This window comes from Cryobacterium sp. TMT2-14 (genome assembly GCF_004402465.1).
Classification (GTDB): domain Bacteria; phylum Actinomycetota; class Actinomycetes; order Actinomycetales; family Microbacteriaceae; genus Cryobacterium; species Cryobacterium sandaracinum.
On sequence record NZ_SOFV01000022.1, the window covers coordinates 172,263 to 228,458 of the forward strand.

Here is a 56,196-nt window from a genome sequence, read left to right on the forward strand (position 1 = left end):
TTATTATGTCTTTCCTAACGACATTTCTTTTGGGTAAGCAGATGAAGCGGGAATTTGCGGCGGGGTACACGACCAGTCGGTTGGGGTATCCGAATTTGGAGCAGGTGGATGAGTCGACCGGTCTCATTGTTCGTGCGGCTGGGGAACCCTTGATATCGCGGCAGGAGCACCGCGCTCGAGTCCAGGCATTTAGGGCAAGCCTCGTGGACTCGTGAAGGCTAGTTCACCGCGCTGGGCCGTTATCGTACCGGGGGCTGTGTTCGGTGCGGCCATGGTGGGGCTCACCATCTATCGGATGCTTCGTGCGTCGGGCGATGATCCGGTGAAGGCCGCGGTGTTCTTTGGCGGTCTGATTGTGGCTTTGTGCGTGGTGGCCGGCATTGTGGCGATCGCGTATCGCGTCGCGTCTACGTCGACTCAGCGCTTGTTGACGGTGCTGGAAGAGAAACACCACGGCCAGGCGTTCGCTATCTTGAAGACCGAGGGTCTGCAGGCAGATACAGCAACCCTGGCTCCCGCGCTGCGGGGCGCCCCGTGGAGCAAACGCACGGTCTACGCCGTGGTTATGGTCGACGCCGATTCGATCACGTTCTGGGATGGCCCCGTGAAAGCACCGTTCGTGACCGCTCGGTTGGCCAGAAGCGAGGTGACAAGCGTCGAGGTCTCCCGCGGCCTGACGAGATTCTTCACAGTTCGCGCCTATGAGGTCACTCTCCTGCATGCCGGGACGATTCTGCGGGTGACGTTCGCGCCCGCCCTCGTCGGAAGCATGATCGTGCGGCCGATTGACGATGATGCTTTCATGGCCTTGCGATCTCCTCTGACCGACACGAGTGACGCGTCACTCGGTCCCGCCTGATTTGAAAACCGGCGCTTCACCGGCGCGGCCTGCGTCGAGGAACTGAACGGGTGTGTTGGCACTCGAGCGACACAAGTTGGGATAAATTGCCGAAACAGGGCTGGGCTCGTTCACTGTTTCGCAGGGGGACCCTCATGGGCACAGAGCCAAGGTCCGTGGTGGCGTAAATGAGCGGTGCATGCGAGTGCGGAATTTGTGCTGCCGAGTGTGGAAATCGACACGAAACGGCCCGGGAGCCTCCGCTGAAGGGACCGTCCCGTTTGCTCCGCCCGGGAGAATTCGCAGTCACGCGCGTCTAAAGGAGCGCCCGCCCTGTGAATAGCGTCGGGAACTTCACGCTCTCCGCCTCCACATCTGGATGACGTTGTCCGCGGCCTCCGCCTCGACCACAACCCGCTCTCGCTCCAGTTCCGCGGCCTGGCGTGCTCGGACTTTCCCTGCCACGTCCAGCAGATCCCACATTTGCTCGCCGGTTACTGACACCCCGCGGGCGCCAGTGCGCCGGGTTCGGCCGCGGATCAGGGCGTAGTGGGTGCGGAACACGGGTGCCCCGATCGCAGCCTGGGCGTCGTGGAAGAACACCACGTTGGATACCGGCCCGCTGCCGTCGTCGAGGGAGAGGAAGACGACGCGTTTGCCGCTTCGCATCGGGGGTGTGTGGGTGGCGCGGCGGACCCCGGCGACCAGGACTTCGGTGCCGCCCGGCAGGTTGACGAGGTTCGAGGCGGGGGTGACCCCGAGTTCTTTGAAGAGGGGGTAGAACCGGGTCATTTGGTGCTGGCTGACGGCGAGGCCGAGGTCTCGGAGTTCCACGTCTGTTTGGGTGCGGCCGCGGAGGTCGAGGGCGGTGACCGACCGGAAGAAGTCGGGCAGCGGAAGCTCAATGTCGAATGCGAGCTGGTCGGGTCCGACGGGGAGGGCCTTACCGCCGAGGCCTTGGATGTGGGCGAGGAGGTCACCGCGGCGGGCCCGGTCGTAGCCGATGAACGAGTCGAGGGCGCCGACCCGGGCGAGGGCTTCGAACGTGCGCCGGCGCGGCCGCACCCGGTCCCGGAAGTCTTGCAACGAGGAGAACGGTTGATGCTCGGCGATGCGCTGCCGCTCGAGCGCGCTGGAGCCGGCGAGTTCGGGCAGGGCGAGGCGGATGGCGAGCTGCCCGTCGCCCAGCTGCTCTACCCGGTAGTCCAGCGCGGACTTTTGGACATCGAGGCCGAGGACGGGGACGCCGAGGTTGCGGGCTTCGGCGACGATCAGGTCTTTGGGCCACATGCCGGGGTCGTGGGTGAGGAGCCCGGCGAAGAACGTCGCCGGGTGATGCGTTTTCAGCCAGGCGCTCTCATAGGTGGTCCGGGCGAACGCCGCCCCGTGCGCTTTGGCGAACCCGAAACTGCCGAATCCGGACAGCACCTTCCATGCCCGGTCGATGACCGGCGCGGGGAACCCGCGGGTGGCGGCCTGCTTTCGCACGTACGTTTCGATCTCGGCGAGGTCGCCGGATTTCCCGAGGTGCCGGCGGAACACATCGGCCTTGCCCATCCCGCAGCCGGTCAGCTCGTCGAAGAGGCGCATCACCTGTTCGTGGAAGACGACGACACCGTTGGTTTCGGCGAGGAACGGTTTGAACCGGGGGTGCATGTGGTCGGGTGCGACTTCCCCGTGCCGCGCCTTCAGGTACTGGAGGGGCATGTTCGCTTGCATCGGTCCGGGGCGGAACAGGCTGATCTCCACGGTCAGGTCGTTGAACACTTCCGGTTGGAGTTTCCCGATCAGCTCCATCTGCCCGGGCGACTCCAATTGGAAGACGCCGAGGGTGCGGGTGGTGCGGAGCATTTCGTAGGTGGGTTCGTCGTCGAGGGGGACCCGATCCAGGTCGATGGTCTCGCCGGTGAGTCGCCGGTGCTCCTCGATCGCGTACGCCATTGCCGACTGCATCCGGACGCCGAGGATGTCTAGCTTGATGAGACCCATGGGGTCCATATCGTGTTTGTCGTACTGGGACATCGGTAGCCCCATCCCGGAGCGTTGCACGGGCGTCCGGTCCAGGAGAGACGTGTCGGAGAGGATGACGCCGCAGGGGTGGACGCTGATGTGGCGGGGGAGCCGGTCGAGCTTCGCGGTCAGGTCCACCAGCTGGCTCGGTATCCTCATCGGCGGCGTGACGCTCGCTGCACTGGCCGCGACGGTATTCCTGCGCAAAAGCAAGCTCTTCGTAGGAGCGCGGGGCACCGGAATCGCCGGCGCCCTGTCCGGATTCATGAACGTGACCGCAGGCGTGGGCGGGCCGCCAATCGCCATCTATGCCAACTCCACCAACTGGGAGTACAAAGAGTATCTGGCCACCGTCCAGCTTTACTTCGCCGGACTGAACGTTCTGTCGCTGCTCGCACGGGGAGTGCCTGACCTCCCGACGGCAGGATGGGCGGTCGCGGTGGGAGCCGCGGTGGCAGGTCTCGTGATCGGAAACCTCCTCAGTTCAACCATCAACGAGTCGGTCGCGAAAAAGGCGGTCCTGGCCATCACGGGTATCGGCTCCCTAGCAACAGCGGTCCAGGGCGTGTTGACTCTTTAGAACGACCGACGAACGCCACGATCCCCGAACGTCAACGACATGATCCGCCCAATCGCTGTGATCGGCACCGGAACGTCTTTCCTGCGACCGCCTGATGCTGACCACAATTTGGCGGGAAGAAAGAGGGCGTGGCGAGAGAGCGTCGCGGGCCCTGATTCCTCGCGGCGGGTGCTCCAGCATCCTGCGGAATGGTGATGCTCGCTGGGGTCTGGGGTTTCACTCGCTTCCCGTTGGCGCGGTCAATGGCCATGTAGGTGCCGGGTGTGGGATAGATGAAGCGCTGGAATCCGTCCTTGTCTGGTCGGCCTTTCGGCTTCATCGCCTCCGGACTCGTCTTTCGGGCGACTTCCGACGAGGGTGAGAGCACCCCTCGCCGGCGTTCCGGAAGGATTCCACCAGCCCTCGGGCGAGTATTAGGGGGCTGGCGCACAATTCCTCGGCATGCGCTTGCACTATTGCAAGCGCTTGCAGTAGCGTGACCCGAGGGTGTAGTACCTCGTTTACCGAGTTCCGCTTCCGCGGCCCGCTCGCAATCGCCCGTTCCCAATGGAGCGCGTCGGCGTGGTCCGCTGGCGCGCGCGACAAGGAGTTCCATCGTGCGCAGATCAACCCGTCCGTTGTTTGCAGCGGTGGCCGGCCTGGCCCTAGTCCTGACCCTGAGCCTCGATGTAGGAGTGACAACGCCCCGGGCGGATGCGAGTCCGCCGGGTGCCAAGGACGTCACGGCGACGCTTTTCGAGTGGTCCTTCGCATCGGTCGCCCGGGCCTGCACGGATACCCTCGGTCCCAAGGGGTATGGATTCGTCGAGGTCTCGCCGGCCCAGGAGCACATCCAGGGCTCGCAGTGGTGGACCTCCTACCAGCCGGTCAGCTACAAGATCGCCGGGCGACTCGGCAACGAGGCCGCCTTTTCGAGCATGGTCAGCACCTGCCACACCGCCGGTGTCAAGGTCGTGGCCGACGCGGTGATCAACCATATGAGTGCGGGTTCCGGCACGGGCACGGGGGGCACCGTCTACAGCAAGTACGACTACCCGGGCTACTACCAGAACCAGGACTTCCACTCCTGCCGGACCCCGATCACCAACTACAGCGACCGCTCCGACGTGCAGAACTGCGAGCTCGTCGGCCTCGCCGATCTCGACACGGCGAGCACCTACGTGCAGTCCACCATCGCGGCGTACCTCAACCACCTCAGCGCCCTCGGCGTCGATGGTTTCCGGATCGACGGCGCCAAGCACATGGCCGCGGCCGACCTCTCCGCCATCAAAGCAAAGCTGACCAACTCGAGCGTCTACTGGGCGCAGGAGGTCATCGCCGGCGGGAACGAGGCGGTCCAGCCGGGCGAATACACCTCGACCGGCGATGTCGACGAATTCCGTGGGGCCTTCGACCTCAAACGCATGTTCACCAGCGACAAGATCGCCTACCTGAACACATGGGGCGAGTCCTGGGGCTACCTCGCGAGTAACAAGGCGCGGGTCTTCGTGGACAACTGGGACACCGAGCGCAACGGCTCGACCCTCAGCTACAAGGACGGCAACACTTACACGCTCGCGAACATCTTCATGCTCGCCTGGCCCTACGGCTCGCCGAACGTGTACTCGGGCTATGAATTCAGCAACACGGATGCCGGCCCGCCGACTGGCGGCACGGTCAACGCCTGCTACAGCGACGGCTGGAAGTGCCAGCACGCCTGGCGGCAGATCGCGAACATGGTCGCCTTCCGCAATACCGTGACGGGCACCTCGGTGACGAACTGGTGGTCTAACGGCAACAACGCGATCGCCTTCGGTCGGGGGAGTGGGGGCTTCGTCGTGATCAACCACGAGGGTGGCGCGATCAGCCAGACGTTCAAGACCTCCCTGCCCGCAGGAAGCTACTGCGACGTCCAGCACGGCGACCCCGGCGCGGGCGGCTCCTGCTCGGGCCCAAGCTACTTCGTCGCCGCTGACGGAACCTTCACCGCTACCGTGGGCGCCGGCGACTCGATCGCCCTGCACGCCGGAGCCCGCACGTAAGGGGATAGCCGACGCCATAGCTAGGGCTTCCGCGGCCTCGATGACTGGCCAACACCGACGTGCATTCCGTCTCCACGTGGCGATCGCGATGTGCGTTGAGGGTCGCCCCGACCAGTTCGTCGCGGTTGTACGCGCCAAACACGCGAAAACCCCGGTTCCAGAGGTCTTGAGTGGCATCGGCATCCAACAGCACGTGCGGGGTGGCTGACGTGAATGGGTAGTCGGCGTTGTTTGTCTTTTCCAGCTCATACAGATCGGCCGAGGAGGTCACAGTCAATTCGGAAACGCTGAGTCCGGCAGCCTGAACTCGCGAGAGCGCCAGGCGGAAGTTCGACAGATTTGGCGGATCCGCCAGTTCAAGCCGAGCACTCCAAGATCGGCCGACGACAGTGAACCCTCGTGCCTCCAAGCCCTCTCGCTGTGGATCAACGTCTCGCAACATCAACGATCACCGCAACGACGAGTGCCGAAGGTGCCACGTGGAAGGAAGGCGTCGCGGCGCTGGAGGCTCGTTTGCGTACTCCAGCGGGTGGGAGTAGCTCGTCGTGTGCTGCTGTCTCCCCAGCGGCCCTGTCGCTGCGACCTCCCGGCCGCACCGCTGGCAGCATCTGGCGAGGCGTACGCCGTGCAGACGGGGGTCTCGGCGTCCAGTCAGGACGCGAGCACCGTCACGTCAAGCGCGGGCGTAGCGCAGCGCAAGTTGGCGCAGGGTGGCTTCGATACCGGCGGCGTTCTGCCGAGGAAAGCCGAGCAACTCAAAGACCTTGCCCTGCACGGCTGGGACGGTGCTGTAGTCGAACGTCTCAGTGACGCGCGTCGACGTGGGCGTGAGCGGCGTGAGTTCCCAGCGCCACCGGTGGCCCGCTGGGCTACTCCATTCCACAAGCCGACCGTCCTCGAAGCGCGTCACCGTGCTGGTGATGCGATACCGGAGTCCGTGCTGCTTCATCGCTACCGAGAATTGTGCGCCCTGGCTGAGCCGCCGCGGACCCGACACTGTGTCGCGGACGGTGCCCGAGCCGTCCAGCTCACCGTGACGGTGCGGATCAGCCACCAACGCGAAGACGTCATCGGCCGAAGCCGGCACCTCGACAGTGCGCGCGACTTGGCGCGGTCCTTGCTCAACCTGTTCGACCGTCATGCTCGCTAGCCTAGGTCGTTCCCAACCGCCACTCCCCCGAAACTTCAGGACCTCGGTGACTTGGCGCCGAATCTGCGTCCGTCGAGGTCCGGCCTGCGGACAGCCCGCAGCTCAGTGTCGCCGAGATTGGGAACAATGGTCTTGATAACGAATTTAGATTTAGCGCCAGATGTTCGCCTTGCATTCTCACCTCTGACTCCTGACGATCTCGAATCAGTTTTTGGCGTCTTCAGCGATCCCGACACGTGGCGGCACTTGCACGTGGGTCGTCACAACACTCGAGAGCAGTCCAGAAGGATCGTCGACGACGCCATCAAGAGCCGGCGAGAACATGGCATTGGTCAATGGGCGGTTCGTGTGGGCGACCGGGGATCGGATGATGCGCTGAGAGCTGGCACGTTCGTCGGTACGGGTGGAGTGAACATGACTCCAGCGCCCGTCTGGAACCTCGGGTACCGTCTCTCCCCGGCGACGTGGGGGCGAGGTTTCGCGACGGAAATCGCCATTGCTGCGGTCGTTGCCGTCCGAGCACAAAGTGACTCGGTTGCGAGATCCCGTCAATCTGGTGCTGGCATTTTAGCGGTTGCTAAGCTCACGACATGATGTCCGGACTGGAAGATCAGAATGTTCCCGCCCCCGATCGTGGGCCGGGGGGGATGCGAAGCTTCCGTTCGGAGCTTGACAGCACGCACTACACCGCGGTCGACGAACACTGGGCAGGCGGTCTCCCAGCACAGTACGGTGTCGCTCCGCGGGTGCGAATTGGTAAGAGCAAGTGGTTCAACCTGTTGTGGTTGATTCCGATCGGCTTGGTGCTCTTGGTCATCGGCATCGCGGTAGCGAAGGGGATACGCGAGCTCCCTGCCGTGCAGGATTTCATTCAACAGTATCCGGGCGAGTCTGAGCTTCCGGAGAACGCGCCGGTGGGTTTCCCTGCATGGCTGGGCTGGCAGCACTTCCTGAATGCTTTTCTGATGATCTTCATCATCCGCTCCGGCGTCACAATCATCGCCGATCACCCGCGTTTGTACTGGTCCAGACACTCCACACCGGGTAAAGACTGGTTGCGTATGCAGAAGCCGGTGCCGAGTGATCCGCTGTATACGTCGAAGCAGGATTCGATCACCTTGCCGGACGGCGTCGGCTTGCCAGGGCGTCGTCACTCCATCGGGCTCGCCCGCTGGTGGCACCTCGGCGTTGACACGTTGTGGTTACTCAACGGAATCGTGTTCTACGTTCTGATCTTCGTCACCGGCCAGTGGATGCGCTTGGTCCCCATGAGTTGGGACGTCATCCCGCATTCCATTTCGGTCGCAATCCAATATCTGTCGCTGGACTGGCCGACGGAAAACGGCTGGGTCAACTACAACGGTCTGCAACTGATCGCCTACTTCATCACCGTGTTCATCGCCGCTCCGGCCGCTCTCATCACCGGGCTCGGGATGTCACCGGCGTTGTCGACCAAATTCCGGACCATCAGTTCGGTCTTCAGTATCCAGGTCGCACGATCACTCCATTTCTTGGTGCTCGCCTGGTTCGTCATGTTCATCATCATCCACGTGACCCTCGTGCTGACCACCGGCGCCCTCCGCAACCTCAACCACATGTACGCGTCACGGGACGACAGCTCCTGGGTCGGGTTTTTGATCTTCGCCGCCTCGATGGTGGTCATCATCGTCGGCTGGGTGGCGGCGACACCGTTCACGTACCGGCATCCGCGTGTGGTGCAGAAGGTGGGGTATGCGCTGATCGGTCCCGCGCAGCGGTTGTTCGAGCACATCGATTCGAAGCCGGGTCAGTACACGGAGAAAGATATCTCTCCCTATTTCTGGCATAACGGTAAGTTCCCGGAATCGGAGGAGTACAAGAAGCTCCAAGCTGGCACCTTCACGGATTACAAGCTGCAAATCGGTGGGCTCGTTGATAATCCGGTGGAGTTGGACCTTGAGCAATTACGGGCGCTGTCACACCACGAGCAAATCACGCAGCACTTTTGCATTCAGGGCTGGTCGGGTGTTGCGAAGTGGGGCGGCGTCTCAATGCAGACCATTCTTGACATCGCGAAGCCGAAGCCGGAAGCGAAGTGGGTGATTTTTTACTCCTTTGCGGTCGGTTCTGATGGTGGGATTTACTACGACGCTCAACCGATCGAGCAGATGAGTTACAAACTGACCATGCTGGCCTATGACATGAATGATGAAACGCTGTCGTTCGGTCACGGTGCTCCGCTGCGGTTGCGCAACGAGGTGCAGCTCGGTTTCAAGCTGGTCAAGTGGATTAAGGGCATCGAATTCGTCGAAGACTTCTCCGAGGTCGGCGGTGGTCTGGGTGGGTACGACAACGACCATGAGTTCTTCGGCTATCGGCAATCCATCTGACATCCCACGCACTGACCGACAGGTTGGAACAACTTACGATTGGAAGTCGGCTAGCCACAGGTCGGGGCCGAAGACTTCGTATTGGATGTCTTTTGCGGGTATGCCGCGGGCGATTAGCGCGCTGCGGACGGATTGCATGAAGACCAGCGGGCCGCACAGGTAGTATTCGGCGTCCGTGGGCAGTTCGATGGTGTTGACGTCCATGAATCCGGCGAGTTCGCCGTCGATAGTCTGCGTGGATTTCGTGGGTTCCACATACCAGGTGATCAGGGATGCGTCGGGCATTTTTGCCAAGTCTTCCCTGATTTGGTTACGCAAGGCAAAGGTGTTTGCTGAGTTGTCGGCGTGGAGAAAAGACACCTTTCGTTGGCTACCGGTCTTCACAAGGTGGGAGAGCATGCCCGCCATGGGCGTGACGCCGATTCCAGCGCTGGCGAGAACCACCGGCCGGTCGGTGAACTCCAGGACCACGTCGCGGCCAAGAGCCCGAAAGCTGGACGGATTAGCGTTACGGGAACAAGTCGCCACGATGCTCACCGATCGGTTCAGCCCGGAACAGGTTGCGGGTCGACTGAAAGTCGAGCATCCGGAGAATCCGGAGATGCAGGTGTCACACGAGACGATCTACCGGGCCCTCTACGTGCAGGGCCGCGGATCGTTGCGCTTGAGAGTTGCCACCGCGTTGCGGTCAGGGCGTGTCACACGGCGCCCGCAGCGGTCGGAGGGTCCGCGGCCGCAGAGGTTCCGGGACATGGTGATGATCTCTGACCGGCCGCCGGAGATCGAGGACCGTGCCGTTCCCGGGCATTGGGAGGGCGACCTGATCATCGGCTCGACCTCGTCGAAGTCCGCGATCGGAACCCCTCTCGAACGGACTACGGGATACGTGATGCTGCTGCATCTGCCCGGGGATCACACCGCTCGCACCGTGGCCGACGCGATGATCGTGGCAATGAACACCCTCCCCGAACAGCTGCGCCGTTCGACCACCTGGGATCAATGAGCGGAGATGTCTCGACACCAGGAAATCACGATGGCGACCGGGATGCCGATCCATTTCTGCGCTCCGCACTCGCCCTGGCAGCGTGGCAGCAACGAGAACACCAACGGGCTCTTGCGCGAGTACTTTCCAAAAGGCACAGACCTGTCCTTTCACGGGCCCGGGATCCTCGAGAACGTCGCTGCGGAACTCAACCGCCGGCCCCGCAAACGCCACGGCTACCGAACGCCCGCAGAGGTCCTCGCCACGCTAACCTCAAACCCAACCAATCAAACCGGTGTTGCAGACACCACTTGAATCCGCCCGATATGAGGCGCCTAGGTTAAGTGACACACTAGATCGCGCAGGAGTGGTTCACTCCTAAGTGAAAATATCCAGCGATCAGAGCGACCTTGGATGCGAACCGCTTCAAGACCGCCCGCCTAGTGTTCCGGCCTCATATCCTGCGGTGCATGGGATCTCCGTAACGCTCGGTCGTCTCGTTGTTGCACTGGTGTCCACTTGCACGGATCACGTGGAGGGTTACATCTGGTCCGGCCTGTGCCAGCACCTGGGCACGTCGACGGGCCCGCCGAGGTCGAGCTGGCCGTGGAGCAAGACGCCGGGGATTCCGGCGAGACGGTCATCATTACGCAGCAGTTGGTCTTCCTCGAGCCGGGCCCGGTGCGTGAAGTAGTGCGCCACGATGCGGGCGAACTGTAGCTGGAATGTGGGTCGGTGAAGCGAGGGCTGGGTGCCGAGCCGGGTTCGAGCGAGACGGCGGCGTCTCCCCAGTCGCACCAGCGCTGCGCTGCGTATCACTGTGGCGTCGTCGCTGTGGTTGAGTAGGCGGTCGTAGGCGGCGACGCGGTCACCGTCGCGCTCGGAGGCGGGGACTCCCTCGTGGAAGCGCTGTCATTTCTCGGGCAGGTAGCGGCCGGTCTCGTGGCGGAGCCAGCGCACGCCGCTGCGCTGGGTCATGTTGACGGAGACCAGGACTAGGGTGCGCACGTGCTGCGGTAGCACTTGGCATAGGTGAGGGCCAGTGTGCAGCCCCAGGATCCGCCCCAGAGTCACAGCTCGGAACGGTGGAGTACCGAGGGTGGCTTGTGGCCTATTTAAATACCCGACGCTAAGTGTTTGTGGCGTTCGGCAGCGATCGTTCGCACGACATGCCCAGAAGTGGAGGAGCGCCTGTCACTTACCGTGTAAGCACCAAGGTAATGAATGCGACTCTGAGCGATACGTCATCCCGAGGCACCCATCGAGTCCACCTCGCCAAATCGATCTCGGTCGTTTTTGCGGCACTGACCTAGGGTGGACGCATGGACGCTGACATCAACTTCTACTTCGACCCGGTCTGCCCCTTCGCCTGGATGACGAGCAAGTGGGTGCGGCAGGTGCAGGAGCAACGCAACTACACCGTGGACTGGCGGTTCATCTCGTTGCGCCTGATCAATGCCCAGGTCGACTACGACACGCACTTCCCTCCCGAGTACGAAGCTGGACACACCGCCGGACTCCGGCTTTTGCGGGTAGCCGCCCGCGCGCGAGCGGAGCACGGCCGCGAGGCGATGGCGCCGCTATACGCCGCCTTCGGGACCCACATTTTCGACACCGCCCCCGGCCCGGACAACCATCGGACCGAGGGCGAGGTGCGTGAGCTCCGCGGGACGCGTGAGTTTGCGGAGCCGATCCTCGCCGAGGCGGGCCTACCGCCCGAGCTGGCGGAAGCTCTCGACGACGAGTCATGGGACATCGAGATCCAGCAAGAGACGGACGAGGCACTCTCGCTGACGGGAAAAGACGTGGGCACGCCCATCATCCACTTCGAGCCGCCCGCCGGTGCGGCCTTCTTCGGGCCGGTGATCAGCCGGCTGCCACACGAGGACTCGGCGGTCGAGTTGTGGGACCACGTGGTCGGGCTGGCCCGCTTCCCGGGTTTTGCCGAACTCAAGCGCAGCCTGCGCGAGCAGCCACAGCTGGCCGCGTTCGGAGTCGACGCGGACACGGTCGGAAAGCAAGAAGACTGGCACGGCGGCAGCCGGCGGCAGCAGAAATGACCCCCTCCATTAGGGTAAATGCATGAATGAGACGAGCACCCTCAGCCACCAGGAGTCCATCATCGTCGAGGCGTCGGCCGCGTTTCTCTACGACCTACTCTCCGACATCACCCGCACCGGAGAGTGGAGCCCGGTCTGCACGTCATGCTGGTGGGACGACGAGGCCGAGGCCGGTCGGGTCGGTGCCTGGTTCACCGGGCACAACGAGCTCCCACACCGGACCTGGCAGACCCGGTCCGAGGTGGTCACGGCAGAGCACGGACGTGAGTTCGCCTGGGTGGTGGGCGGCAGCTTCGTGCGCTGGGGCTTCAGCTTCACCGCCGCGGAGACCGGGACGATGCTCACCGAGTCCTGGGAGTTCCTGCCGGACGGGATCGCCATGTTCGAGGAGAAGTTCGGCGAAAAGGCGCACGCTCAGATCACCGACCGCACCCAGCAGGCCCTCGGTGGCATACCGAAAACCCTCGCAGCGATCAAGCGGATCGCCGAGGTCTCCATCGACGTAGGGGCGAAAGCCCAGTCTTGACCGGGCCGCTCTCGGAGCGCATCGTGTCGTTGTAGAGCTGCCAATGACCGCGACCGGATCGCTTGGCGTGGAACAGGTCGAAATCGGTGTCGCGCACCAGGCTGGCTATTCTCGAGTGTTCCGTAAACAATGCGATGCCAATCGTTACCGTGGGCAGAATGTGGCGCCCATGGATGCTCAGCTCGGTGCCGACAGCAGCAGCGATGCGCGCGGTCAGGTACTGGTGTGGCTCGGCCGTCCCCATGCGGTCTTGCCTTCAACGCTCACGTTTCGTCCCTGGCAATCCTGCAACTCGGGACAGGAGCAGATGCCCCACCGGGCGGGCCGGCCCAGCGCACACTTCCGCTAGTCATTAGTGCTTCGATCCGTCACGGAGGATCGGTAGGTACTTCCACAAATCCCGCTGCGCCAGGTGGGCGCGTGCCCTGAGGCACGTCGTCCTGCGGTCATCCGCCGATGAGGGTTCGAAGGAGCGGCAGTCTTTGCGGGAATTACAATCAGTGACTGCATAGGTGACAGATTCAGTCTTTTGTGTGAATGGCAGCGCTAGATGGCGGTGAATTTGCATCGCTTCATGGCATGGGTGAAGGTTGCGCGCTACTGGTGAGCGTGGGCGATGACGTGGCAGACACCGCCCGCTTCGCAATCGCCTGGGTCGAGATGCTGGCTCGCGTCGATGATGTATTGCAGCTCTGTTTCAAGAATTACTAGTTCTTGTTGGCGGCGGTGCACATCCGCAAGTCTTTTCAAGAGGAGGTTGGAGACGTGTTCGCACGGCACCTCGCCAGCTTCTCTAACAGTGATGATGCCGCCAATTTCGGCCAATGTCAGACCAGCCGTCTGGGCAGACCGAATGAACCGCAGGCGCGATAGGGCCGCATCGTTGTAGCGGCGGTAACCGTTCCCCCCACGTTCGGCGTGATCCAACAGGCTGCGCCGCTCATAAAACCGGATCGTCTGTGCGGTTACGCCGCTCGCGATGGCCAGGTCTCTAATCTGCATATTCCCATTTCACCACTTGACCTTGCACTGCGGTGCAACGTTTACGGTGAAGGCATGGATGTTACGTTGCAGTACTTCGATGGGTGCCCGAACTGGAAAATCGCTGCTGAGCGGCTGGCGTTGATCGCGGCTGCATGCCCCGGCATCGTTGTGACCCGGCGGTTGGTTGAGAATCTGGAAGACGCAGAGACAATCGGTTTTCGGGGATCTCCGAGCATGCTGGTGGACGGAACAGACCTCTTTCCCGACCCGTCGGCTTCGGTCGGGCTGGCCTGCCGCATCTACAAGACCCCCACGGGACTAGCCGGCGCCCCAACACTGGAGCAACTGCGCGATGCGATCACTACAGCTTGAGCGGCATAAGTAAGGAATACGACCTGTTCGTGATCGGTGCCGGAATGGCCGGCACCACAGCAGCCAACAGGTGCGCTGCACAGGGATGGCGCGACACTAACCTTCAGCGGGCGGCTTTCGCCATGCTGCACTTGCCGATGGCGCACCTTCCGGGTGGGACTTATCGCTCGCCGCTGGCGGATCGTGACTCGGCCCATTCCGGCTGGTCCGCTCCCCACTGGCTGCCGATCCACCTGTAGCGATTCGGACCGCCGCTAATGCTGATCGCGGGTGCGGCACAGGTGACGGTACCTTCTAACGTTTCCGCGTTCACGGTTTGGATCTCGTATGGGCCGGCTTCGGCCTGCGGGGAATGAGGCTGGGCGAGTAGCTCGTGAGCGACCCGGGCCAGTGAAATGTCGACGGTCCACCCGTGCCCGTCGAGGTGGCGACGTCGAAGTGCTGACATGATCCCGGCGGCAAGTAGGTACCCGGCGGAGTGATCCAGTGCCTGGGCCGGCAAAGCTCCTGGCCTGCCGGTGCCGTCTGCGTGAATCTGGGCGATGCCGCTGGCTGCTTGGACAATGCTGTCGAATCCTCGGCGCTCGGCCCAAGGTCCGCTTTGCCCCCACGCGCTCACCCGGCCGATAACGAGCCCTGGATGGCGGTTGTGGAGTCCGACCGGCGAGAGGCCGAATTGGTTGAGGCTGTTCGGCCTGTATCCCGAGACAACAACGTCGGCGTCCGTCAGTAGCTGTTCGAGGCGGTCTCGATCCGGTTTGTAGCCGAGATCAAGGAGCGCGGAACGCTTCCCTTGCCCGGTGTCGAGGTACTGCCAGGGGAGTTCCGGCATGCCAGGATTGTCGATGCGAAGGACATCTGCCCCGAAGAACGCGAGGCTGCGAGTGGCCACCGGCCCGGCTATGACGCGGGTCAAGTCGAGCACCCGAACGCCCTCCAGGGGCGCGTGTCTGTCGGCCGACCCCAGGCTATGGAGGCCCGAGTCTCCTGCCTGTTGCACCAGGCTGATGAAGGGAGCTGCTTTCAGGGATTGGGCTTGAGGATGTCCTCTCCAACTGCTCGGGCTGCGAACCGCGCTGATCACCGCACCAGAATCTGATGCTTCATCCTCCAGATCGAGGGCGCTGCGGCGCGAAATTGCGCGAGCGACAGCCTCGGTGGTGGCGGAGCCAGCCAATCTCAGAAGTGAGCGCAAAGCCGCTTCGTGATGGGGATAGTTGGCGTGAGTGCGAACCCAACCGTCGCTCGAGGCGAAGAATCCGGACAGGGGCGCCCACGCTGGCGCGGGGTCCCCGTTCCACCGAAATAGTTGGTCACTCCGGAAGGCGCCGGCGACCAGTTGCGGCGCAGAGCCCACCCGCGGAACTTCGTCCGCCTTCGGATCCCGCACTTCCGAACGGACAAGGTGCAGTAACGAGGCCATCAGCTTGGTCGCCGCGATGCTGTCCGCGGCAAGATCCCCGACAGGCAAAGGCGACGAAAGCGGCACCGGCCCGGACAAACGAACACGATCGGCTAGCTCCGGAAGTTCCGCGGAATCGGAGAGAAACGTGCTGAGGAAGGTGCCCATCGGTTGCCTCCCACGCCCTCGACCGTGCACACGTGGGCGTGAAACCAGGCGACCATCGGTGATTCCCACTTTATCCCCATGTCACGGAGTGCAATTGATGTCATGAGGGGCCGAGCAATCACGGGACGGAATCAAAACGGGGGGAGAGCCGGCGATAGGCCAGCCAAGGAACCCCTTCCGCAAAGGGAAATGAAGGTCGAGGTCTATCGAACCTGGCATGTGAGTCGAAGGCCGAATGGGTGTGGCCCGGCTAAATACCAAACGAGCGCGCCGAGTAGAGGCGCGAATACGACGGCGATCATCCAGAGGACTTTCTCCACCTCGGACTGGTCGCGGGTTCGCGCAAGGCGGTTTACGCGGTCACTCGTTCCGGCCGGCCTGCTCCACGGGCAAGGTACGTTTGATGGGCGGAGTCAATTAGTTGCTAGTTTGATTCGCACCTGAGAAAGAGACCCCATTTATGCGCTCTCGCGCCCATACAACATCCTGGCTGCGCGCCGCAGCTGCCATTATCGCCACCGTCGCTCTGGTTACGGGGTGCAGTGCCACCGCCCAGAACACCGCGGCCGACTCCACTACCCTGACCTACGCCATCAACGGTGGCACGCTCAGCGGCGGCAAGATGGACATTCACTCATCGGCCTTCCAAGCCACCGCCCTCGTGATGCGCAATTCCTTCGATTCGCTCGTCTATCAGAAGGCCGACGGCTCCTTCGTGCCGTGGCTCGCCACGTCGTGGCAGATCTCCGACGACGGCCTGCAGTACACCTTCGACCTGCGCGATGACGTCACCTTCCACGATGGCGAGCCTTTCAACGCCGAGGCCGTCAAGGCCAACTTCGAGCACGTGGTCGCTCCCGAAACGGCGTCAGCGGATGCCGCCAGCCTCATCGGGTACGCCGAAACCGGTGGCTTCTACGCGGGCACCGAGGTCGTTGACGAGTACACCGTGCGGGTCGACTTCAGCCAGCCCTACGCCCCGTTCTTGCAGGCCGTGAGCACCGCCAAGCTCGGCTTCTACTCGCCCGCGGCGCTGCGTGAGAACGCAGCCCAGCTGCCCGCCGGCGGCCCCGGCATCTCGGTGGGCACCGGCCCGTACGTGTTGAGCGAGTACACGCCAGACCAGAGCATCGTCTTCACCGCGAACGAAAACTATAACTGGGCACCGGATGGCAGCACCCACCGGGGCGCGCCGGCCATCGACACGCTCGAGTTCCGCATCCTGCCCGAATCGTCGGTTCGCACCGGCGCACTCACGAGCGGTGAAGCACAGATCGCCAGCGACATCACCCCGAACGCCGTGGGACAGATCGGTGACGAGTTCACTATCGAAAACGTGACCATGCCGGGCCTGCCGTACACCCTGTTCCTCAACGAGGCGCACGGCGTCTTCGCCGACGAGAATGTGCGCCGCGCCTTTGCCCTCGGAGTCGACATCGGTCCGGCCGTGGAGAGCATCTACCAGGGGCAGGCGGAACGCGCGTGGAGTATCCTCTCCCCGGCCACCCCGAACTCCTACGATCCGAGCCTCGAAGACAGCTGGGCCTTCGACCCCGATCAGGCTAATGCCCTGCTCAACGCGGCCGGCTGGACCGAGCGCGACTCCGAGGGCTACCGCATGAAAGACGGAGCCCGACTCAGCGCGCAGTGGCTCGCCTATAACCCTGTCTCCGATGCCAACGCGAGCTTCGGAGACGTCGTGCAGTCGGACCTGCGCGAAATCGGCTTTGAAATTGTGCGCGACAACCGTGAAATCGCCCAGTACTACGAAGCATTCGACCAGCGTAATTACGACCTATCAGACTGGAGTTTTCCCAGTGTCGACGCCGACGTGTTGCGCGCCCACCTGCACAGCGGCGGCTACAAGAACGGCTCATCCACCGCCGATCCGGTCGTTGACACGCTTCTCGACAACGCCATCGCCACAAGCGACCCGGCCGAACGCGAGTCCCTCTACCAGCAGCTACAGCAGTGGAACGCTACCCACGTCGCCATGGTTCCGATCACCGTGCCCACCGCGATCACCGCATACAGCAAGACCATCGAGAACCTGAGCTTCGACCTGTACGGGCAGCCGCTCTTTTACGAGGCGTCCCTCACGACCGCTCCGTGATCGAACGCCACGGGCACGCACGCGGCGCTGCCCGACCGGGCGCTCGCCTGCTCGGTCGGCTCGGCGGCATGGTGCTCGTGGTGTGGGGCGCCGCCACGCTGGGATTCTTCGCATTGCGGCTGATCCCGGGCGACCCGGTGAACGTGCTCATCGGGCTCGGCAACGTCTCGACACAGGTACGCGACCAGATCCGCGAAGACTGGGGCCTCGCCGACCCGCTTCTCGTGCAATACCTCGGCTACCTCGGCCGCCTCGTGCAGGGCGACCTCGGAACGTCGTACCGCAGGCAGCAACCCGTCGCCGACGTGATCGGCCAGCAACTCGTGCCCACCGTGCAGCTGATGGCCCTCGCCGTTGTGTTCGCGCTCCTGCTCGCGCTCGGGTCGGCATTGCTCGGGCGCGGCCGGCGCACAGCACCGCTGGCCGGCCTGCTCGAACTCGTTGCCGTGTCGTCGCCCACGTTTTGGATCGGTCTCGTGCTGATTAGCGTCTTCGGCTTCGGGCTTGGCTGGTTTCCGGTCGTCGCCACGGTGGGGTTCGGCGCTCTCCTCCTGCCAGCAGCGACCCTCGCCATCCCGGTGGCCGGCATCATCAGCCAGGTGCTGCGGCAGGGCCTCGATGACGCAGCAGCGCTGCCCTTCGTCGACACCGTGCGTGCCCGTGGTGCCAGCCACACCCGGCTCGTCGTGCGCCACACCCTGCGCCACGCCGCCGCCAGCAGCATCACGCTCACTGGGTATATGGTCGGCTCGCTGCTCGGCGGGTCGGTGCTGGTCGAGACCGTCTTTGCCCGCCCAGGGCTTGGCCGCGTAGCCCTCAACGCCATCGTTGACCGGGACGTACCCGTGGTGCTCGGCATTATCGTGCTCGCCGCGGTGGCCTTCTCCGTGATCAACCTGCTCGTCGACCTTGTCGCCGACCGCATCGACCCGCGCCTGGAGACTAAGCAGGCCTACGCATGAGCGTCCTCGTCGCCGTCCGGTCACGTCGAGTCAAGCGGATGCCCGCCCCGGCACTCTGGGCCGCCGCCGGGTTCCTCGTGCTCCTCGTGGTGTCGGCCCTTCTGCCCGGGGTGTTCACCGCCGCTGACCCCCTGCGCACCGACATCGGTGAGGCGCTGCTGGCGCCCGGCCCCGGGCATCCGTTTGGAACGGACCAGACTGGCCGCGACGTGTTCGCACGGGTGATCTACGGTTCGCGGTACTCGCTCGCCATTGGCTTCGGTGCCACGCTGATCGCTCTGGTCGTGGGGCTCGTGATCGGCTCATTCGCTGGGCTTATGCGCAGCCTCGGCGACGGTGTGCTGAGCCGCGCCATCGAGATCGTGATGGCCTTCCCGGAGTTTCTGCTGGCCCTGATCGTGATCGCAATCATCGGCCCGGGGGAGGCGAGCCTGCTCGTGGCCGTGGCCCTCGCGGTGATCCCCTCATACGCGCGCGTCGCCCGGGTGCAAACCCTCGTGGTCAAGCGCGCCGGCTACGTGGAGGCCGCGCGCACGCTTGGTGTGTCGCCCGCGGTGACCGTGCTGCGCCACGTGCTACCCAACACCCTCGGCCCGCTGCTGGTCATGGCCACCATGGGAGTCGGCACCGCTATCACTGCCGCAGCCGGCCTGAGCTTCCTCGGCCTCGGGCCGAAGCCGCCAACGCCGGAGTGGGGACTCATCCTCTCGGAAGGCCGCAATTTTCTCGCCAGCGCCTGGTGGATCGCCGTGTTCCCCGGGCTCGTGATCACCGCCACCGTGGTGTCGACAAGCATTCTAGGCCGACACCTGCAGGCCCGAAGCGCGCGGCGGCAGCGATGAGCGTCATCACGGTGCGCAACCTGCGCGTGGTTCTGCCGGGCTCGGCGACCGCCGTGGTCGACGGCGTCTCGTTCAGCATTGCCGCCGGGCAATGCCTCGGCATAGTGGGGGAGTCCGGTGCCGGTAAGACGGTGACCGGCCGCAGCCTGATCGGACTCACCCCGGAGGGCGCACGGGTCACCGCCGAGGAACTGACCGTGGCCGGAGTTGACGCTCGAGACCTGACCGAGCCGGCTTGGCGACGCCTGCGCGGTGCCCGCGTTGGCCTCGTGAGCCAGGACGCCCTCGTCTCCCTTGACCCGCTGCGCCGGGTGGGCGCCGAGGTGGCCGAACCCCTCGAGGTGCACGAACCCACACTCGGCCGCGCCGACCGTGCCGGCCGGGTGCTGCAGCTGCTCGATCAGGTGGCCATGCCAGAGCCCGCCATGCGCGTGCGTCACTACCCGCACGAACTTTCCGGTGGCCTGCGCCAGCGCGCACTCATCGCCTCGGCCCTCGCGGCTTCGCCGGCCGTGCTGATCGCTGACGAACCCACTACGGCCCTCGACGTGACCGTTCAGGCCCAGATTGTGGTCCTGCTGCGCCAGCTGAAGGAGTCGGGCCTCGCGCTGCTGCTGATCAGCCACGACCTTACGATTATCCGCCAGCTCGCCGACGACATCGCCGTGATGAAAGACGGGCGGTTCGTCGAGTTGCAGCCTGCGGCCGACCTGTTCGCCGCGCCGCAGCATCCGTATACTCGCGAGCTTCTGGCGGCGGCGTCGCAGAGCCGACCGCCGGCCCCGCCGAACACCGGCCCCGTGGTGCTCGCCGCGCGGGACCTCGCCAAGACCTACGGCCAGGCGGCCGCGCAGCTACACGCTGTGAACGGGGTCTCGTTCGAGCTGCGTGCCGGCCACACCGTGGGCATCGTGGGCGAGTCGGGGTCGGGCAAGAGCACGGTGGCACGGATGCTGCTGGGCACGGAAACCCCGGACCGCGGCGATGTTCTGTTGCACGGTGAGCCCTGGAGCCGAGTGCCGGAATCGACGCGGCGGGCCCGACGCGGCGGCATCCAGATCATCCACCAGGACTCCCTGAGTGCCTTCGACCCGCGGGCGACAGTACTGCAGATCCTGTCGGAGGCAATCGCTCTGGATGGCACCCGGCTCGGGCGGCGTCGACGGCGCGAACGCCGGGCGCGGGCGATCGAGCTACTCGAGCTGGTGGCACTGAACGATTCCCTGCTGGGGCGGCGGGCGCACCAGCTCTCCGGCGGGCAGCGCCAGCGCGTGGCGATCGCCAGGGCGCTGGCCCGGCAGCCGAGTATCTTGGTCTGCGACGAGCCGGTGTCGGCGCTGGACGCGTCTATTCAGGCCCAGGTGCTCAAGCTGCTGGCATCCTTGCAGGAGACGACGGGGCTGGCGATGGTGTTCATCTCGCACGACCTCGCAGTGGTACGCGCGCTCAGCCACGACATCCTCGTGATGAAGGATGGCGTTGTCGTGGAGCAGGGACCGGCTGCGGCGCTATTTCTTGCGCCGCAGCATCCGTTCACCCGAGAACTGCTCGCCGCGCACGCCACGGCTTAGTCGGATCAGCCAACGGCCGGGTCGAATCCATGAACACCAAGATCCGACTCATCACCCGCATCGCTTTCGGCTTCACATCCCCGACGCCCTGATCGCCCTCACCATGCTCAGCCTCGGCGGCCATAAACCGGTACTCCCGAGCAGGGTTTAACCCACGGTTACGACAGGACAGCCTTCACGACGACCAGTTAATTGTGATCATCCTCCGCCTCGGACATCGTCGGGAGATAGACGAATCCCGATAAGTGAACGCCCATCGGCGCACACGAAAGGAACAACATGACGGCTCTGGCCGCGCTGAGCTACGCGAGGACCTTTGAGCCCTTCGTTCGGTTGCACCGCCAGCAGAGCGTCTGGAGGTTTTCGGGCGTGCTGAGACCGCCTTTGGACACCGGCATGATGTGGTCGACCTCGAGCAAAAGGTGCGGCTTGGCAGCCACCGAGACGCTGCATTGCAAGCAGGCGTAGCGGTCGCGCTGCTTGATCTCGCCTCGGAGTCGCACCGTCATCAGCGTGCGCTGCCCAGCGGCCGACTTCGTCCAGCGGATCTTCGGGACGAGCGTCGCGGACAGTGCATCAAGGGTGGGAGTGTCGAGTGCGATGGTCGACGCCTGACCGCTGTTGCCTCCTGCGGAGGTGTACTGGAATTTGTAAACCGGGTACGGCACCTCGATGGGTGACAGGTGGGCACCGATCTGGTTCCAGAACTCGTCGGCGTGACGCTTGATGATGAACTTCGGCGGATTGATTCTCGCGGTGATCTCTGCCTCGCGACCCTTGACGTTGGAGACCGCCTCCTCCAGCCGCGAGATGTCCTCGGCGACACGCTGAACGTCAGCCAGGGTCTCCTGGTCGGCCTTGATGGAGAAGTACTTCATGACGTACTTGATCGGCTCGACGCTGGCATTGCGGACGACCTGGAGAGATGTGTTGTGCACTTGCGGCGCGTAGTCGGAGACGTTGCGGTCGCGCCGATTGTTCCACGCCGAGTTGTTCTCAAATGTGGCCAGGTGCGCATACTGACCCGCTGAGGACGCTCCCAGCTCAAATGAGCCCTGCGAGCGGATCTCGGCCACGTAGTTCACGACCTCGTTGTGCCCGGCGACAACGACGGCGATCTCGGATCGCAATGTTTGGAACTGGTCGGAACTGGTCGGAACTGAAATAGCGATCCTTGCGGACCTTCCAGATGATCGGGCTGGCGATCAGAACCAGTGCAAGCGCGGCCAAGGCGGCAACTCCGCTTCCGGTGGTTCCGCCAAGGACGAGGGGCGCCGCAATGAGCAGCATGATTTAAAGCGGTTTGGGCATGATGCCATCTTTCCGTGATGTGACGTAGACAGGCTCATACTGGCGGGCACTTCTGACACAAATGTCTCTTATCCAGCAAAAACGGGTCAACACCTCCAGTGGAAGCGAGGCAGAGGGCAGAGGAAACTCATGCGGGCTGGCGGCTGCGGATTAAATGACGATGCACGGCCAGGGATGCTCGAGTGGCCGCTTTTCGGCGCTGCGAATTGTCCTGCTCGTGCGATGGAGTGATGAGTGGCGAGTGGGTGCGCGCGGTTATGTTCGGAGCGGCGGGTCGAGTTCTGCGCCGTCTGCGGCGCCGGGTAGCACCTTGAGTGGCCAGTTGGCCTTGTAGTTGGAGTGGACATCGCGGTCCCGACGTCGAGTCGTTGAACATACCGGCCCCATGCCCGTTGGGGCAGTCGGGTTGCCTTGCGTTGCCTGCATGGCACGGTCGGCAAGGAACTTAGACCGACCACTAATGCGTTGCCACTCGCGTTCACGGAGTTCTCCCGCCCGTGAACAGATACGCAATCATGGGTACGCTTGAGCCCGGTGCTACTGGCAGCATCGACTGGGATGATTACGGCAGCTTCCCGATCGAAATCACCGAGGTGGTGCCCGACGGCTCGTTCGGCTTCCGTTGGTCGGGAATCCCCGCAGAAGAGCTCGACGAGTACTCGACGCACGTGCGCTTTACCATCGCCGATGCTGGTACCGGGACGGATGTCACGGTGATCGAATCGGGCTTCGACACACTCCCCGGCGGCACCCGCTACCGTCGCGAACGTTTTGAGCAGAACCGAGAGGGCTGGGACGTCGTACTCGACGAGCTCGCGATTTTACTCGAGGGTGTCACCCAGTAGTTCACGATTACGGGGGAGTCGCTCGACGAGTTGGCCACGTTGCTCGGCCGGTAGAGGATTATTTGACAGAGCGCAGAGGATGTACGCGAAAGTACCAAAAAATTGCCCACTGATTCAGTGGCCTGTGAGTTATAGGAACAGCCCGCCACAGGGTCGTGCTCAGAACTGGTTGATTCTGGTCTTAGAACAGGTCTTAAAACGAATGGCCTCCGAGATTTCGGAGGCCATTCGTCGTTGCCGGGGTGGATTGTCCTCGTGGGGAGGCGTTTCCTGACGAGGATCCCCTGGAGGCAACAAGGGCCCCGGTCAAGTCACGTGAACGCCGACTGAAGCAACCTGCTTCGGCGTCGACTTGGTTCAGGCGCGCGCTACCGTGCGTGAGTGCGGGCGAAGGCGGATGCCGCGGCGACCTGCTCCGGCGCCGGCCGCACCCCGGTGTAGCGCTCGAACTGCTCCGCTGCCTGCAGAGCGATGACCTCGGCCCCCGTGATCACGGTCTTTCCTGCCGCGCGCGCGGCCCGGATGAGCGGAGTCTCCGCGGGCAACGCCACCACGTCGAACACGCAGGTCGCGTCGGCGATCACCTCGGCGGAATAGGACAGGTCGTTCGCCTCGGCACCGCCGGTCATGCCGATCGGGGTGACGTTCACGAGCAGAGGTGCGGTGAGACCGGTCGGCTCGGCCGCCCAGCGGTAGCCGAGCTCGGTGGCGAGAGTCCGGCCTCGGGCCTCGTTCCGGGCGATCAAGGTGCCATGCTCGAACCCGGAATCGCGGAAGGCCGCGGCGACGGCCTTCGCCATTCCGCCGCTGCCGCGGAGCAGGAACGGAGTGGTCGGGTCGAGGGCGCGCGCGCGGATCAGATCGGCGGCGGCGATGTAATCCGTGTTCAAGGCCCGCAGGCAACCGTTGTCGTTGACGATCGTATTGATCGACGCGATGGCGCTCGCCGAGTCATCCAACTCGTCGACCAGGGCGATGACATCTTCCTTGAAGGGCATCGACACGGAGCAGCCACGGATGCCCAACGCACGCACGCCGCCGATCGCGGCGGCAAGATTCGTCGTGGTGAACGCCTTGTAGATGAAATCGAGCCCCAGCTCGGCGTACAGGAAATTGTGGAAACGCGTGCCGAAATTGCTGGGCCGGGCGGCCAGGGAGATGCACAGGCGGGTGTCTTTGTTGAGCAGGGGCTGCAGTGTCATGCGGTCAAGTTTAGGAGCGGAATCGCCAGCGGAAGCCCGGGCGGAAGGAGCGGGACCCAGTCAGCCGGCGGTGGACTCCCGCACGATCAGCTCCGGTTGGAACTCGATCTGCTCGTGCACGAAATCGTCGCCGCCGGCGGCTTCGCGCAGCAGCAGGTCGACGGCCGTGTGGCCGATCAGGGCGCTCGGCTGGTGGATCGAGGAGAGCGGCACGATGGCTGCCGCCGCGAAAGCGATGTCGTCGTAGCCGATGAGCGCCACGTCTTCGCGGACCCGCACATCGCCCAGCATGCTCAGGGCCTGCAGCACGCCGATGGCGAGCAGGTCGTTCGCCGCGAACACGGCGTCCAGCCGGTCGACCGGGTCGCGGGCGCGCAACTGCTCGCCCACGAAACGCCCCTGCAGCACCGAGAGGGACTCCGTGCTGATCACCTCGAGCGACACGTTCGGATGCTCCCGCACGGCCTGCCGCGCGCTCTCCAGCCGGTCGGCAACCTGACGGATGCTCTGCGGCCCACCCACGAACGCGATCCGGGTGCGCCCAATCGAGGCCAGGTGCTCCGCGGCGAGGTGCCCGCCGGCCACGTTGTCGACGGCCACGGAGGAGAAGCTGTGGACAGCCGTCTGCCGGTCGACGGGAACGGTGGGGGTGCCGCGGGCGCGCAGCCGCATGAGCCGGTCCCCGACCTCGCCGAGCGGGGAGATCAAGACGCCGTGCACACGCTGCTCTTCGAACAGGTCGAGGTAGGCACTCTCTCGGTCGATGTTCTCGTCGCTGTTGCCGAGGAGCAGGGTGAGGCCCTCTTCGGCGGCTCGGTCCTCGGCGCCGCGCGCGACATCCGTGAAGAATGGGTTGGCGACGTCGAGCACGACGAGCCCGATGCTGCGGCTGCGGCCGGCCCGCAGTTGCCGGGCAGCGTCGTTGCGCACGAAGCCGAGGTCGGAGATTGCCGTCTGCACCCGCTCCACGGTTGCCGGGGAAACCTTGCCCGGCCGGTTGAGCACATTGGAGACGGTGCCGACCGACACCCCGGCGCGAGCCGCGACTTCGCGCACACTCACCGTTGCCATCGTCACCCTTTCGCCTTGCGCTTTGCTGCCTCTAGGTGAAGTGTGAATCACCGCGCCGCAGATTGAAACGAATCAATACACGAGACCCATTCGAAGTCTCGGTTGAATCTCATTTAGGGGATTGCACTTTTTCTGCTGTTGACGGACGCCCCAACCAATCCTTATATTCGCTGAATACACGTTCTCTGAAACGATTCACCCTTGTCGGTGCCGTTGAGCCATTCGGACCGGTCGTCGCCCTCGCAGACGGGAACATCGAAATCCTCCCCGGTGAGATCCATGCCCTGGTCGGCGAGAATGGGTCCGGCAAGTCCACCCTCGCGAAAATCCTGGCCGGGCTCTACCGCCTCGACGCCGGCGAGCTCCAGGTCGACGGGCAGCCGGTGTCGTTCCGCACCGTGGCCGACAGCAAGGCCCCCGGCATCTCCGCGATCTATCAGGAACCCACCCTGTTCCCCGACCTCACAGTGGCCGAGAACATCTTCATTGGGCGCCAGCCGAAAGGCCGACTGGGCCTGATCAGCCGGGCCGCCATGCGCACGGCCGCCGCGACCTTTTCGACCAGCTCGGCGTGCGCATCGATCCCAACCGAGCGGCCGAGGGACTGTCAATCGCCGACCAGCGGATCAGCGAGATCGCCAAGGCCATCTCCCAGGGCGCCACGGTGCTCGTCACGGATGAGCCGACCGCCGCGCTGTCGGACATCGAGGTGGAGCGCCTGTTCCAGGTTGCCCGCAACCTGCGGGCCCAGGGCGCGAGCATCCTCTTCATCTCGCACCGCTTCGACGAGGTGTTCGCCGTCTGCGACCGCATCACCGTGATGCGGGAGGTCGCCCCGGTGGGCGACACCGTGCTCTCCGTGAAGGGGCTCGGCCGCGCCGGCCTCTTCGCAGACGTGACCTTCGCCGTGGACGACCCCCGTTTTCTGGCACCCGGGGACATGCCGGCGCGCATCCGTTCCTACTGCGCCGAGCACGGCTTGCCGGTGCCGGGCACCCCGGTCGAACTCATGCGCAGCATCGTCGAGAGCCTGGCGGCTGCCTATGCCGAGACCCTCCGGGTCGTGAGCGAGCTGTCGGGAAGGAGCATCCGCGCGGTGCATATCGTCGGCGGTTGGTCGCAGAACGACCTTCTCTGCCAGCTCACCGCGAACCGAACGGGGCTGACCGTGCTGGCCGGCCCCGTCGAGGCCACCGCGATCGAAAACGTGCTCGTGCAGGCCCGTGCCCAAGGTCTTGTGACCGGAAGCCTCGACAGCCTGCGCGCCCTGGTCGCCCAGGCCTCCGCCCCACGGCGCTACCGGCCCACGGCCTGACGTGCGCCGGTGCTACCTGCCTCGGGGCAGAGCCGCCCCGACTGGCTGCCGTGCGCCCCCAACCAATTCGACGGAGATTCTGCCAAAATCCGGCCATTCCCACCGAGAACGGGCGGTCTAGAGCAAAATCTCCGTCGAATTCGTTCGGCGTCGGGCTGGACTGTCGCCCTCGGTCCGCGGTCGAGAAGGGGCCAGGGTGGATGGCGCACAGGGGCGCCTACGTCCCGGTGGGGTCCGGGCGGTGATGCGTGATCAGGATCGGGTCGATCGCGCGAGGCGGCCGCTCAGGCCCAGAGGCCGATGCTGAGCTGGAGGCGCGCGTGGCTGCCGAGCACCGCCTGCCCCATCGGGACGATGGGAACCGGCAGCTGCCATTGCCCGTCGCTGGACTTGCCCGGTGCCCAGTCGAGCTGGTTGGGCAGCTCTGCTTGTTCGGCGATTCGAACGGCGAGGGTGCTGTTCCACTCCCAGATCACGCTTCTGGCCGCGCCCTTGTCGTTCACCTCGACGTCGACGATGAGCGTGTCCTGCCAGTCCGCGATCTGCTCGAGGTGTCCCCCGAAACCGAGGATGCCGCCCGTCTCCTTGAGTGAGATGATCTTGAGGTCGAGGTCGAGGTCGAGGGCGTAGCGGCACTTACGCACGTTCTTCGGCTGCAGGAAGATTGTCATCGACGGGACCGGTGACAGGGGCCCGGCGATGCCCTTCTCCGTGGCGTTCAGATCGATCGGGCAATAATGATCGGCCGTCTGCTCATGAATAAGCGCAGGCACGCCACGGATGGCCAGCCTCGCCTCGCCCTGCCAGATGCGGTCGTTGCGATCGAGCTCCACCCCGTGCGGGGCGACCTCCACCCGCAACCCGCCGAACAGGAAGCGGGAAAGGTTCTGGTACGTTTCCTCGGAGTTGACCAAGCCGTATCGACCCGAGTGGGAGCGATGGATGTAGGCCCGCGCGCCCCCGTAAACGTAAGCGTTGCGGATCGCGACGAGACCATCGCTCTGCACGCCCATGACCGCGGACGACAGCCCGGCGGCCACGGAATAGTCGCGTGAATTCGTGCCGACGATGCTGAGGATGCGGTAGGGAGGGAAGGAGCCCACCATGCCCGGGGGTCCCACCGGCCCGTTTTCGGGTCGGTTTCCCGGGCAGGGTCGTGGGTGGCCGACAGCATGTACTCCTGCATGTGCCGGGGGAGAAGATATCGCTGCCCAGCGGCCCGAACCGGTCCATGAGCCAGCCCCCGATCGGCCCGCCGAGCTCGGGGGAGATTCCTCCATGCGGGGTCCCGATCGTGCAGAGTTTCGACACCGCTTCGGCGGGGTCGGCCAGTTCGCGCTGCAGGACGGTGCGGCAGATCAGCCCGCCCATGGAGTGCGCCACGAGGTAGACGGGTGGTCCGCCGCGAGTCTTGGCATGCACCAGATCGATGAAATCGACGAGACCCCTGGCCGCGCGGCCGATGTCGTACGATTGCGGCTTGACCCCGAATGTGCCCATGCGGCGTCGTAGAACTGGTGGATCCAAACGGAGTCCGGTTCCAGCGTTCCGGGATAGGCATTGATCAGGACGTTCTGCTGTCAGAAAAGCCTCGCACACAAATGACGGGGTAGCGCTCGCTCATCGCGTCTTCATTCGCGCGTCACGTGTCACGACAGGAGATCTTGGTGGCACGATTGGAGGCGTTCGACAAGCGGATGACGGTCCTGAACCGATTTCCGCGCTTACCCCACGCCGAAACCCGTCGATAAAGAGTTGAGAGGTGCAAGACGATGGACACAGAGCCGCGCGAAACCGCAAACACGACTATCAGCCTACTCCTGCGCCACGTGCGTGAGCGCGGTGGGGAGGGAGCCGTCATCGAGGTGCTCGCCCGAGCGGGCGTACAGCAGGATGCAAAGACTCTCCAGAACACGTCCGCGTGGGTCAGCTACGCCACCCGAATCCGGCTGTTCGAGGCCGCAACCGCGGTGCTCGGTGACCCGAACACCATGTTCACCGTGGGCACCGGTGCGGTCCGCGGTGACGTTCAGCCCGTGCTGGTGCAGCTCCTGAGTGTGTTCGCCTCACCTGGAGCAATTTTTCGCCAGCTGCCGCGCATGGTGCCGAAGTTCACCACAACGTCGACGATGGATGCAGTCCGGGTCGGACAGACCAGCGCGACCGTGCGCTACCGCCTCCACGACGGCTATCGTCCGTCCCGACTCGACTGCCAATACGCCCAGGGACTGTTTTCGTCCGTGCCGGCCATTTTCGGACTCGCCCTTGCCCACATCAGCCACCCGCAGTGCCAATCGGACGGCTACCCGGCGTGCGAATACGTGCTGACCTGGTCAACGCGGGTGCGTTGGTGGTCCTGGCGCACGCGGAGTCGCTGGGTCGACGCATCCCTCGGCGTACTGCGCGACAAGGTGCGGGAGGTGCAACTGGCCGCGGCTGACCTCGTTAGCAGCGACGATGTCGACGAGGTGCTCGCCCGAATCGTCGATCGCGCCGCCTCCGCCGTGCTCGCGCCGTCGTACCTCCTCATCGTCGAACCTGCCGGGGGCGGCGCGCCGTTGGTCCGCCACCGAGGGCTTGGCGACGAACGTGGCGCCGATCTCGTGGCACGGATGCTGCGCGGAGAGCAACTGGGCGAGCGCGCGCTGGTCGTTGACATCGCCTCCAATCGCAGGATCCACGGGCATCTGGCCGCCGTGTTCACGGAGGGACACACCGCGATGCTAGGAGATCGGGCCCTGCTCGAGGCCTACGCCGGACACGCGGCCGCGGCCCTGGACCTGTTCACGGCTCTCGAGGAATCCCGCCGGGAGGGAGTTCGCACTGCCGCACTGCTCAACCTCGCCCACCAACTGGCGATCAGCGACAGCGTCGAGGCGATCGCGGAAGTCATCGCGTCGGCACTGGCGGCGATCGTCGGCAGTGACGCGGCATCCGTTCTCCTCTGGGACGCCGACCTTGGTGAGCTTCGCCCTGCCTCAGCCGTCGGTTTCGAGCCTGCCGATCGCGAATTCTTCATGCGTACGACGCTGACTGTGGAGCAGACGCCGGAGCTTCTCGGCGTTCTCAGACGGCAGGAACGCGTTCTGATCACGGCTGACGACGCCAGCCCGGCCCTGGCGGAGCTGCTCCGTGCCATCGGTTCACACAACGTGATCGCCGTCCCCCTTCTCGCCGGGGATATGTTGATGGGCGTCGCAACGGCCTGCTGGGTTGCCCCCGTCGCGGCCGAGGTCCTGGCGGAGGCCATCACCCTGATCGAAGGTGTCAGCCACCAGGGAGAAACGGCCATGCAAAGGGCCCGGCTGCTCGAGACCGTGAGGCACCAATCCCAGCACGATGCCTTGACAGGCTTGCCCAACCGAGCGCTGTTCGCGCTGCTGCTCGACACCGCCCTGGCAGAGTGCCAGCCTCACAGCCGAACGGCGGTGCTGTTCTGCGACCTCGACAACTTCAAACGCGTCAATGACCGGCTGGGCCATCGCGCCGGGGACGAGCTGCTGCGGCAGGTCGCGGCTCGCCTGCGCGCCGAGGTTCGAACCAATGACACTATCGGCCGCCTCGGCGGCGACGAGTTCGCGGTGCTTGTCACCGATCTCGGCGGCGAAGATTCGGCCATCGAGCTGGCCCACCGAGTAGTCGGCTGCCTGAATCCCCCTTTCCACCTGGCCGGCCAGCACGTGCGCATCTCCGCCAGTGTGGGTGTTGCCTCGCACAGTGGACAGGGGGGTCGCGGCGAGCAGCTCCTCGACGCGGCCGACGCCGGGATGTACGACGCAAAGAGAACGGGACGGAATCAGATCGCCGTCGCCCGCACCGAGGTGCCGGGCAGTGCATCATCGAACCCGGAATCACCGGGGGACACCGACACGTCACTGCTGGTCGAGCTGGCCCGTGCCGTCGAGGCGAACGAGATGAGGCTCTACTACCAACCTGTCGTGGACATCTCCCGTTTCGGCGAGGAGACGGTGGTGGGCGCGGAAGCCCTCATCCGCTGGGCGCACCCGCGACTGGGCGTTTTGGCCCCGGGCGCCTTCTTGCCGCTGGCGCAGGAACGCGGCCTCATCACCGAGATGGATCTGTGGGTGATCGCGACCGCGTGCCGGGACGTGGTCGAGTGGCCGCAGTTAGGCGCTCGGCCTCTAGGCGTCGCGGTCAACCTCGACGCCGCCACCCTTCTGGACTGCCGACTCGTGTCGACGGTTCGTACGGCTCTCAACCGCAACGACCTCGCACCGGAGCGACTCACCCTCGAGGTGGTGGAGAGCAGATCACTGGTCGACCTCCCCGGCATCGTCGAGCGCCTCGTGGAACTGCGCCGCCTGGGCATCCGCATTTCCCTTGACGATTTCGGCACCGGCTTCTCGACCCTGGCCTGGCTCAACACCCTTCCCGTCGACCAGATCAAGATCGACCGCAGCTTCATTCAGGACCTTCCCAACGCCTCCTCCGTCTCCCTCGTGCAGGGAATCCTGGCGCTGGCGTCGAAGCTCGACGTGGAGGTGATCGCCGAGGGGGTGGAGACCACGGAACAGCTCGACAGTCTCCGCACCAGCGGCGCCGTGCTTGCCCAGGGCTACCTGTTGGGCCGCCCGAGCGCGACCTGGGACCCGATGGCTGGCAGCGCAGTCGCGGCGGCCCGACGCGGGGCATAGCGCACAAGTCCGGGCGTGCTCGCCTCAGATCGCGGCCTGGCCGCCGTCGGCCGGCAGGACGGCCAACTGATTCATCCGTTCGGGGACACATCGCTCGCGATGACCCGGGCACCCTCGCTGGCGAAACGGATGGCCGGGGCCCGGCCGAGCCCGGACCCCGCACCGGTCACGATGGCCGTCTGGCCCTGCAAACGGTACGGGGCGAATGCGGGTGCCATGGAATCCGAACGAGCTGGCGCTGATCGCCTTGCGGCTCTTCCGGAAGCGCGAACTCGATGCCTGCAGCGGGGCGGACGTCGCATCCGCCGCCAGGGCCAGCCGGCGCACCCTCTTTCGTCACGTCACGTCACGTCCAAGTCCGATGGCGGCACACGCCTTGTCGGCGGCGGCTGATGCGGCCCCGTTCTGGTGGGTCGAATTCAGCGTTGGAGAACAGCAGACGCTCGTCGGCCAGGTGATCGATCGGATCGGCCGTGCTCTGGGCGACTGAATGCAGTTGGCAGGCTCAGGCCAGCATGCTGCGCAGCATCCACGCCGTCTTCTCGTGCACGTCGAGGCGACGCACGAGCAGATCGGTGGAGACCTGGTCGGGCGCACCCTCGGCGAGGGGCAGTACCTCCCGGATGGTGCGGGCCGTGGCCTCGTGGGCGGCGACCAGACGACGGAGCATCTCCGGGGCATCCGGCAGGTCGGTGTCCTCGCGCACGACGGCGAGCTCGGTGAACTCACGGTAGGTGCCCGGCGCCGGGGTGCCCAGTGCACGGATGCGCTCGGCGATGTCGTCGACGGCCAGCGCCAGCTCGGTGTACTCGTCCATGAACATGGTGTGCAGAGAGTGGAACATGGGGCCAACGACGTTCCAGTGGTAGCTGTGAGTCTTGAGGTACAGGGTGTACGAGTCCGCCAGCACCCGGGACAGGCCGTGAACGATCTTCTCGAGCTGCTGATCCGGGATACCGATGTCGATTATCTGACTCACTGATGACTCCTTAGGTCGTGTGGGTATTCACGCTACACACCCGGGGTGTGACGCCGCCGTGAGGACCGGTGGCCAACCGGAGTGACCGCGAACCCGGTCAGTCGATCCGGGCCACGGTGACCGCGACCTCGGTCACGACCGGGTTGCCGTTCTGGTCGAGCTGATCCGTGATCGCATCGTGCACGCGGCGGCTCACGTCGGGGGCCGCGAAGGGTGCGGCGACGCCGATCTTGACCGCGATCTTCAGGCCGCCCTCCTTCTCGGAGACAGAGACGGAGACGGAGCTGGTCGACCGCGGCTTGCCGGTCACGGCTTCGACGGTGGTTGCGATCACCGAGGCGACCACGGTTGCCACGAGCGGGGCTGCCGAATACAGCGCATCCACGCCGGGGACTGCCAGCACCGCCCCGTCGAGTTGAGCGGTCAGCTGGGCCGGCGTCCCGGGGTCGGGCGGCGGCGCTTCAGGTGCAAGGTCGTGACTCATCGCTGCTCGCTTTCGCTTTCGCTTTCGCCGGCGGGGGTGCGGGTTGGTACAGGTCGCGGATGGTGATGTCGACGGCCTCGACGGCGAGTTCCGTGTGCTGGCTAAGTGCGGTGTAAAGCGCCTCCCGGAGCTGCTCGGCGAGCGGTGGAATGTTCTTGCCCTCCAGAACCGTGGCATCCACGCGCACGGTGACGGGTGCGCCGGGCTCGCTGACCTCGCCGTCGAGGCGGCACCGGCCGACGATGATGTTCGGCACGCCGTCACCGGCGGCACGCAGAATGCCGCGCACCGCACCTTCGGTCACGCTCAGGCGAGCGGTGGGGGAGGGGTGGCTGATCGGGATGTCCCGGCCCGCGCGCGCCTCCAGATTGATGTGCTGCAGAATCGAGTTGACCCAGCTGTCCTCGCGCTCGGATTCGCGCTCCACGTCTTTCCGGAGCAGGGCGCGCTGCGTGCGCCGGAGCCGCTGCATGCCGCGCAGGGCGATCTCGCACTCGGGGAAGCCGTCGATGCTCGGGTCTGCGGGGGTGCGGTCCCGGTCGAGGTAGTCGCTCAGTTCTTCGAAGGTGTGGCCCGCGAGCTCATCGGAGGGGTTCATCATCGCCATTCCTCCATCTCTTGGAGCAGAGTCTTCCGAGCTCGGGCGAGAAGCCCACGAACCGTTGAAACGGGAAGTTCCAGTTCCTCCGCGATCTCGCCGTAGCTGCATTCCGCGAGTTCTCGCAGCATCCAGCAACGGCGCTGGTCCTCCGGCAGATCGCCGAGGACACGCGTCAGAGCTTCGGTTTGAGACTCCACCTCCGCCAGTCTATGGGGGGAGTGGCTTTCCGGTGCCGGGGCGTCGGTGAGATCGACGTTGAGGTGCGGACGCCGGGCACGCAGCCGGTCGACGCTTTTCCGGCTCACGATCCGCATCAACCAGCTTCTGACGGCGGCGCCGTTGTCGAGGGTGGGCAGCTGCTGCCAGGCGGTGATGAAGGACTCCTGAACGACGTCGTCCATCTCGTCATTTGATCCCAGGACCCGGCTGGCATACACCCGCATCAGCGGGCCGTAGCGACGCACGAGCGCCTCGAACGCCCGAATGTCCCCGTCGGCGGCGCGGTCGGCCAGGGTCTGGTCGGTGAATGACTCAAACGGAGATGCGAGCGGTGCCCGGATTGGGGTCGTTGGCATCATTCCTCCACCCTCTCACCCGCCGTGTCCAAAAATTACTTGACAAATCCGTGTGACAAATATGCCACAACACACGTCGTATTACTGACAGCCTTTGTCAGCCGCAGAACGGAAGGATTCCCGATGTTCCACTCACCCGCCGTCGACGACAGCATATCCGCCGGTGCCGTCATGCCCACGTTCGATTCGTTGCTCGTCGGTCCGGCCGATGATGATGATGACGCCGGGGACTCGACGGCTGCGACCGCATACGTCTGGGGCACGCGCGCCTGGCTGCCACCGACGCAACACCACTGGAAAGGGAAGACGCTATGAGTGCATCCGACAAGATTGAAAACGCCGCCCAGGACCTCAAGGGCAAGGCCACTGAGGCCGTGGGCAAGGCCACCAAGGATGATTCCAAGGTTGCCGACGGCAAGGCGGAGCAGTCTTCGGCGAGTGTGAAGAAGGCCGGCGAAAACGTCAAGGACGCTTTCAAGCACTAAGTTCTTCACGCATGGAGCGTCAGATCCAGTCGTTGCGCTTGAACAGCACGTAGAGCAGTGCCGAGAGCCCCACGATCAGCGCGGCCGAGCTGTAATAGCCCAACGGCTGGGCGAAGCCGGGGTAGGGCACGTTCTGCCCGTAGAAGCCCGTGATGGCTGTGGGCACGGCGATGATGGCTGCGTAACCAGTCACCTTCTTCGTGATCACGTTGAGCCGGTTGCCTTGAATCGCCAGATTCGCCTCAAGGATGGCGGTGGCCTGGTCACGCAGGCTCTCCGTCCATTCCATGACGCGAAGCACATGGTCGTATACGTCCTGGAAATAGGGACCCATTTCGTCCCGCAGCAGGTGCAGATCGCGCCGCAGCAGCGTGTTCACGACCTCGCGCATAGGAAGGATGACCCGGCGTATCGTCACGAGACTCTTGCGCAGTTCGAAGGAGGCCCGCTGCACCGCTTCCTGCTTGGTACCAGGCAGGAAGAGTTGGTCCTCGAGTTCTTCGACTTGTTCGTCCAGTGCTTCAACGGCGTCGAAATAGCCGTCGACGAGGTGGTCGAGCAGCCCGTGCAGGAGGAAGGCCACTCCGTTCCGGGCCAGATCGGAGGCCGAATCCCAGCGGGCCACGACGGCCTCCAGGTCGAAGCCTTCAGTGTGCACGGTCACCAAGGCCCGGTCGGTGATGAACACCGCGATCTCGTGCGTGGTGACCTGAGCGGTCGCCACGCCGAATTCGGCCGAGTACGCGGACAGGAACAGGTGGTCGGGGTAGCGGTCGAGCTTGGGCCTCTGCCGCAGCGTCAGGGCGTCTTCGACCGCCAGCTCGTGCAGGCCCAGTTCGCCCGCGAGGCTGACGAGATCCTCTTCGCCGGGATCGGCGAGGTCCACCCAGACGACGGCGCCGGACAGGGCGAGGTGCTCAGACACCTCGGCGAGCGGGAAATCCTCGTCGACGAGAGAGCCGTCGCGGTAGCAGCGGGTACGGGGTGTGGGCACACTCCAGTCAAGCCCGATCTCGACCGATCGAATAGGTCAGCGCGCGGGGGGCTCCCAGGCGGCGACGGATGTGACGGTGTCGAGCACTTGCGTGCGTCCGGCATCCGTCAGCTCGATGCGGAGGCTCGGTGAGTCGAGCGTCATGGCCACGGTGAGTCGCGCGACGGCGTCCGTCCCGGTCCAGAGGAGTTCGAGTCGGTCGTCGCCGATGGCCGTCCAGGAGAAGTCGCCGTCGAAGGCCGGGTGCGTGCTGCGGATGCGGGTCAGGCCGAGCTGGGCCCGGGTCACGTCGGTCGCGAGGGCACGTTCGACCTCCTCCGCCGTGTAAACGTGGCGGTTGACGTCGCGGCCATTGCCGGTGCGCTCGAAGAGTTCGGTGTCGTCGAGGCCGCCGAGCAGTCCCACGTAGTACACCTGCGGTCGGCCGGGCAGGAAGTGCTGCACGGCGCGGGCCAGAAGATAGGGCACTTCCTCGCCGCCGAGGACGCTGTAGAACGTCGCGTTGATCTGGTGCGGCAGCGTGAACCACTCGGGCACGACGGATGCGATGGAGGAGTGGCCGTGTGTGGCACGCTCCGCCCGCGCGAAGATGTCGATCATCTCGGCCTGGGTCAGCAGGCCCGGCTTGTCGCCGATCGGGCCCGCGTCGATGACGCCGATACCGTCGTGAGTGTCGAGCACGGTGATGGCGTTCGCGGGGCGGATCTTGAGCCAGTCCGCGAGGCGGTCAACGGTTCCGGTGCCGAGCGAATGTAGAAGCAGAGGCGCCAGCGCGAAGTCGTAGACGCGGTCGACCAGCGGGGCGATCGCGAGCTGCTGGCTGTAGTGCGCGTGCACCTCGACCAGCACCTCGAGGCTCTCCTCGTGGGCCATGGCCACGACCGTGCGGGCGAACTCGAGAGTCTGCTCGGTCATGAAGCTGTCGGTTCCGGGGGTCTTCACGGCGTAGCCGACGGCGTCGAGCCGCACCGTTGTGACGCCGCCGGCGGCCAGCGTCTGCAACACCCGACGCAGATAGGCGAGGGCTGCGGGGTGGTGCACGTCCAGGTCGACCTGGGTGGGCATGAAGGTCGTCCAGACGAGGTGACGGCTGCCGTCGGCGCCCTGGTAGGCGGTGAAGGGGAGTCCGGGTCGCGGCCGGTAGAACGCCGTGATGTCCTTCTCGGTGCCGCCGTTCGGGAACACGGTGTCGAAGGTGAGGAACATGCCCTCGGAGGTGGAGGCGGTGCCACGGGCCAGCCAGTCGATGAACTCGACCGACGAGGAGGAGACGTGGTTGACGATGAGGTCCGCGGTGAGCCCGCGCGTGCCGGCGAGGCTGCGCATGTCGTCCCAGGTGCCCAGTCGGGCATCGACCGCGGCGTGGTCGATCGGGTCGAAGCCGGCATCCGCGCCGTCGAAGGGAACGTAGAACGGCAGCACGTGCACGCTGCCGAAGGCCCTCAGCGGGCCGTCGAGCAGCGTCTGCAGATTGTGGATGGTGCCGCCCAGGCGGTCGGCGTAGACGAGCAGCTCGATTGTGGTCATGTTCAACTCCGGTTCGACTCGGCGCGGCAGCGAACAGCACCGATTCAGAAGTTACGGCACCCGGTGGGCCAGGGCAATTCCGGCTGTCCTTCAGGCTGTCCTTCCGGCGGCTCCCCCTCGGTGGTCGAGCGTGCGAGACCCTGGAGACCCAACCCGGCCAGGGACCCCGTGACGTTGGTCGAACCGGTCGAGCCCAGGGCCCAGTACCCCCTTACTCGTCGTCCCGGGTTGCGTTCTTCCGTTCGATGGTGGCCGTCATGCGGGTGCGAGTGCGGGTGTGGGTGTCGGTGCGGCTGTCGGTGTCGGTGTCGGTGTGGGTGTGGGTGTGGGTGTGGGTGCGAGATTTGGTTGTGTTTCGCCCTGTGTGGGGCCCGGTTTCGAGCCGGGGTGGTGCCATGATCTGTGCGGCTCCGCGCAGCATGCGGATGGCTCGTCGCTCCGCGCGGGTAAAGCACGCTCCGGTGCGCCCCGGGCGATGATGCGTCCGCCATCGTTGATCACGGCCTTCTGTTGGCCGCCGTTGCTGATCAGATCTCTGACGGCGAGCGCGTCGGGCGTGGACCGGTCGGCGACCTCGGCCGCTGCCGCCACCCGAACCGCGTCCACCCGTCTCCCGTGGACCCCGACCGCCGCGGTCACCTGCAGCAGGTCGTCGTCGTCGTCGAAGCCGCGCACCGCCGAACACCGCCGAACACCGCAGAGACTCCCCACGCCCCACCGCGAGGGTCTGCCACTCAGCGACCGCCCGGGCCGCCGCGGACGGGCCGGGCACGGCAACCGCTTCGAAGCTTTCCCAGAGGTTGATCACAAACAAAAGGTTACCAAAATTAGAACAAAGAAATGAGGGTCTTTCCTATTGTGGATAAGTGCTGTTCGAAATCTATGTTCAATTTGACCGGTACGCCTCGATGAGCGAATCCTGACGGCTGTGGGCGATGATGGATCGCGAATTGGGGGTTTCGGGGCGGTTGTTCCTGGTGCCGACGTGGACGAGCAGTGGACCGCTACGCGGGATCACCGTGCGTGCCGAACGCAGTGTGCCCGAACGTCCTGCTCCGAGTCCGAGGCCGTGCGGCAACGCCGCTGAACGAATTCGACGGAGATTTGGGCCAAAATGGCCCTAGACACTGCTGAACAGCTGTTTTTCAGGAAAATCTCCGTCGAATTGGTTCGACAGCTGACCCGGCGCTCCGCCTGTGCCGACAGGCATCCCCGGGGTGTAGTCAGCTCTGGCCCCTCCGGGAGCTACGCGACCGATCGATCAGGACCCTCTCGTGTGGTGCCGCGGAGCGTCCTGGTCGGCAAGATTCGTCCAGTGCTTCTCTGAGCCGCACTCGTCGCACAGGAACCAGATCTCTTCATCCGCCAGGGTGTCGGTTGCCACGGCTCGGGTTCGCATGAGTCCGGCGCACGCGGCCTGCTGGCACTGGGGATTGAAGTCCATGTATGGAGCGCTCTCTCTCGGCGCGGCAGTTTGCCGTCTGTGTTGACCGTGCCGGTGACGTTACTCCGATTCGGCGTGCGCGACCAGAGCTGAGGTGGCGGAGCCACTTTTGCGGGTGCTATGCGCCGAGGCGTCGTGCCTTGAAGCCGAACACCATCGCCTCAATGCTTGGAGCGAGCAGCACAAGAACGGCTCGGGAGGCCGGCCAATGCTGCTGCCCCCAGCGGGACCGGCTCCTCGCCGCCGCGCTCGTATCCCGGCAGCTCAGCAGGGCATAACCCAGGAGTGCGGCGTCGACAAGAAACACCGGCAGGAAGGCCACGGAAATCCAGAAGGCCGTGAGGGCGCGGCGCCCCTCGCGGCGCCTGCTCTGCCTGGGTGCCGGCCTGCAGCGGCCATGGTCACTCCCTCGCCGCCGTCAGCTTGCCCGTCCGTGCCGCACCGGGCAAGCGGGGGTGGCCTGTCAGGGCATCCGTTCGTGCGCATTCCATGATAATTTCACCTGACCATGTCAGACCTGCCTGCCGAATCCTCCCGGCCTGCCGAATCCTCCCGGCCTGCCGAGCCGCTCGGGCCGCAGAGACCTCTTTCGCGGGTCGAGGTTGCCGACATCGCGGTTCGCCTGTTCCAGGAGCACGGCTATGAGGCCACGAGCACCGTGGACATCGCCGAGGCGGCCGGGGTCTCGCGCAGCACCTTCTTCCGGCAGTTCCGGTCCAAGGACGACGTGATCTTCGCCGACCACGACGAGCTGGTCGCCCGTATCGACGAGCACTTCGCTGCGACGCATTCGGATCCCTGGCTGGCCGTGTGTGAGGCCGCCGCCATGGTCTTCGAGCGGTTCCGCGAGCGACTGGAGATCGTGCGCATCCGGGACCGGGTCCTGCGAGAGACCCCCGTGCTGCGGGACCGGGAGACCATTATGGCGATCCGGTATGAACGGATGTTCGCCAGCTACCTGCGCAGCACCGTGCCGGGTGTGCCGCCCCTGACTGCCATCCGCTTCGCGGCCGCTGTGACGGCCACCCACAACTTCGTGCTGCGGCGCTTGATCCGGGCGACGGACAGCGTCGGCCCGTATTCGCTGGCCGCCGAACTCACCGAGGTGCGACGGCTTTTCCACCTGGATGCCGCGGCGCAAGGTCCCGAGGCGCGACCCACGAGCGACGTGGTCGTCGCCGTCTTCCCGGCCGCCACGGATCCCACCGAACTGGCTCGCGCCATCGAGGAGCGGCTGCGCGCCCAGACGCGCTCCGGCTGAGACTCAGTATCACTTGACCTGAGACTGAGTGTCAGATAGAACTTGTACCTGGGTGTTTTCTGACCGGCGCACGAGGGCATTCATTCCCTGGTGCCGGACGACATCGGCCGATCAGGCCTGCCCGACTTCGCTGTCCTCCACGAAAGGGAAACCGTGCCCGACTACGACGTATCCACGCCCCTCGACACCGACTACTACGGCGTATTCGCCGACGTGCCTCAAACTGACCGGGCCTTCTGGGACCGCGCCCGCAGTTTTGCCACCGAGTCGCTGGACGAGTTGACGACTGCGTGGGACAAAGCCGAGTACCCGCTGCACCTTGCCCGTAGACTCGGCGAGCTCGACCTTCTCACCGACGGTGTCGTCGGCCCCGGACTGAGTCCCATGTCGCCGCTCGCGGCCGGGCTCGTCAACATGGAGATCTCCCGCGGCGATGGCTCGATGGGTACCGTGGTCGCCGTGCAGGGCGGGCTGGCCCTGCGCAGTATCGCCCTGTTCGGCAGCCCGGAGCAGCAGGAACGCTGGCTGGTGCCGCTGGCCCGCGCCGAGAAACTCGGCGCCTTCGCCCTGACCGAACCGGACCACGGCTCCGACTCGGTCGGTCTGGAGACCACCGCACAGCGCGACGGCGACGAATGGGTGCTCAACGGCGAGAAGAAGTGGATCGGCAACGGCTCGGTCGGCGACGTGACGGTGGTCTGGGCTCGCGACGACGACGGCAATGTGCGCGGCTTCCTGGTGGAACAGGACACCCCCGGGTATCACGGAGAGACGATCACCGGGAAGGGGTCCCTGCGCGCCATCCACCAGGCTCGGATCACCCTCACGGGTGTGCGGATCCCGCTGGACGCCGTGCTGCCGGGCACCCACACGTTCAAGGACGCCTCCACGGTGCTCTTCGCGACCCGGCTCGGAGTGGCCTGGTCGGCCCTCGGCCACGCCACGGCGGTGTTCGAGGCGGCTCTGAACTACTCGACCCAGCGCATCCAGTTCGGTAAGCCGCTCGCCGGTTTCCAGCTCGTGCAGGAGCGCCTGACCATGATGCTGTCCCGGCTCACGTCGATGCAGCTGCACTGCTTGCGTCTGGCTGAGCTCGACGGCGCCGGAACGCTGCGCCCGATCCAGGCGTCGCTGGCGAAGTATCACAACACCAGGGCGGCGCGGGAGATTGCGTCGATGGCCCGTGACATGCTCGGTGGCAACGGCATCCTGCTCGAAAACCACGTCATCCAGCACCTCGCCGACATCGAGTCGCTGCACACCTACGAGGGCACCGAAAGCGTGCAGTCGCTCCTGATCGGGCGGGACCTCACCGGGATCAGCGCCTTCCGCTGACCCGATTGCTCGGCTCAGGACTCGGTCGACCTGTGGTCGACGGATGTCGCCGCTCGCGGGTCGGGCGGGTTTCGGTCAGGTGGATGAAATGACCAGTACTCGACATTGTGGAGACATTCGGCGTCTGCCAACGTACGCTATGACGCAATCACTCAGCCCGGCCGCACCAGAACGTGCCAGAGAACACGGGCAGCACTGCGCGCAACCGTCGTGGGAAACTCGGCCTGTGCGCCTGAACCAGGAACGCAGATCGATGACCGACAAACACCTCACCGACAAACACCTCACCGACGATCAGCTGTTGCTCGAAACGGATTACACCAGCTACGCCAGCTCGTGCCGCGACCCGTACATCACCCCGACGAACGACCTCGTGGAATGCCGACGGCAGAGCGGCCATGACGACACGCACGCCACCAGGTCCGGCCTGCGCGCCATCCGCTGGGCAGTGCCGGAGCCACACGGGGCCTAGCCGAGCACGCCTGACCCCGGCCCGCCCTGTCACACCGTGCCCCGAACGAATTCGACGGAGATTATTCCCGAATCAATGCCAGAAACTCCGAAAAGGTCGTTTCAGAGCAGAATCTCCGTCGAATTGATTCACCGCCGGAGACGCTGCTCAACCTGTGATGAACAGCCTCCCCGCCCGGAGGCTGCTGCAGCGTGCCCGCGAAGGGGGGTGAGTGCCCGATCCTCGCACTCCTTTGAGTGCGTCGCCCGGCCAAACGAGGGGTGGACGCCGCTACCCCGTAGGCTGAACGGGGCACGCTTGACCGAAATTCGACGTGCTCACGCTTGATGAGCTGAGCTCGACGAAAAAAGGCCGAATATGACGCAGAACATTTCCGAACTTCCCCGCATCCGCGCGATGATCCGAAGCGACGGAACGGGAGAGCTCGTCATCGACGGTGTCAGCTCGCGCATCACCGCCGCCGACGAGGCCGGCGTGCGCGAGGAAATCATCAACCGGGTCACGGATGCCGCGCGCGCGATCGATCGCGCGGTGCGCCTGACCGCGGAAGACGAGCAGGGCAAGTCGCCGTTGATCGTTCACCCGAACGGGGACGTAGAAGACGATGGGGCCTTCATCCCGACCTCCTTGGAACCGGGACCGGCATCGTCGCCGGTGTCGACCGCGCCTGCTCCCGTCTCCGCCGCTGTCTCCGCCGCTGTCTCCGAAACCGAGGACGTCGAACTGATCGCGCTGGTCGTGCCCGCGGAACAGCAGAAATCGGGTCTCGACACCACCGAACTCCAGGCCGCCGGGCTCGATGACGCTGGGCTCGGCACGGCTGCGCTTGACACGGCAACGCTGAGGGAAGCCAAGCGCGATGCCGACATGCGCGATGCCGATGCCGAGGTCATCCAGCAGATCGAACCGGCCCCGTCGGCACGGGCCCATGTCCCACCCCTCACCGCGTTCGATGGCCTCGTGCTCGATCTCGACGCCGACACCGACGATGAGGACGATCAGGAGCAGGACCTCGCGGCCTCGCCCTTCTCCGCTCCCCGGGCAGCCACGGACCTCGTCGGCCCGGCACCGGTGCAGGGCGGCACGTTCGCCGAGGTGCCCGCCGACGACCCCTCGATCGCCCCCTCGGCGCTCGCCGGTGGTGGTCCGAACCTCGCGGACTTCATGAATTCCCGTCCGCCGCTCGTGGCGGGGCCTGCCCTTCTGGGCTGGCAGGGCACGGTGCGGCGCATCACCGGCGGACTCGTCTCCCCGGCCCCCGGAACCGGCGAGATGTCGCACCGCGCGGCGGTCGCGTCCGTGCAGCGCAGCCTGGTCGGCCCGCGCACGATCGTCGTGCTCAACCCGAAGGGCGGCGCGCACAAGACCACCGCGACCTTGCTCATCGCCGCGACCTTCGGCATCCATCGCGGCGGGTACACCCTCGCCTGGGACAACAACGAGACCATGGGCACCCTCGGCGTGCGGGCGCAGACCGCCGCCCACACCAACACCGCAGTTGACCTGCTCCGCGACCTCGACAACTTCGCCTATTCAAGCTCCGCCCGGGTCGGCGACCTCGACAACTACGTGCGCAACCAGGGTGACGCCCGGTTCGACGCGCTTGCCTCCGACCTCGACCCTGCCGGGGCAGCCAGTATCGACGACGTGGCCTTCGGCAAACTGCATGCCGCGCTCAGCCGGTTCTACCGAGTGCTGATCATCGACACCGGCAACAATATGCGGGCGTCCAACTGGGAGGCGGCCGTCGACGCGGCCGACCAACTCGTCGTCGTCTCCACCATCCGAGAGGACACCGCGTATGGCGCGGCCTCGCTGCTCGACGGCCTGCGTCAGAAGGGCCACGCCGACAAAGTCGCGCAGGCGGTCACAATCCTGGCGTCACCGGCCAAGACGGCCGATCGTCAGCTCTCCGTGCGGCTACACGACCACTTCAGCAAGCTGACCCGCACCGTCGTGGACGTGCCGTATGACTCCGCCCTCGTGGCCGGGGGATCGCTGAACTATGACGCGCTCGCGCCGCGCACCCGTAAAGCGTGGCTCGTTGCCACGGCCGCGATCGCCGAAGGTCTCTGACCCGGCGGCGTCCCGGTGTTGAGCCTGCCCGGCTGACAGTGTGCCAGCCGGGATTCAGGCGGCACTGATCTCGGTCGGGCATACTGGCGAAGGCCCGAACGGATGCCCATCGACTCAGATGCCTCGCAAATCAGTGTGTGCATCGAATCCTGCCGAACAGATCAGTGGTCGAAAAGATCATTGTGAACAGATCACTGTCGAAGAGAAAGATCAGCGTGCGTAAACTTCCTGCCCTCATCTCCATTGCCACGGTTGCCGTGCTCGCCCTCGCCGGGTGCAGCGGGTCTCCCTCCGACAACACCGGAGCGGCGGGAATCGCCTGCGTCGATTCCGGCACGGCGTCGGAGGCCGTGAAAGTCTCCGGCAAGGCCGGCGCCGAGCCCAAAGTGAAGTTCGAGTCGCCGCTGACCACGAAGGCCACCGAGGTCTCCGTCGTGACCGAGGGCAAGGGTGACGCCGTCAAGACCGACGACATCGTCGAACTGGGGTTCTCCGTCTACAACGCGAACACTGGCGAGAAGATGAACGCCGGCGGCTTCGGTGACGACCTCGGCGCTCCCATCACCCTGGCCAAGGACTCGAGTGTATTCCCGGCGCTGATGAAGGGTGTCGCGTGCGCGAACTACGGATCGCGCGTCGCGGTCGTGGCCCCGCCGGCTGACGCGTTCGGCGAGACCGGCAACGAGGAGCTCAAGGTCGGGGCCGAAGACAACATCATCTTCGTCATCGACGTCAAAAGTGAAATCCCCCCTCGCGCGAACGGCGAGGACCAGAAGCCGGAGGACGGCTTCCCGACTGTCAAGCTGGCCGAGGACGGCGCTCCGACCGTGACGATCCCGGCAACCGACGCTCCGACCGAGTTGAAGACCTCGGTTCTCAAGAAGGGTGACGGTGCCACAGTCGCCGAAGCGGACACCGTGGTCATGCACTACTCGGGCGTCGTCTGGTCCACCGGTGAGGTGTTCGACCAGACCTGGGGCAAGAGCGGTCCGACCCCGATCTCCCTGGCCGCCGTCGTTCCCGGCTTCGCCCAGGGTCTCGTCGGCCAGACCGTCGGCTCCCAGGTGATGATCGCGATTCCGCCGGAACTCGGCTACGGCGCCGAGGGCCAGCCCGACGCCGGCATCTCGGGTACCGACACGATCGTCTTCGTCGTCGACATCCTCGCCGCCGGCTAGCCGGCCGTTCGGCTGCGATCGAACCGACCGGTTTTCTGGGACAGACGGCCGTCGTGCCGGGCACCGCCGCAGTGCCGGTGCGGTACAGCACCGACGAGCACGGCACCCTTCTGCACCTGGCCGAGGTCGCGTCCGGACCGGTCGACATGGAGTTCCACGCTGACCTGGTCGGCCGGGCGCATCCGTGCGTTCAGGTGTGGCGCTTGTCCGAGCCGGTCGAGGTCCATAAAATGTTGATTTCGTGGCTCCGCTCGTTCCCGCTCGTTTCCCTCGTTTTTCCCCCGACCAGGCAGGGATGTCCCATGACCATCATTGAGGCCAGAGGTCTGACCAAGGTGTACCACTCCAAATCCGGGCCGGTGCATGCGCTCGCCGGGCTGGACCTGTCCGTGCCGCGCGGGACCGTCAAGGCGCTGCTCGGCCCGAACGGCGCCGGTAAGACGACCGTCGTCAAGATGCTGACCACCCTGATCCGGCCGGACTCCGGCACCGCGTTCGTCGACGGCATCGACGTCGTCGCCGACCCCAAGGGCGTACGGCGCATTATCGGCGTTTCGGGACAGTACGCGGCCGTCGACGAGAACCTGACCGGGTTCGAAAACCTCGAGATGGTCGGTCGGCTGTACCACCTGGGCGGCGCCGAGTCCCGGCGCCGGGCCCAGGAGCTGATCGACCTCTTCGAGCTGACCGCGGCCGGCAACCGCCCGGTCAAGGGCTTCTCCGGCGGGATGCGCCGCCGGATCGACCTGGCCGGCGCGCTGGTGATCAACCCGAAGGTGCTGTTCCTCGACGAGCCCACCACAGGGCTGGACCCGCGCAGCCGGATCGCGCTCTGGGCCGTCATCAAGCGCCTGGTCGCCGACGGCACCACCGTGCTCCTCACCACCCAGTACCTCGAGGAGGCCGACCAGCTCGCGGACGACATCGTCGTCATCGACGACGGCCGGGTGATCGCAGAGGGCACGTCCGACCACCTCAAGGCGCAGATCGGCGGCCACCGCCTCGAGGTGGCCCTGGTAGAGGCCGGCGACGGCGTGGCGGCACGGGATATCCTCGCCCGTTACGGCGCGGGAGAACCGGCGATCACCAGCGACGGCCGCGGCCTCGAGGTCGCGGTGGTCGACGGGCCGCGGGCGCTGCAGCAGGTGCTGGCGGCGCTGGGTGACGCGGACATCCGTCTGCACGACGCCGGCATGCGCCGGCCCACGCTCGACGACGTGTTCCTGAAACTCACCGGCCACAAGGCGGACAAGGCCGCCGACCAGGCGGACGACGTGGAATTGGAGAAGTCGAAATGAGCTCCGCTGCCACCCTCCCCACCTGGAACCCGCTTTCGCTCTGGTACTCCGACGGCTGGACCGTCACCAAGCGCAACCTGATCAAGATCAAGCGCTCGCCCGACATGCTCGTGTTCGCGGTGATCCAGCCGATCATGTTCGTGCTGCTGTTCAGCCAGGTTTACGCCGGGTCGATCTCCGTGGAAGGCACCGACTACGTCCAGTTCCTCATGGCGGGGATCTTCGCTCAAACCGTCGTGTTCGGGTCGACCTTCTCGGGCGCGGCGATGGCGCAGGACCTCAAGGAAGGGATCATCGACCGCTTCCGCAGCCTGCCCATGACCTCCTCCGCCGTGCTGATCGGACGCACCAATAGTGACCTGGCGTTGAACACGATCTCCATGGTGATCATGATGCTGACCGGGCTGCTCGTGGGCTGGCGGGTGAACTCTTCGGTGCCGGAATTCCTCGCCGGCGTGGGACTGCTGCTGCTGTTCAGCTACTCTTTCAGCTGGGTGATGGCGCTGCTCGGCATGAGCGTGAAGACTCCCGAGGTCATCAACAACGCGTCCTTCCTGATCCTCTTCCCGCTGACCTTCATCTCGAACGCCTTCGTGCCCAGCGACACCTTGCCGACCCCGCTGCGCGTCTTCGCCGAGTGGAACCCGGTTTCGTCGCTGGTGCAGGCGGCACGGGAGCTGTTCGGCAACGAGGGCACAGCTCCGGTGCCCGATATCTGGACCATGCAGAACCCGATTGCCACGGTGCTGATCGGCACCACGGTCATGCTGGTCGTGTTCGTTCCGCTCTGCGTGCGCAAGTTCGCGTCCATCAGTTCCCGCTAGCAGGAGTCAGTGAATCCCCTGGAGAGTGCCCATGAGTGACCCGGTGCCATTCCGCACCGACCGGCGCACCGGAGCGTTGCGCGCGCCCCGCAACACCGCGCCCGGCGGGGCCGGCCCCTGGGACGTGAAGCGCGCTCATCCGTCGCTCTACGGGCCTGCCAACGTGGACTGGGAGCTGATCGAGGTTCCGGCCCAGCGGTTCGTCGCCCTCGACGGGGTCGGCGACCCGGACACGGCGCCGGCCTACATCGAGGCCGTCGAGGCCCTCTACGCCATCGCCTTCGCGGTCAAGTTCGCGGCCAAGCGTGCGCTCGGCCGCGAGATGGTCATCGCACCGCTCGAAGGCCTCTGGTACGCCGACGATGCCTCCGTCTTCACCGCCGGCGCGAAGGCGGAGTGGAAATGGACGCTGCTGATGAGCCAGCCGGACTGGGTGACGGATGCCTTCATCGCCGGGGCCATCACTGGCGCGCTCGCGAAGAAGAAGCTGTCCGCGCTCGCCCGGGTGCGGGTGGAAAGGCTCGACGAGGGGCTGTCGGCGCAGCTGCTGCATGTCGGGCTCTACGCCGCCGAGGCACCCGCCCTCGACCGTCTGCACGGGGAGTTCCTGGCAAGCTACGGGCTGAGGGTGAACGGCCGGCACCATGAGATCTACCTCGGCGACCCGCGCCGCGCCGCGCCCGCGAAGCTGAAGACGGTGCTGAGACAGCCGGTCGCGCCGGTCTGACCCGCGCCGGCCGGGCGGCGCCTACTCCTGACGCCGGCCGAGGTCGGCCTGGATCAGGAGGGCGAACTCCCGCAGCAGCACGGGGTCGACCTCGGCGGCGCCCCGGGGTTCCGAGTCGAACACGCACAGAACGCCGATCCGCTCGCCGGAGTCGGCCTCGATGGGGAAACCCGCGTAGAAGCGGGTCTGCTCCTGGCCCAGACGGGGCGGGCGGGCGGTGAACCGGTCGTCCAGGAGCATGTCAGAAATCACGAACGCTCCGGCCCCGCTCACGGCGAGGGCCGTGATCGACCCGGCCAACGAGTAGACGCGTGGAGTGCAGCCCACGCTCACCAGGTCCCAGAGTCGGTCGCCGTCGATGAGCGTCAGGGCGGCCGACCGGGTGCCGTAGGCGCTTCTGGCCAGGGCAACGATGTGGTCGCAGTGCACCTCGGTGTCGGCGGCGAGGATGCCCAGCCTGGCGACCGCCCGGCGGGGGCCAGGCGAGAGCGGCTTGGCACCCCACGCTTCCGCGCGGCCCTCGGCCGTTCCTCGGGAAGTTCCTCGGGCAGCAGCCAGGTACTCGGCATCGAGCGGTGGCGCCATCTTGTCGGCGAGGAGATTGGCCCACTGCACGTACTGCGCGGCCGTGCGCACCCGCCCCGGCGTTGAGGCGAGGGTTGCGGCCATGGGAACAAAGCAGCGCCGCTCCTGCCCCGCGCAGATCGCCGCGCTGGCCTCGTCCAGGCTGCGGGCGTGCTTCTCGGCCACGGAGCCCAGCCCGGAGTCGAAGGCCGCGATAGACCGGATCGGCTGCATGCCGAGCACGAAGATCCTGGTGCTGAGCGAGGACTCGTGCCGGATCCGGTCGAGCAGTGCGGACAACTCGCGCTGCCAGACCAGGGCTGACAGGAGTGTGACGGCGTCGGTCGTGCCGAGGCTCACGACGACCGCGTCATAGCGCCAGAGTCCCAGCCCGTCGAGTTCGGCCTGCGATGTGCGGATGGTGACCAGCGGGTTCGGGATGACGTCGACATCCGTGCCCCGCCCGGTGCGAGACGACAACGCCCGCGCCAGAGATCCGGGCAGGGCCACGTTGTGGCTGAGCACACCCCAGCCGACGGCCGGTCCGCTGCCGAAGAGGAGCACGCGGTCGCTGTCGGTTCCCGGGGAATGCGCTTGAGGAGTGTCCCGGGGCCGCGGGATGTCGTCGTAGTCGCGCGTCACGGCGGCCGACCAGGCTCGCATCAGGGGTACCAGCACCCACCGCAGGAGTTGCGGCACGGAGGGCTACCGGCCGCCGCGGCGCTTGCCCGCCCGGGGGCTGGGGGTGTTGCGGGTGCGGCCCGGGGCGCTCGTCGCCTTCTTCGCCACGGCCGGCTTGGATTTCGCCGCCGCGACCCGTACGGCCTTCGCCGCCGCTTTGGCCTTGTCGGTCTTCTTCTCTTTTTTGACCTTTTCAGTGCCGGCGGGCAGCGAGTCGACCCGCGAGCTGTCTTTCGTGCGGCCGCGCACGATGCCGATGAACTCCTCGACGTCTACCGTGGTCTCACGGGAGAGCCAGGCCAGGGACACCTGGCTTTCGGCGACATCCTCGACCGGGCGCGAGACGACATCCTTTCGGCCGTACAGTCGGGCGATCGAATGGGGGACGATCAGGATTCCGACCCCAGCTGCGACCTGCGCCATCGCGTCGTCGAGGTCGCGCATGGCCGGGAGCGGGCGTCGGGTGCCGTCCTTGACCTCGGTGGCCACGAGGCGCCATTCGGGCACGTCGTCGGGGTCCTGCAGCAGGTGTTCTTCGGCCAGGTCGGCCACCAGCACGCTGTCGGCGTCGGCGATGAAGTGGTCTTTGGCCGCGACGACCACCGGGATCTCCCGGTAGAGGGCGATCAGGCTGAGATCGGTCTCATCGACGGGCAGGCGCACCAGGCTGACCTGGGCGCGGCCGTCACGCAGCACCGCGTCCTGTTCGGACGGGTCGGTGCGGAAGACCTCGAGTGGCTGGTCGGGGCGTCGATCGGCCCAGGTGCGGGTCCACTTGGTGGGGGTCACACCGGCGACGAAGGCAAGGGAAAAGGTCACCGGCATCCTTTCTCGTGATGGCACTGCGAACGTAGATCCGTGGGGAGCGGCTGTCTCTCAGGCTATGCGGGTGCTCTCAGGCTATACGCTTGACTGATGAGCGAGAAGAAGACCCAGACCATGAAGCCCGCCACGGCGGCCCAGAAGCTCGGGATTCTGCTCGAAGCAGCCCCGGAAGAATTCCAGAGTGCGCCCGTGTCGCGCACCGAGCTGGCCGCGCTCGAAGCGAAACCGCCTGCCTGGCTGGTCGAACTGCGGGCGAACGGCCCGCATCCCAAGCAGGTCGTCGCCGCCAAGCTTGGCGTCTCGATCTCCGGCCTCGTGCGCGGCGCCGTGACGGAGCCGCTCACCTCCGCCGAGATCCAGGCTCTGCTGCAGCAGCCGCCAGCCTGGCTCGTGACCGAGCGTGCCACCCAGTATGAGGTGCGCGAGGAGCAGATCCGGGTCAAGGACCGCGACGCCGAGCGCGCCCGCAAGATCGCCCACGTCGCCCGCCAGGCAGCCCAGAACGAGAAGGCCGGTCGCGGCCGCTAGCGCCGCCGTCCCGCGCGCACGTCGCTCCCTCCGCGTCGTCTCACCAATTCGACGGAGATTTTGCCTGTAGGACGTCGATTCCGGCCTTTTTGGCCAACTCGGGCCAAAATCTCCGTCGAATTCGTTCGGGGCGGGAGACGCTGCTGTGTCGGGTGTCGGGTGTCGGGCCTCCTAGGCGTCGTACTGCGCGCGCAGGAACGTGACGATCTCGCCCAGTTCGGCTTGCGAAATGGAATGGCCCATGCCCTCGTAGATGCGCTCGGTAAGTGTGGAGTGTTCGGGAAGCCAAGCCCGGGTGCGGTCGACGGCATCCTGCGGGATGACCGGGTCGGCCGTGCCGCGACCCCAGAAGACCGGCAGGCGCCGCTCACGCAGGCGCTCGTCACCGGTGTGCTTGCTGCGCCCCACGAAACCGGACAGCTGCACCGCGAACGCGAACCGGTCGGGTGCCTGACGCAGCAGCTGCAGCGCCATAGCCCCGCCCTGCGAGAAGCCGAGTAGTCCGACGGACGCAGGCTGCTCGGGAAGGCCGTCCAGCCATTCGAGCACCCCCGCAGCGGCAGCATCCAGTGCGTCAGCGCTCGGCGAGCCCGGGTTGACCTTGGCGCCAGCGGCCCCGATCGGGAACCAGGCCCAGCCCGGACCGGCCGGGAGCGGGGCGCGCAGCGCGGCGATCACCGGATGCAGCGGCAGGTGCGGCGCCAGCGAGAAGAGATCCCCCTCGTGCGAACCGTAGCCGTGCAGAATCAGCAGAAGCGGTCGCCCGGCGCGGTCGGCGCCAGACGCGCTCCACAGCACGGCATCCGGGTCGATGGGCTCGGCGCACGCGGCGGCGGCGCCGGTGGTGCTGCTCTCGGTGGTGTCGTCGCTCCCGGTGGAGGCGTCGCCGCCGGGATTGGTGTCGTTCGGGCCCATGGTGGTCCTCCTGTTCGAGGTCGACACCGGGAAACGCCGACGGGTCAATCTTTCCACTCCCGGGGACGCGGCAAAATCGGTCGGCATCCGTCGTACCCCGTGCAGAACTCCGGCGATCCGCTGCGAGAAGCCGGAAAGATGCCCGTATTTGCGGGAACCGTGCCACCGCTCCGCCGAATTTCAGGGGTCATGCACCACTGGCCGGCACTTCCCCACGTGGCGGCGGCAACCGCGGGCACCCCGTGGCCAACTCAGGAGATTCCGGCAGCGGCGGGCGCGCCCCCGCAGAGTTCCGCATGTTACCTCGTCGTTTCGCTGGGCGGCCGCGCCAGCCACCCGTTTCTCCTGAGTCAGCCTCACCTCACTCGCCCCGCCTGGCCTGCCCTGGCCGGCCCGGGCATCCGTTGCCACCTGCTCGACCGGCGACGGATGTCCCGATCAGCTGGTCCGCCGCCTCGCGCCGCGCCGCCGGAGTGAGGCCCGCGAGGTGGCCCGTCGCCCACCAGAGACGGCCGGCGAACCCCAGTCCGGTGTTGTGGGTGACTGCGCCGGCCCGGGCCACTCGGTCGATGAACGCGGCGAGGGGAGCGAGGCCGAAGGAGATCCCCACTGGGTGATGCGCATGGCCGCCCCGTTGGTCGTGCCGAAGCGCCCGGACTCGAGGGATGACACGCCGGATCGCAGGCGCTCAAGCGTCGTCGTCGAGGGTCCGAGCAGATCGAGGGAGCCGCGCGCCCGCGCCCGTTTCACTTAGTCGAGAAGCTGCTTCGCGAAGACGCCGGGGTCGCCCTGGCCGTGACAATCGATCAGGAGCGGGCCAGCAGACTGGCCTGCTCCGTGTCATCCGTGATCGACCCGGCGGGCATCCCGACGGCGATCGGCTGGTGCTGTCCGGGGTCCCGAAACCCCTCACTGGCGCCGTAGTCGGCCTCGATCTAAGCCCGGGACAGGTCCTGCGTCGGCATCCCGAGTGCATCGCCGAGGGCCAGCCGGTGAAGGCGCCGAGCGCGCGGTCGTGGCGCGCCGCCGCAGTTCTCTGCCTCACCATGCGCAAACCGTCGCCGCACGCGCGCCGGACCGCGCCCGTTCCGTCCGACCCGCGGCGGGGTGCCCATGGCGTATCCGGGCGCAGGGTAAGACAGAATAGCCTCATGAGCGTGCGCACACCTGACCCCGATCCGGACTGGACGCCTGGGCCCGAGGGCGCGGGGCCGCCCCACACCAACCCGGGCTGGCTGAGCGACGTCGAGCTGGCCGAAGTGCGGCGCCGACTTCCGATCCTTTACATCGAGGCGGTGCCCGTGCGAGTCGACGGCCTCGGCCAGGTCGTGGAGGTCGGCGTGCTCCTGCGCGCCCGGTCGACCGGCGAGATGACCCGGATGCTCGTGTCCGGCCGCGTGCTCTACGGCGAGACCCTGCGCGACGCCCTCTTCCGGCATCTCGAGAAGGATCTCGGCCCGATGGCCTTCCCGCAGCTGCCGATGAGCCCGGTGCCGTTCACGGTGGCCGAATACTTCCCGATGCCGGGCATCACCGCGTTCACGGATGACCGCCAGCACGCCGTTTCGATGGCCTACGTCGTTCCCGTCACCGGCACCTGCGACCCGCGCCAGGACGCCCTCGAACTGACCTGGATGACCCCCAAGGAGGCTGCCTCCGACGCGGTGGCAGCCGAGATGGAGGGCGGGCGCGGGGCGCTGCTGCGCATGGCGCTCGCCTCGGTCGGCGAGCTGCGCTAAGCCGCCTGATGGCGGCCCGATCCTGCGGGCCGCCGCTGCGAGCTACTCGGTCGTTACGAGTGACAGACGACGCGCGAGCGAGCGCGGTCGCACCAGGCGCACTTCGTGGAGCTGTTCGCCGAGCACTTCCTGATCCTGCTCGTGGCCGTCGGGGGCGTAGCCGTTGCGCTTGTAGAACGAGTGCGCGCGGGGGTTGTTTTCGGCGACCCACAGGTAGGACGGGCCCTCGTCGACGACGGCGTCGAAGAGCTGCTGGCCGATGCCGGTGCCGTGGTAGGCGTCGAGCAGGTAGATGAAGTAGAGCTCCATCGGGGCCGGTTTGTCGGCGTCGCGGGACGGCCCGCTGCCGGCGAATCCGACGATCTCGCCGTCGACGAGGGCCGCAACCTGGCGGTGGTTCGGTCCCTGGGCGCTGAACCGGCGCCACATGGCGGCCAGGCGTGCGGGCTGCAGCTGCTCAAGGGCGGCCTCGCTGAGCAACTGGTCGTAGGTTTCGTGCCAGCAGGTGGCATGCACGCGGCCGAGGCTGTCGGCATCTGCTTCTGCGACGGGACGAAGTACTGCTGTGGTGGCCATGACCCGAGACTAGCTCAGCCGCAGGCACCCGATTGACGCTGCCGGGTTCTGCCCGTGGTCACTGCGCCGACGGCTCCCGTCCGACCCGCGACTTCCCGGTCTACGGTGGCTCCAGACCCCGCCGATGAGTCGGATAACAAGTGGCTAACTCCTGAGATCCGGTGGCGCCATGGTGCGGCGCCACGTGATTCCGGGGCCGAGCATCCGTCACGGGCATGTTTCTCCTGAGTTGGCCACAACGCAGAACGGGCCGGCCTCGGGAGAGGCCGGCCCGTTCACAGTGGAACTAACGTGCAGATGCTGCCGAGCGACTAGCCCTGCGCGCGGCGCGGGGCCGAGCGACGAGCGCCGCCGGTGGCGCCGGCGCCGCGCACGAGGCCTCCGACCTGGAGGCCGCCGGAGCGACCACCCTGGGCCGGACGGCTCTGGGCGTTGCCCGATCCCTGGCTGCGACCGGATGCCGCGGGGCGGCCCGAGCGCTCCTGGCGCGCTCCGCCGGTGGGTGCCACTGCGTCGCTGCCGCGGTGTCCGCGGTTGCCACGTGCTCCACCGGCGCGGGCGCCGGAGTCACGGGAGCCGGAGTCGCGCTCATCGCGGTTGACGCGCTTGCGCTGGGCGTTGGCGCCCTGCGAGCGGCCGCCCTGGGACTGGCCGTGCGGCTGCTCCACGCGGGGGAGCGGCTTGACGTACGCTGCGACGTCGCCGACTAGGGCGTCCACGGCGGGGGAGGACGCGGTCACGCGCTGCGGGGTCACCTTGATGGCGGCCTTGCGCAGCAGCGCGTCGGTGTCGCGGCGCTGTTCGGGGAGAACCAGAGTCACGACGTCGCCGGCGCTGCCGGCGCGGGCGGTCCGGCCCGAGCGGTGCAGGTACGCCTTGTGCTCGGCCGGCGGGTCGACGTGGATGACGAGTTCGATGTCGTCGACGTGCACGCCGCGGGCGGCGACATCCGTGGCGACGAGAACCTTCACGTCGCCGGCGCTGAACGCGGCGAGGTTGCGGTCACGGGCCACCTGTGAAAGGTTGCCGTGCAGGTCGACGGAGGGGATCCCGGCATCGGTGAGCGACTTGGCGAGCTTCTTGGCCTGGTGCTTGGTGCGCATGAAGAGGATGCGGCGGCCGGAACCGCTCGCGAGCTTCTCGACGAGCGCCTTCTTCGATTCGACGCCGTCGATCTCGAAGACGTGGTGCGTCATTGCGGAGACGTGGCTGTTGGCCTCGTCGACCGAGTGCATGACCTCGTTGTGCAGGAAACGGCGCACGATCTTGTCCACCCCGTTGTCGAGCGTGGCCGAGAACAGCAGGCGCTGGCCGCTGCTGGGCGTCTTGTCCATGATGCGCGTGACGACGGGCAGGAAGCCCAGGTCCGCCATGTGGTCGGCCTCGTCGAGTACGGTGATCTCGACGGCGTCCAGGCTGATGAAGCCCTGCTTCATGAGGTCCTCGAGGCGACCCGGGCAGGCCACGACGATGTCGACGCCGGCCTTGAGTGCGGAGACCTGGCGGCCCTGCGAGACGCCACCGAAGATCGTGGTTGTGTTGAGGCCGTACGCCTCGGCCAGCGGCGTGAGCGCGTTGGTGATCTGCGTGGCCAGCTCGCGGGTCGGGGCGAGGATGAGGCCGAGCGGGCGGCCCGGACGACGTCGGCCGCCGGCGAGCTTGCCGCCGAGGCGCGACACCATGGGCAGTGCGAACGCGAGGGTCTTGCCGGAGCCGGTCTTGCCGCGGCCGAGCACGTCGCGGCCGTTGAGGGTGTCGGGCAGCGTGTCCACCTGGATCGGGAACGGGCTGTCGATGCCCTGCTCGGTCAGGATGGCAACGAGAGGGGCCGGCACGCCAAGCGCGCTAAAGGAAGTTTCAGACAAAATGCTGCCTTTCGGGCATCAGATTCCTCGGGCATCCGTTCCGCACGGGCGGCAACTCGGAGCCTCAGAGGTTTCACATGGCGAAGGTGCCGATGGGCACATCCGTTCGCCGTAAGAAGGTTTAATTCGAAAAATCGGGCCGGCCCTGGTGGGCTGCCGCAATAAGAAGAGGCGTTCTACGACGCAGCGGGCGCAACTACGCACCCGCAAGCTTCCATCGTAGCGGATGCTGTCAAGCCCTAGGGTCGAACGCCCGCCCGACGGGAGCCGTGGGGTGGCGCTCCGCACCGGGGGTCAGCTCGCCGACGGGCACCTCCGCGGCCACGGTATTGCCGGCCTGGGGCAGCGGACAGGCCCACATCGGGTCGTACGCGCAGGACGGGTTGTAGGCGAAGTTGAAGTCGAGGATGACGCTGTCGTCGTCGGCCCCGGCGCCCAGGTCGGCGCCCTTGATCGTGTCGAGCAGGTAGCGACCGCCGCCGTAGGTTCCGCCGGGCTTGCCGGCCAGACCGTCGCGCACAGGCAGAAAGAGCCCGCCGCCGTAGTTGGAGAGCCGCCACAGGTCGATTGGTCCCAGGTAGGGCAAACGCACGGTGCCGACGAGGTCGAACTGCACCTTCCCGTCGGTGCCGGTGTCAACCGAGATGCGCATCGGATGTTCCGCGCGGTGCACTTCGGCCTCGAACCGCCAGTCGGGGTCGTAGGCGGCGACCGGCAGCCCGGTGAAGCCGGCCCGGTCGTCGGGCATCAACGGCGACGCCGAATGCCCGCCGAACAGGTCGTCCCTGCCGCTCCGCCACAGTTCGTGGCCGGCGGCCGGGTCGTGCGCGCTGAGCTGGCGCACGCCGCCGTACAGCCCGAACACGCGCCGACGCCAGTCGGCCACCTGCAGGG

General features: G+C 66.0%; 52 protein-coding genes and 4 pseudogenes (1 of these 56 cut by a window edge). 31 read left to right on the forward strand and 25 right to left on the reverse strand.

Annotated features, from left to right (window positions below):
* Positions 1-256 precede the first annotated feature (256 nt).
* Positions 257-859: a hypothetical protein gene (locus E3O28_RS08835; protein WP_134415636.1), complete on the forward strand. Its 603-nt coding sequence runs from the start codon at positions 257-259 to the stop codon at positions 857-859.
* Between the two features lie 333 nt (positions 860-1,192).
* Here the strand turns inward: E3O28_RS08835 and E3O28_RS08840 are convergent, their stop codons facing one another.
* Complete coding sequence (locus E3O28_RS08840) at positions 1,193-2,986, reverse strand: hypothetical protein (protein WP_166784777.1); 1,794 nt, start codon at positions 2,984-2,986, stop codon at positions 1,193-1,195.
* A 28-nt stretch (positions 2,987-3,014) separates the two neighbouring features.
* Here E3O28_RS08840 and E3O28_RS08845 point away from each other — a divergent pair, with 28 nt between their 5' ends.
* Both E3O28_RS08845 and E3O28_RS08850 read left to right on the forward strand, forming a co-directional pair.
* A complete protein-coding gene (locus tag E3O28_RS08845; protein WP_166784778.1) occupies positions 3,015-3,428 on the forward strand; it encodes a hypothetical protein in 414 nt (137 codons plus the stop codon).
* Between the two features lie 596 nt (positions 3,429-4,024).
* Positions 4,025-5,449 carry an alpha-amylase family protein gene (locus tag E3O28_RS08850; protein WP_241973067.1) on the forward strand — a complete coding sequence of 475 codons (1,425 nt, stop codon included), beginning with the start codon at positions 4,025-4,027 and terminating at the stop codon, positions 5,447-5,449.
* 673 nt (positions 5,450-6,122) lie between these two features.
* Here the strand turns inward: E3O28_RS08850 and E3O28_RS08855 are convergent.
* A complete protein-coding gene (locus tag E3O28_RS08855; protein WP_134343440.1) occupies positions 6,123-6,590 on the reverse strand; it encodes an SRPBCC family protein in 468 nt (155 codons plus the stop codon).
* Positions 6,591-7,189: 599 nt separating this feature from the next.
* On the opposite strand from E3O28_RS08855, the gene E3O28_RS08865 reads away from it, so the two are divergent.
* Positions 7,190-8,968, forward strand: a complete 1,779-nt coding sequence (locus E3O28_RS08865) for a molybdopterin-dependent oxidoreductase (RefSeq protein ID WP_198411557.1) — start codon at positions 7,190-7,192, stop codon at positions 8,966-8,968.
* 33 nt (positions 8,969-9,001) lie between these two features.
* Here E3O28_RS08865 and E3O28_RS08870 read toward each other — a convergent pair whose 3' ends face one another.
* The gene (locus tag E3O28_RS08870) at positions 9,002-9,496 is read right to left on the reverse strand and encodes a hypothetical protein (protein WP_241973073.1); all 495 of its coding nucleotides are present in this window, start codon (positions 9,494-9,496) and stop codon (positions 9,002-9,004) included.
* 4 nt (positions 9,497-9,500) lie between these two features.
* Here E3O28_RS08870 and E3O28_RS16965 point away from each other — a divergent pair.
* The 5 genes and pseudogenes from E3O28_RS16965 to E3O28_RS08895 all read left to right on the forward strand — a co-directional run.
* Positions 9,501-10,265 (forward strand): annotated as a pseudogene (locus E3O28_RS16965) (IS30 family transposase); the annotation flags it as partial.
* A 243-nt stretch (positions 10,266-10,508) separates the two neighbouring features.
* Entirely contained in the window at positions 10,509-10,670 is a 162-nt protein-coding gene (locus tag E3O28_RS16315) for a hypothetical protein (protein ID WP_158250296.1), read from the forward strand.
* 602 nt (positions 10,671-11,272) lie between these two features.
* On the forward strand, positions 11,273-12,010 hold the full coding sequence (locus E3O28_RS08885) for a hypothetical protein (RefSeq protein ID WP_134373204.1): 738 nt from the start codon (positions 11,273-11,275) through the stop codon (positions 12,008-12,010).
* Positions 12,011-12,032: 22 nt separating this feature from the next.
* Complete coding sequence (locus E3O28_RS08890; protein ID WP_104102295.1) at positions 12,033-12,536, forward strand: SRPBCC family protein; 504 nt, start codon at positions 12,033-12,035, stop codon at positions 12,534-12,536.
* Between the two features lie 43 nt (positions 12,537-12,579).
* On the forward strand, positions 12,580-12,885 hold the full coding sequence (locus tag E3O28_RS08895) for a hypothetical protein (protein ID WP_134415644.1): 306 nt from the start codon (positions 12,580-12,582) through the stop codon (positions 12,883-12,885).
* Positions 12,886-13,133: 248 nt separating this feature from the next.
* Here the strand turns inward: E3O28_RS08895 and E3O28_RS08900 are convergent, their stop codons facing one another.
* A complete protein-coding gene (locus E3O28_RS08900) occupies positions 13,134-13,538 on the reverse strand; it encodes a heavy metal-responsive transcriptional regulator (protein ID WP_134415645.1) in 405 nt (134 codons plus the stop codon).
* Positions 13,539-13,592: 54 nt separating this feature from the next.
* Here E3O28_RS08900 and E3O28_RS08905 point away from each other — a divergent pair, with 54 nt between their 5' ends.
* Positions 13,593-13,892, forward strand: a complete 300-nt coding sequence (locus E3O28_RS08905; protein WP_134415646.1) for a thioredoxin family protein — start codon at positions 13,593-13,595, stop codon at positions 13,890-13,892.
* Between the two features lie 160 nt (positions 13,893-14,052).
* Here E3O28_RS08905 and E3O28_RS08915 read toward each other — a convergent pair whose 3' ends face one another.
* Positions 14,053-15,462, reverse strand: a complete 1,410-nt coding sequence (locus E3O28_RS08915; RefSeq protein WP_134415648.1) for a CoA transferase — start codon at positions 15,460-15,462, stop codon at positions 14,053-14,055.
* 460 nt (positions 15,463-15,922) lie between these two features.
* Between E3O28_RS08915 and E3O28_RS08925 the strand changes: the two genes are divergently transcribed.
* The 5 genes and pseudogenes from E3O28_RS08925 to E3O28_RS08945 all read left to right on the forward strand — a co-directional run.
* On the forward strand, positions 15,923-17,575 hold the full coding sequence (locus tag E3O28_RS08925) for an ABC transporter substrate-binding protein (protein WP_134415650.1): 1,653 nt from the start codon (positions 15,923-15,925) through the stop codon (positions 17,573-17,575).
* Positions 17,572-18,537, forward strand: a complete 966-nt coding sequence (locus E3O28_RS08930; RefSeq protein WP_241973068.1) for an ABC transporter permease — start codon at positions 17,572-17,574, stop codon at positions 18,535-18,537. The genes E3O28_RS08925 and E3O28_RS08930 overlap by 4 nt, the downstream gene beginning before the upstream one ends.
* Positions 18,534-19,379, forward strand: a complete 846-nt coding sequence (locus tag E3O28_RS08935; protein WP_233191474.1) for an ABC transporter permease — start codon at positions 18,534-18,536, stop codon at positions 19,377-19,379. The genes E3O28_RS08930 and E3O28_RS08935 overlap by 4 nt, the downstream gene beginning before the upstream one ends.
* Positions 19,376-20,950, forward strand: a complete 1,575-nt coding sequence (locus E3O28_RS08940) for an ABC transporter ATP-binding protein (protein WP_134415651.1) — start codon at positions 19,376-19,378, stop codon at positions 20,948-20,950. The genes E3O28_RS08935 and E3O28_RS08940 overlap by 4 nt, the downstream gene beginning before the upstream one ends.
* Positions 20,941-21,101 (forward strand): annotated as a pseudogene (locus tag E3O28_RS08945) (transposase); the annotation flags it as partial. The gene E3O28_RS08940 and the pseudogene E3O28_RS08945, both read left to right, overlap by 10 nt.
* A gap of 151 nt (positions 21,102-21,252) precedes the next feature.
* Here the strand turns inward: E3O28_RS08945 and E3O28_RS08950 are convergent.
* On the reverse strand, positions 21,253-22,080 hold the full coding sequence (locus E3O28_RS08950) for an HNH endonuclease (protein ID WP_198411558.1): 828 nt from the start codon (positions 22,078-22,080) through the stop codon (positions 21,253-21,255).
* Between the two features lie 678 nt (positions 22,081-22,758).
* Here E3O28_RS08950 and E3O28_RS08955 point away from each other — a divergent pair.
* Positions 22,759-23,106 carry an SRPBCC domain-containing protein gene (locus tag E3O28_RS08955; RefSeq protein WP_134415652.1) on the forward strand — a complete coding sequence of 116 codons (348 nt, stop codon included), beginning with the start codon at positions 22,759-22,761 and terminating at the stop codon, positions 23,104-23,106.
* A gap of 368 nt (positions 23,107-23,474) precedes the next feature.
* On the opposite strand, the gene E3O28_RS08960 is transcribed toward E3O28_RS08955, so the two are convergent.
* Entirely contained in the window at positions 23,475-24,308 is an 834-nt protein-coding gene (locus E3O28_RS08960; protein ID WP_134415653.1) for a shikimate 5-dehydrogenase, read from the reverse strand.
* A gap of 60 nt (positions 24,309-24,368) precedes the next feature.
* Positions 24,369-25,379 carry a LacI family DNA-binding transcriptional regulator gene (locus E3O28_RS08965; protein ID WP_134415681.1) on the reverse strand — a complete coding sequence of 337 codons (1,011 nt, stop codon included), beginning with the start codon at positions 25,377-25,379 and terminating at the stop codon, positions 24,369-24,371.
* Positions 25,380-25,549: 170 nt separating this feature from the next.
* Here E3O28_RS08965 and E3O28_RS16320 point away from each other — a divergent pair.
* A pseudogene (locus E3O28_RS16320) lies at positions 25,550-26,694 on the forward strand (ATP-binding cassette domain-containing protein).
* 284 nt (positions 26,695-26,978) lie between these two features.
* Here the strand turns inward: E3O28_RS16320 and E3O28_RS08975 are convergent.
* The gene (locus E3O28_RS08975) at positions 26,979-27,800 is read right to left on the reverse strand and encodes a hypothetical protein (RefSeq protein WP_134401526.1); all 822 of its coding nucleotides are present in this window, start codon (positions 27,798-27,800) and stop codon (positions 26,979-26,981) included.
* Between the two features lie 666 nt (positions 27,801-28,466).
* Here E3O28_RS08975 and E3O28_RS08980 point away from each other — a divergent pair.
* Positions 28,467-31,349, forward strand: a complete 2,883-nt coding sequence (locus E3O28_RS08980; protein ID WP_166784781.1) for a sensor domain-containing phosphodiesterase — start codon at positions 28,467-28,469, stop codon at positions 31,347-31,349.
* Between the two features lie 83 nt (positions 31,350-31,432).
* Here the strand turns inward: E3O28_RS08980 and E3O28_RS08985 are convergent.
* Positions 31,433-31,567 (reverse strand): annotated as a pseudogene (locus tag E3O28_RS08985) (SDR family NAD(P)-dependent oxidoreductase); the annotation flags it as partial.
* Between E3O28_RS08985 and E3O28_RS08990 the strand changes: the two are divergent.
* A complete protein-coding gene (locus E3O28_RS08990) occupies positions 31,561-31,839 on the forward strand; it encodes a hypothetical protein (protein WP_134415654.1) in 279 nt (92 codons plus the stop codon). The pseudogene E3O28_RS08985 and the gene E3O28_RS08990 sit on opposite strands and share 7 nt — an antisense overlap.
* A 15-nt stretch (positions 31,840-31,854) precedes the next feature.
* Here E3O28_RS08990 and E3O28_RS08995 read toward each other — a convergent pair whose 3' ends face one another.
* From E3O28_RS08995 to E3O28_RS09010, 4 genes are all read right to left on the reverse strand, one after another.
* Positions 31,855-32,328, reverse strand: a complete 474-nt coding sequence (locus E3O28_RS08995; RefSeq protein ID WP_104102258.1) for a Dps family protein — start codon at positions 32,326-32,328, stop codon at positions 31,855-31,857.
* 97 nt (positions 32,329-32,425) lie between these two features.
* The gene (locus E3O28_RS09000) at positions 32,426-32,812 is read right to left on the reverse strand and encodes a hypothetical protein (RefSeq protein ID WP_134415655.1); all 387 of its coding nucleotides are present in this window, start codon (positions 32,810-32,812) and stop codon (positions 32,426-32,428) included.
* Positions 32,790-33,413 (reverse strand): Asp23/Gls24 family envelope stress response protein, encoded by a 624-nt coding sequence (locus E3O28_RS09005; protein ID WP_174721893.1) that lies wholly within the window; start codon positions 33,411-33,413, stop codon positions 32,790-32,792. Before E3O28_RS09005 ends, E3O28_RS09000 begins: the two co-directional genes overlap by 23 nt.
* On the reverse strand, positions 33,410-33,988 hold the full coding sequence (locus E3O28_RS09010) for an RNA polymerase sigma factor (protein WP_104102253.1): 579 nt from the start codon (positions 33,986-33,988) through the stop codon (positions 33,410-33,412). The genes E3O28_RS09005 and E3O28_RS09010 overlap by 4 nt, the downstream gene beginning before the upstream one ends.
* Before the next feature lie 123 nt (positions 33,989-34,111).
* Here E3O28_RS09010 and E3O28_RS09015 point away from each other — a divergent pair, with 123 nt between their 5' ends.
* Complete coding sequence (locus tag E3O28_RS09015) at positions 34,112-34,303, forward strand: hypothetical protein (RefSeq protein ID WP_134343431.1); 192 nt, start codon at positions 34,112-34,114, stop codon at positions 34,301-34,303.
* Positions 34,300-34,473 carry a CsbD family protein gene (locus E3O28_RS09020; protein WP_104195005.1) on the forward strand — a complete coding sequence of 58 codons (174 nt, stop codon included), beginning with the start codon at positions 34,300-34,302 and terminating at the stop codon, positions 34,471-34,473. The genes E3O28_RS09015 and E3O28_RS09020 overlap by 4 nt, the downstream gene beginning before the upstream one ends.
* Before the next feature lie 19 nt (positions 34,474-34,492).
* Here the strand turns inward: E3O28_RS09020 and E3O28_RS09025 are convergent, their stop codons facing one another.
* From E3O28_RS09025 to E3O28_RS16325, 3 genes are all read right to left on the reverse strand, one after another.
* Positions 34,493-35,467 carry a magnesium transporter CorA family protein gene (locus E3O28_RS09025; RefSeq protein WP_134343430.1) on the reverse strand — a complete coding sequence of 325 codons (975 nt, stop codon included), beginning with the start codon at positions 35,465-35,467 and terminating at the stop codon, positions 34,493-34,495.
* 36 nt (positions 35,468-35,503) lie between these two features.
* A complete protein-coding gene (gtfA, locus tag E3O28_RS09030) occupies positions 35,504-36,994 on the reverse strand; it encodes a sucrose phosphorylase (RefSeq protein ID WP_134415656.1) in 1,491 nt (496 codons plus the stop codon).
* A 211-nt stretch (positions 36,995-37,205) separates the two neighbouring features.
* Positions 37,206-37,415 (reverse strand): hypothetical protein, encoded by a 210-nt coding sequence (locus tag E3O28_RS16325; protein WP_166784768.1) that lies wholly within the window; start codon positions 37,413-37,415, stop codon positions 37,206-37,208.
* A 1,531-nt stretch (positions 37,416-38,946) separates the two neighbouring features.
* Here E3O28_RS16325 and E3O28_RS09040 point away from each other — a divergent pair.
* The 5 genes from E3O28_RS09040 to E3O28_RS09060 all read left to right on the forward strand — a co-directional run bounded on the left by E3O28_RS09040 (position 38,947) and on the right by E3O28_RS09060 (position 44,760).
* Entirely contained in the window at positions 38,947-39,699 is a 753-nt protein-coding gene (locus tag E3O28_RS09040; RefSeq protein ID WP_134415658.1) for a TetR/AcrR family transcriptional regulator, read from the forward strand.
* Between the two features lie 153 nt (positions 39,700-39,852).
* Positions 39,853-41,034, forward strand: a complete 1,182-nt coding sequence (locus E3O28_RS09045; protein WP_134415683.1) for an acyl-CoA dehydrogenase family protein — start codon at positions 39,853-39,855, stop codon at positions 41,032-41,034.
* A gap of 253 nt (positions 41,035-41,287) precedes the next feature.
* On the forward strand, positions 41,288-41,506 hold the full coding sequence (locus E3O28_RS09050; protein WP_134415659.1) for a hypothetical protein: 219 nt from the start codon (positions 41,288-41,290) through the stop codon (positions 41,504-41,506).
* Between the two features lie 357 nt (positions 41,507-41,863).
* The gene (locus E3O28_RS16690) at positions 41,864-43,582 is read left to right on the forward strand and encodes a chromosome partitioning protein (protein ID WP_198411559.1); all 1,719 of its coding nucleotides are present in this window, start codon (positions 41,864-41,866) and stop codon (positions 43,580-43,582) included.
* A gap of 215 nt (positions 43,583-43,797) precedes the next feature.
* On the forward strand, positions 43,798-44,760 hold the full coding sequence (locus E3O28_RS09060; protein WP_134373247.1) for an FKBP-type peptidyl-prolyl cis-trans isomerase: 963 nt from the start codon (positions 43,798-43,800) through the stop codon (positions 44,758-44,760).
* Here E3O28_RS09060 and E3O28_RS09065 read toward each other — a convergent pair.
* The gene (locus E3O28_RS09065) at positions 44,757-44,987 is read right to left on the reverse strand and encodes a hypothetical protein (protein WP_134415660.1); all 231 of its coding nucleotides are present in this window, start codon (positions 44,985-44,987) and stop codon (positions 44,757-44,759) included. The genes E3O28_RS09060 and E3O28_RS09065 overlap by 4 nt on opposite strands.
* 75 nt (positions 44,988-45,062) lie before the next feature.
* On the opposite strand from E3O28_RS09065, the gene E3O28_RS09070 reads away from it, so the two are divergent.
* Genes E3O28_RS09070 through E3O28_RS09080 form a run of 3 tightly spaced genes read left to right on the forward strand, consistent with a single transcriptional unit; the run spans position 45,063 to position 47,609 of the window.
* On the forward strand, positions 45,063-46,058 hold the full coding sequence (locus E3O28_RS09070) for an ATP-binding cassette domain-containing protein (RefSeq protein WP_134341752.1): 996 nt from the start codon (positions 45,063-45,065) through the stop codon (positions 46,056-46,058).
* Positions 46,055-46,882: an ABC transporter permease gene (locus E3O28_RS09075; RefSeq protein WP_134341753.1), complete on the forward strand. Its 828-nt coding sequence runs from the start codon at positions 46,055-46,057 to the stop codon at positions 46,880-46,882. The genes E3O28_RS09070 and E3O28_RS09075 overlap by 4 nt, the downstream gene beginning before the upstream one ends.
* A 31-nt stretch (positions 46,883-46,913) precedes the next feature.
* On the forward strand, positions 46,914-47,609 hold the full coding sequence (locus E3O28_RS09080) for a GyrI-like domain-containing protein (protein ID WP_134415661.1): 696 nt from the start codon (positions 46,914-46,916) through the stop codon (positions 47,607-47,609).
* Between the two features lie 21 nt (positions 47,610-47,630).
* Here the strand turns inward: E3O28_RS09080 and E3O28_RS09085 are convergent, their stop codons facing one another.
* Together E3O28_RS09085 and E3O28_RS09090 are read right to left on the reverse strand one after the other, a co-directional pair.
* Entirely contained in the window at positions 47,631-48,872 is a 1,242-nt protein-coding gene (locus E3O28_RS09085) for a GAF domain-containing protein (protein WP_134415662.1), read from the reverse strand.
* Positions 48,873-48,878: 6 nt separating this feature from the next.
* On the reverse strand, positions 48,879-49,673 hold the full coding sequence (locus E3O28_RS09090; protein WP_198411560.1) for a LysR substrate-binding domain-containing protein: 795 nt from the start codon (positions 49,671-49,673) through the stop codon (positions 48,879-48,881).
* A gap of 96 nt (positions 49,674-49,769) precedes the next feature.
* Between E3O28_RS09090 and E3O28_RS09095 the strand changes: the two genes are divergently transcribed.
* Positions 49,770-50,207, forward strand: coding sequence for a DUF5997 family protein (locus E3O28_RS09095; RefSeq protein WP_174720118.1), 438 nt, complete (start codon positions 49,770-49,772; stop codon positions 50,205-50,207).
* Positions 50,208-50,378: 171 nt separating this feature from the next.
* Here the strand turns inward: E3O28_RS09095 and E3O28_RS09100 are convergent, their stop codons facing one another.
* Both E3O28_RS09100 and E3O28_RS09105 read right to left on the reverse strand, forming a co-directional pair.
* Complete coding sequence (locus tag E3O28_RS09100; RefSeq protein WP_134342094.1) at positions 50,379-51,122, reverse strand: alpha/beta hydrolase-fold protein; 744 nt, start codon at positions 51,120-51,122, stop codon at positions 50,379-50,381.
* Between the two features lie 361 nt (positions 51,123-51,483).
* Positions 51,484-51,732: a hypothetical protein gene (locus E3O28_RS09105; RefSeq protein ID WP_134373260.1), complete on the reverse strand. Its 249-nt coding sequence runs from the start codon at positions 51,730-51,732 to the stop codon at positions 51,484-51,486.
* Positions 51,733-52,273: 541 nt separating this feature from the next.
* Between E3O28_RS09105 and E3O28_RS09110 the strand changes: the two genes are divergently transcribed.
* Positions 52,274-52,861, forward strand: a complete 588-nt coding sequence (locus E3O28_RS09110; RefSeq protein ID WP_104101004.1) for an NUDIX hydrolase family protein — start codon at positions 52,274-52,276, stop codon at positions 52,859-52,861.
* A 42-nt stretch (positions 52,862-52,903) separates the two neighbouring features.
* Here E3O28_RS09110 and E3O28_RS09115 read toward each other — a convergent pair whose 3' ends face one another.
* From E3O28_RS09115 to E3O28_RS09125, 3 genes are all read right to left on the reverse strand, one after another.
* Entirely contained in the window at positions 52,904-53,437 is a 534-nt protein-coding gene (locus E3O28_RS09115) for a GNAT family N-acetyltransferase (protein WP_104101003.1), read from the reverse strand.
* A 311-nt stretch (positions 53,438-53,748) separates the two neighbouring features.
* The gene (locus E3O28_RS09120) at positions 53,749-55,302 is read right to left on the reverse strand and encodes a DEAD/DEAH box helicase (RefSeq protein WP_134415663.1); all 1,554 of its coding nucleotides are present in this window, start codon (positions 55,300-55,302) and stop codon (positions 53,749-53,751) included.
* A gap of 232 nt (positions 55,303-55,534) precedes the next feature.
* On the reverse strand, positions 55,535-56,196 hold the 3' portion of the coding sequence (locus E3O28_RS09125; RefSeq protein ID WP_198411561.1) for a DUF1684 domain-containing protein. 19 nt of this gene lie beyond the right edge of the window; 662 of the gene's 681 nt are visible here — the last part of the coding sequence; its start codon lies beyond the right edge, outside the window — the gene reads right to left on this strand; the stop codon is at positions 55,535-55,537.

Excerpts from the sequence above, each read along its gene's own strand:
- E3O28_RS09095 (WP_174720118.1), top strand. The coding sequence starts at position 49,770 with ATGAGCGAGAAGAAGACCCAGACCATGAAGCCCGCCACGGCGGCCCAG.
- E3O28_RS08935 (WP_233191474.1), top strand. The coding sequence starts at position 18,534 with ATGAGCGTCCTCGTCGCCGTCCGGTCACGTCGAGTCAAGCGGATGCCC.
- E3O28_RS09075 (WP_134341753.1), top strand. The coding sequence starts at position 46,055 with ATGAGCTCCGCTGCCACCCTCCCCACCTGGAACCCGCTTTCGCTCTGG.
- E3O28_RS08890 (WP_104102295.1), top strand. The coding sequence starts at position 12,033 with ATGAATGAGACGAGCACCCTCAGCCACCAGGAGTCCATCATCGTCGAG.
- E3O28_RS08975 (WP_134401526.1), bottom strand. The coding sequence starts at position 27,800 with ATGGTGGGCTCCTTCCCTCCCTACCGCATCCTCAGCATCGTCGGCACG.
- E3O28_RS09110 (WP_104101004.1), top strand. The coding sequence starts at position 52,274 with ATGAGCGTGCGCACACCTGACCCCGATCCGGACTGGACGCCTGGGCCC.
- E3O28_RS09020 (WP_104195005.1), top strand. The coding sequence starts at position 34,300 with ATGAGTGCATCCGACAAGATTGAAAACGCCGCCCAGGACCTCAAGGGC.
- E3O28_RS08855 (WP_134343440.1), bottom strand. The coding sequence starts at position 6,590 with ATGACGGTCGAACAGGTTGAGCAAGGACCGCGCCAAGTCGCGCGCACT.
- gtfA (WP_134415656.1), bottom strand. The coding sequence starts at position 36,994 with ATGACCACAATCGAGCTGCTCGTCTACGCCGACCGCCTGGGCGGCACC.
- E3O28_RS09015 (WP_134343431.1), top strand. The coding sequence starts at position 34,112 with ATGTTCCACTCACCCGCCGTCGACGACAGCATATCCGCCGGTGCCGTC.
- E3O28_RS09080 (WP_134415661.1), top strand. The coding sequence starts at position 46,914 with ATGAGTGACCCGGTGCCATTCCGCACCGACCGGCGCACCGGAGCGTTG.
- E3O28_RS08885 (WP_134373204.1), top strand. The coding sequence starts at position 11,273 with ATGGACGCTGACATCAACTTCTACTTCGACCCGGTCTGCCCCTTCGCC.
- E3O28_RS09000 (WP_134415655.1), bottom strand. The coding sequence starts at position 32,812 with ATGAGTCACGACCTTGCACCTGAAGCGCCGCCGCCCGACCCCGGGACG.
- E3O28_RS09065 (WP_134415660.1), bottom strand. The coding sequence starts at position 44,987 with ATGGACCTCGACCGGCTCGGACAAGCGCCACACCTGAACGCACGGATG.
- E3O28_RS08980 (WP_166784781.1), top strand. The coding sequence starts at position 28,467 with ATGGACACAGAGCCGCGCGAAACCGCAAACACGACTATCAGCCTACTC.
- E3O28_RS08895 (WP_134415644.1), top strand. The coding sequence starts at position 12,580 with ATGACCGCGACCGGATCGCTTGGCGTGGAACAGGTCGAAATCGGTGTC.
- E3O28_RS09005 (WP_174721893.1), bottom strand. The coding sequence starts at position 33,413 with ATGATGAACCCCTCCGATGAGCTCGCGGGCCACACCTTCGAAGAACTG.
- E3O28_RS08865 (WP_198411557.1), top strand. The coding sequence starts at position 7,190 with ATGATGTCCGGACTGGAAGATCAGAATGTTCCCGCCCCCGATCGTGGG.
- E3O28_RS16325 (WP_166784768.1), bottom strand. The coding sequence starts at position 37,415 with ATGCTGCGCGGAGCCGCACAGATCATGGCACCACCCCGGCTCGAAACC.
- E3O28_RS08960 (WP_134415653.1), bottom strand. The coding sequence starts at position 24,308 with ATGACACTGCAGCCCCTGCTCAACAAAGACACCCGCCTGTGCATCTCC.
- E3O28_RS09115 (WP_104101003.1), bottom strand. The coding sequence starts at position 53,437 with ATGGCCACCACAGCAGTACTTCGTCCCGTCGCAGAAGCAGATGCCGAC.
- E3O28_RS08900 (WP_134415645.1), bottom strand. The coding sequence starts at position 13,538 with ATGCAGATTAGAGACCTGGCCATCGCGAGCGGCGTAACCGCACAGACG.
- E3O28_RS09040 (WP_134415658.1), top strand. The coding sequence starts at position 38,947 with ATGTCAGACCTGCCTGCCGAATCCTCCCGGCCTGCCGAATCCTCCCGG.
- E3O28_RS16690 (WP_198411559.1), top strand. The coding sequence starts at position 41,864 with ATGACGCAGAACATTTCCGAACTTCCCCGCATCCGCGCGATGATCCGA.
- E3O28_RS09100 (WP_134342094.1), bottom strand. The coding sequence starts at position 51,122 with ATGGGCCCGAACGACACCAATCCCGGCGGCGACGCCTCCACCGGGAGC.
- E3O28_RS09010 (WP_104102253.1), bottom strand. The coding sequence starts at position 33,988 with ATGCCAACGACCCCAATCCGGGCACCGCTCGCATCTCCGTTTGAGTCA.
- E3O28_RS08965 (WP_134415681.1), bottom strand. The coding sequence starts at position 25,379 with ATGGCAACGGTGAGTGTGCGCGAAGTCGCGGCTCGCGCCGGGGTGTCG.
- E3O28_RS09050 (WP_134415659.1), top strand. The coding sequence starts at position 41,288 with ATGACCGACAAACACCTCACCGACAAACACCTCACCGACGATCAGCTG.
- E3O28_RS08925 (WP_134415650.1), top strand. The coding sequence starts at position 15,923 with ATGCGCTCTCGCGCCCATACAACATCCTGGCTGCGCGCCGCAGCTGCC.
- E3O28_RS08915 (WP_134415648.1), bottom strand. The coding sequence starts at position 15,462 with ATGGGCACCTTCCTCAGCACGTTTCTCTCCGATTCCGCGGAACTTCCG.
- E3O28_RS08905 (WP_134415646.1), top strand. The coding sequence starts at position 13,593 with ATGGATGTTACGTTGCAGTACTTCGATGGGTGCCCGAACTGGAAAATC.
- E3O28_RS08940 (WP_134415651.1), top strand. The coding sequence starts at position 19,376 with ATGAGCGTCATCACGGTGCGCAACCTGCGCGTGGTTCTGCCGGGCTCG.
- E3O28_RS09070 (WP_134341752.1), top strand. The coding sequence starts at position 45,063 with ATGACCATCATTGAGGCCAGAGGTCTGACCAAGGTGTACCACTCCAAA.